Consider the following 57,671-nt stretch of genomic DNA (forward strand, 5'->3'; position numbering starts at 1 on the left):
GGATGCCATGGGCAGTACATCTCGCGGCAGCCAATTCCCTGAGCCTCGAGTTCGCGGCGACTCCCCCGCCGAGCAAAAGGGTGTCTATCCCATTCTCGCCACAAGCCAACATGGCCTTGGCCGTGACGACGTCCGCGACGGCTTCTTGGAACGACGCGGCGATGTCGGCGACAGGAAGCCTCCGCCCGTCGGCTTCTATTCCTTCGACAACGCGTGCCACCGCCGTTTTCAAACCGGAAAACGAAAAATCATAACGGTGGCTACCAGGTTTGTCGGGAGTGCCCATGTATTTCGACGCGGTCAGACCCCGGGGGAAAGCGAACGCCTTCGGGTCTCCCCCAGATGCCGCGTGATCAATTGCGGGTCCGCCCGGATACGGGAGACCAAGGATTCGTGCGACCTTGTCGTATGCCTCCCCTGCCGCATCATCCAAAGTTGCCCCAAGCAACGTGACGTCTCGGGAGACATCGGTGACCTTGAGAATCTCGGTGTGACCGCCCGAAACCAACAGTGCGCCCAGACCGGCTGGAAGCTGCCCCGTGACGTCGAACCCATGACCTTCGATTCCGCTGTCCTCGAGAAGTCCGACACCCACATGAGCGACAAGATGGTTGATCGCGTAGAGCGGCTTACCCGTGGCGACGGCGAGCGCTTTTGCGGCGCTGACCCCGACCATGAGGGCCCCGGCCAATCCCGGTCCGCTGGTCACGGCGACGGCGTCGATGTCCTCGAGTCCGATCCCGGCATCATGGAGAGCGGCCTCGAGGGCGGGAGTCATGGCCTCAAGATGAGCGCGCGATGCGATTTCCGGAATAACGCCGCCGAAGCGAACGTGCTCTTCCATCGATGACGAGACGGTGTTGGTCAATAGCCGATGACCTGCAACGATCCCTATACCGGTCTCATCGCACGAGGATTCGATGCCCAGCACGATCGGCTCGGACGCCCGGGCGGGGGTCTTGCTCAATGGGTTGGTCCCTTCTTGTTTAGGTCCCGGGCACCGGTCAAGTCCAAACTCATGATGACGGCGTCGACGCCGCCCTGATAGTAGCCTCGACGCTTGTGAACCTTGTGGTACCCCATGGATCCATAGAGGTTCTGTGCCCGGGGGTTGTCCGCACGGACTTCCAACATCATGGTCTCGGCCCGCATGGCACGCGCCTGATCGTGCATCCGGGTCATGAGCCATCGCCCGATCCCACGGCCCTCGTGATCCGGCAGCACAGCAATGGTTTGAACGTCCCCGGTCTCCGCGATCGCCATCATGCCGGCATATGCAATGACGACTCCGTCTTTTTCGACCACCGTATACCGGCGCGAGGGGTGTCCGATCTCGGCGAGGAACATGTCCACTGGCCAGGCGTCCTCGGGAAAGAGCGCCAGTTCCAGGGCGTGCACGACATCGATATCGTCGATCGTCATAACCCGGGCACGGTATTCGGCAGGAAGTCCGCGCGCATCTATCGCCAGGTCTGTTTCCGGAACGGATACCGCTGGCCGTGGGCCGATGCCGGGTTGGCTCATCGTGTGGCTCGCTTTCGACCGGCGGGCACTTTGGCATCCGATTCCCGCAGATACAGAGGGGAGGTCGTCTCGAGAGCCGCGTTCAAACCCGATCGCAGCGCGGATGCGACCAATAATTCGGCCAATGGCTCGTCTTCCTCATGACCTGTCAAAGCTTCCAGGGCGACGTTGTACAACCCGACGCCCTTGCCCGCGGTAGGCAGATCCGGGTCAAGCTCAGTGGCGTTCCCCACGGTGGGCCCCGAAATTCTTTCGTACCCCGGTTCTGGGGAGAACCGGGAACCAGGGTCGGAGAGACGGTAGACGGCACTGTAGACTTCGCGCCGGCGAGCATCCGTTGCAACCCGGAACTCACGAAAACCTGCAGAACGGGCGTCTCGGAAGGAGCCTTCGGCGATCGCGTCGAGGCTGACAGCGCCTCGAACCGGTACGGCCCACGCCCACGCCATGGTCCGGGCGGTCGTGATTCCTGCGCGAAGCCCAGTGAAGGGCCCTGGTCCGAGGCCCGTCACGATCATTCCGAGGTCTTGTCCGCGCACCCCAGCAGTGTCCAGGAGACGACGGATACCGGGAGCCATCGCCTCCGCATGCGACCGGGTGTCGTGGGTACGGAAACTACCGAGGGTTTCGAGCGGGCCCACGTACGGCTCGCCGCCGGCAGCGTGGTCGTCGACTTCGATGAGGGCGCCGCTGGCTATGGATGATGTATCGCAACCAAGTATGAGCACGCCATACAGTCTAATGCTCGCCCCTTACTTCTCAGCCGCGCCCCGGAACTTGCGGGCCAATTGATCCACTTCCGCCGCTCCCCAACGCTGACCGGTGAAAGTGATCTTGGCCCGCCGCGGGTCGAGGTCTTCTTCCTCACCTTCGATCATGGGGGCGTCATCGCCGAGTGACCTTTCCAAGGTGATGTCGACCCGTGAATCGCTCAAGTGCTCCACGAGGTCTCGGCCCCATTCGACGACGGTTACCGAGCGGTCCATCGTGTATTCGAGGTCCAGATCGTCGACTTCTTCCGGGCTCGACAGCCTGTAGGCATCCACGTGAACGAGGTCTGGGCCACCGGGACGGGCACCTTCCGGGTCGTTCGGATGAATCCGAGACAGCACGAAGGTCGGCGAGATGACATTGCCCCGCACGCCCAGCCCGTATCCGAGTGCGCGTGTGAACGTCGTCTTCCCGGCCCCCAGCTCACCGGTCAGAACCACAAGGTCTCCGGAGCGAAGGTTTCCCGCGAGCGCGTGGGCCACACGGGCCGTTGCCTGGGGTCCGTGGAGTACCAATTCGACTTCGTGGCTTTGGGAATTGGGGCCGGTCGACGACGCCGGGTCGCTGGGAAAGCTCACGCGTTGTCCTCCCGCAGATAGATTCGATCGACTCGCGGCGAGATCCTCGTCACGATCTCGTAGTTGATGGTTCCGGCCGCAGTAGCCCACGCGTCGACCGACGGGTTCTCCCCTGATCCGAACAGCACGACCGGGGCGTGCAAGTATCCTAAGGCCGGATCCGACAGTCCCGGCCGTCCGAGATCCACGACCATCTGATCCATTGCAATGCGCCCGACTTCCGGGAAGGTTCTGGGTTCGGCCCCCGTCGGGTAGATGCGCACGGGGCCACCGGTCGCGATGCGAGGTATCCCGTCCGCATATCCAACGGGGATCAGGGCGAGCGTCGTCGGCTCGGTCGTGTTGTACCGCAATCCGTAGGAAACTCCCTGCCCAGCAGGGACCTCCTTGACCGAGCTGATGAAAGTCTGCAACGTCATGGCAGGCCTCAGCCCCCAGGCTTCCGGAGGTGTATCCGGGATCGGAGACAACCCATAGAGCGCAATCCCCACTCGAACGGCATCGGCCGTCATCCTGTTCCGGTCCCCGGTGGAATAGCGCTCAGCGGTCAGTGTGCCCGGGCTATTGGCGACGTGCGTCAACTCGGGGTTCAACCCGGCGTCGCGAGCTATGCGCACGGCCTCGTCGAACCGATCCAATTGGCCATCCGTCTCTGGCCGTTCCGGCTCGTCCGCGACGGCCAAATGCGAAAAGATTCCGACGACACGGATAAGTCCCTCGGACTCGAGTTCTGAGGCGCGGCCCACCAGCTCGGGCCAGTCATCGACTGTGCAACCGTTTCTTCCGAGTCCAGTATCGATCTTGAGGTGGATTTTCGCTGGGATTCCGGTGCGCGAGGCGGCGTCGCCAGCGGCTTCGAGGTCCCACCCGGAGACGCCGAGCTCGATGTCGTTTTCGAGCGCCGCGTCGAAATCGGTCACGTGCGTGTGGAGCCAGGCCAGCATGCGACCGTCAATGCCCTCCGCCCGCAGGTCGAGGGCTTCGCGGACGTGAACCAGGCCAAGAGCATCGGCACCGGCTTCAAGGGCGGTCCGCGCCACGGGAATCGCTCCGTGGCCGTAGGCATCGGCTTTGACAATCGCGATCAGTTTCGCAGGCGCCGCGATTTCCTTGATGCGCTCGACATTGGCCGCGATGGCCGTCAAATCGATCAAAGCGGCTCGTTCTGGCGGTGCTTGGCTTCCCCCGGGTGCGGGTCGGTCGCAGGACTTGGAGTTCGTGTGCGATGCGGACTCGTCCGGACCGCTGGATTCTTCTGCGGTTTGCATGCGGTTATTCTCTCACCTTCTCGACGATGCTCACTTCGAGGTTCTTCCGACAGCGGCACCAACTGCGTCATCGGCGGCGTGCCGGTGTGACGTATTGTTGAGCCCGTGTGGACTTCAGACGCGAGCGAACAGGAATCGGTACACCTCTTCAGCATGCACACTTCTCCTTTGGCCCAGCCAGGAGACGGACATGCGGGCGGCATGAACGTCTACATCGCGTATCTGTCACGGGCACTCGTCGCGCAAGGATTTGACGTTGAGGCTTTCACCTTGGCCACTGAGCCGTCGCAGGTTCCGAATAATCACGATTCCGATCCTTCCGTAGCGTCCGCGGCGTCCACGCAGGTTGTTCCCGGGTACGTGGTCCACACGATTTATCTTCCGGAGGCGCGCGCGGCTTCCAAGGAAGAGCTCGCGGATTTGACACAGCTTTTCGGTAAGGCCTGTGCGCGTTACGCCCAGAATCGTTCCCTGTCGCCTGACGTCGTTCACGCTCACTACTGGTTGTCCGGCGAAGCCGCTTTGGCCTACCGAGAAGCGTTAGGGGTCCGCGCCCCCTTCGTCCTCACGCTCCACACGACCGCTCTGGTCAAAAATGCGCACTCCGGCGACGGAGAACAGAAGGAGCCGGCCTCGCGGGCGACCGCCGAGCGCCGTCTCATCGGCCTCTCGGACGCCGTCGTCGTCAACACCCGCCACGAGGCCGAGCAGATGCTGAGTCTCTACAACGCCGCTGCTGATTCTCTTCACATTATTCCGCCGGGGGTGGACACCGATGTCTTCAAGCCTTCGGACGTTCCCGAAAATCGCTCGGAGCCACGCAACCCCGAATTCACGGTTCTCTTCGCCGGCCGCCCGCAGCCCCTCAAGGGACCGGAGATACTCATCGAGGCCGTCGCTCTCGCTGTCAAAGATGTGCCTTCCATACGTCTGGAAATCCGCGGCACCGCATCCGAGGAGTACATAGCTTCCCTTCGGAAACTTGCTCGGGACCGGGGCATTCTCGAGCGGTCCAATTTCATACCTGCGAGCGGCCGCGAAGAGCTAGCCGAGGCTTTCCGCCGATGCGATGCGGTAGCCTGCCCGTCTTCCTCCGAGACTTTCGGCCTCGTGGCCCTGGAAGCCCAGGCCTGTGGCGCCCCGGTTCTCGCTTCCGACGTGAGCGGATTGCGAGTCGCGCTGAACGGCGGGGAATCCGGGATTCTCGTGGGTAGCAGAACTCCGCGTGCGTGGGCACGCCAGATCGTCCGCGTGGCCGGCTCCCCCGCTCTCCAGGAACAGCTCGCCACGGCCGGCCTGCGCCATGCTCGCAGTTTGACCTGGGATGAAGCAGCCAGGAAGACGGGAAATCTGTATTCCGAACTTGTCCGCCCGACCGCCGCGCAAGCCATCCTGTAAATCCCGGACTACCCGCTCGACGAAGGAGAAACATGCCCACCCAGGACCTCAGCGCCTTGGCAGAACACTTGGAAAGAACGCATATCACCGGCGAAGTCGCGACGGCGCGGGAGATAAACCTCGCACACATCACGGGATTCCTGGAAGGCAACGAGCATCTCGAATTCGGCGTCGAGCCCAAACGAACCTGGACCTGGGACCAGGTCTTCGATCTCATGGTCAGGCGATGCGGTATCAATTCCGATCGTGACCATGTCGAAGGCCAAGACACCATCGGAACCGAGCTCTGCCTGAACGCTTTGAACCGCTATCGTCGCCGATTCTGGGAAGCGGTCAAGGCAGGCGACTCCATCCTGTTCGCGACCGGCCACCCCGCTGGGCTCTTCCCGATTTATCAGCACATGGCCGCCGCTGCCCGGTCCGATGGAGCGAATGTGATCGAAATTCGCGAGGGCATCCCCTTCAAGGGAGGAGACCTTCGTCAGATCAATGACGTTGTGATGTTCCAGCAATACGGTTCTCTGGCACATACCCATTACCCCGAGCCGATGCGACTGGTACTCGAACAGCTCCAAGACGGAGGAGGACGACCGGATTTCGTGGTCGCCGACCATGGGTGGGCCGGCGCCGCGGCGTCCGCAGGTATCCCGACCATTGGCATAGCGGATTACAACGATCCTGGCCTCTTCGTCTCGGAAGCGCAAGAAGAACTGGAAGTCTGCGTTCCGATGGACGACAACGTCTTACCGGGTTACTACTCGGCAGTAATCGACTACATACTTGCAGGGACAAGCAATTGACGCCGTAATTCGGTAGTATTGTTCCGTACTCTGCAGTAATATTCCGTCTGCCCTTGGCATTCTCGGCGGATTAACTGTTATTGGCTTGTTGCGGTAGGGGGACCCGCTGGCTATGACTACGTATCCGGGCTTGAGCGCGCCCAAAAAGACGACCGTCCAAAGAATGTCGTGGAACAACAAGGCCGTGAAGGCATTGTCCCTGACAGACGCCGCTGCGATAGCGATCGCCGTGCTCTCGGCTCAATTTCTACGATTCGGTCGGGACGGCTCCGAACTACTTCCGTTCAGGGGCAACGATTCCATCGCGTACGGAATCATCTCGTTCCTGTTGGGCACGACCTGGTGGATAGCGATGTGGCTGGGCGGGGCCAGGGATTCACGCATTCTCGGCGCGGGCAATGACGAATACCGGAAAGTCATCTCGTCCTCGTTGTGGGTATTCGCGGGAATTGCCATCCTCGCCTATGCGTGTAAGGCTCAGTTGGCTCGGGGGTACGTGCTGATTGCTGCGCCCCTGGGCATTGTTCTTCTTCTCGTTCTACGTCTGATGTTTCGTCGCTGGATAGTCCGTCGGCGTCACGACGGCGGTGCGTTAATTCGAGTTCTCATCATCGGTGACGCCGAGTCCACGGCTCATCTGGTCGGCACCATGGAGCGAGCAAGAAATTACGGATACGTTCCAGCAGGCGTTTATTTCGCGGGCCTTCCGGATGCCGAGAAATTGGCATCCCACGGCAACGTCCCAATTCTCGGATACAGTCCCAACCCGGTTAAGATCATGGAGGTTGTGCGAGAACATGCCATTGACGTGGTGGCCATGTCCACCGGCCATCTCATATGGCCCCGAAATATGCGCAAGCTGGGCTGGCTGCTCGCGGAGGAACGCGTCGGTTTGATGATGGCTCCCGCACTGACCGATATTGCGGGACCACGTTTTCACACCCAGCCCCTCAATGGTCTGCCCCTGATTCACGTATCGGCGCCGAGAATGGGTGGTCCAGCAGCATTCACCAAGAGGGCCTTGGACATCCTGGGAAGCGCTGCGGGGCTCTTGGTCCTCTCACCGTTACTGATGTGCTTGGCAGTGATGGTCAAAATCGATTCGCCGCACGGCCCCATCCTCTTCTCTCAGAAACGCGTCGGCCACCGGGGTCGGACCTTCTCAATGTTCAAATTTCGGTCCATGGTCCCTAACGCTGAAGAGCTCAAGGCGCAGCTCTTGGAGCAGAACCAAGGTCAGGGCGTCCTCTTCAAGATGGTCAACGACCCTCGAGTAACTCGCATGGGCAGGTTCATGCGCCGGTATTCGTTGGACGAACTCCCGCAATTGTGGAACGTGCTGATCGGCGACATGTCCCTGGTCGGCCCCCGGCCACCGCTGGACGATGAAGTCCAGAGATATGAGGAAGACGTTCATCGACGACTCCTGGTCAAACCGGGCATCACCGGTCTCTGGCAAGTATCAGGGCGCTCGAACCTGTCCTGGGAGGAATCGACGCGTTTGGACCTATATTACGTCGAGAACTGGTCGGTCATCGGGGACCTGATCGTCCTCTGTAAAACGGCCCGGGCCGTCGTGGGGAAAGACGGCGCCTACTGACCGGCCAACCGGCCCAGGGCCTCTGGAATCCTGGCAGCCGCAACCGTCGGCGGCACGGGCCCCGGGTACAGGGTGCTCATGGCCCGCTGCACCAGCAGCCCCGCGGCGGCTACGCGTCCCCAAGAATCGACGTCGCCAGAATCAGCGTCCCCGTTTTCCACGCGTGCGGCCAAAGCTGAGATTCCCGCCCCCAGGATTCCCGTCAAGGTGTCCCCCGATCCTGCCGTCGAGAGCCAGTTGCTATTTCCCGAATGCACCCACACCGTACTGGGCCCGGCGACGACCGTGGTGGCGCCTTTGAGCAAGATCGTTCCTCCGAGAACCTTCTGCGCGGTCCGGGCCCAGACGAGCGGCGATGCCTCGATGTGATCTCGCGATGGAAAACCATCCTCCGGGAAGTCCTCGCGAGGCCATCCCGACTGTTCAGCCGCTTCCGCGAGCTCGGAAGACCCTCGGGTCCTCAGACGCGAGAACCATTCCAGAGCCTGGGCCAGCTCCCCTGCGTGAGGGGTCATAAGAACGTGCGGCGACGCGCGAACGCCATCGGCCGCGTCCCTCGCGAGGATATCGATTGCGGCGGCGTCGGCAACCAACGGCAAGCCGGAATCGATGGCATCACGGATGTCATGCTCTCGGTCCGAGCCGGTTGCTCCCGAGCCAATCGCCCAGGCCTGAACGCGATGCGCCCCGACCGATTCAGTTCTTACGGCTTCAGGACACGAGACGGCAACGGTGCCGGCCAGGAACTCACCGCCGGTATAACGGACCATGCCGGTCCCCGCATTGATCGCCGCCCGGAGGCACATGAGTCCGGCGCCGGGGAATTCATCGCTCCCAACGACAGTACCCAGGACGCCCCGAGAGTATTTTTGATCGCCTTCGCGTGGCAAGGGCCAAGCGGCCGGGAAATCGCTGTTCTGCAGGACCTGAACCGTAGATTCAGGGAGGCTGTCGCTGATCCCCAAATCCAGCACCACGATCTTTCCGACCAGGCTTCGGGAGGGTGTGGCCACCAGCCCGGTCTTGGCTCCGATGAAAGTAATGGTGATATCCGCGGGAAGAACCGGGCCGAAGACTTGCCCTGTCGTGGCGTCCAGTCCCGAGGGGGCATCGCATGCGATGACCAAAGGCCGCTTCCGCGGGCCCGCTTCCGTTCCCCCTTTAGTTCTGGTCAACTCCGCAGTGATGCCCCGTACAACCTCCTGAGCCAGGCCCCGAAGACCGCCTCGGCCGCCTGTTCCCAGGATTCCGTCGACGATCAGGTCCGCATACCTCAGCTCCTCGAGAGCGACTCCGACGGCGTCGGCCGAGGGCATGCTGGAAAGACTGATGATGTTCCCGCCGGCGTCTTCAAAGGCGATGCGTCCTTGTTCATGACAATCGCCCTCGGTGAGAAGTGCCGTGACTTTCATGCCTTCCGACCGCAGAAAAGCTCCGGCGAAGAGCGCGTCCCCGCCATTATTGCCCTTGCCGACGAGCAAAAGTCCGTGCTTTCCGAAGACCGTCCCGGTGCGCTCGGCCAGTAGTCGGGCCGCGGTCTCCCCCAGACCGTGGGACGCGCGTTCCATGAGCGGTACCCCGGCGTCTACGTGCGGCTTCTCGGTCTCTTGGATTTGACGTGCCGTGTATGTTTTCAGCCCCATGTGATCTCCTCGAGTCGCTGCGCTACGGTAAGTTCTTCCCCGCTCAAGCGTTCCGCAATCACGCTGGCCATGGCCACCCCGCCGTCATGGGTTATACTCACGTGCCAGCGGTTGATGCCGAGCCGCTCCGCGGTTTCCTGGATGGTCCCGGTTACCACGAGCCGGGGCGCACCATACCGGTTCTTCTCGATCCAGCAATGTCTCCAGATCATTCCTGGGGGTGCGTGCAGCGCCTTGGCCACCGCTTCCCGGACGGCAAAACGCCCGGCCAGCGAGCGCGCTGGGAGCTCCCGTTCTTCTTCCGTGAAAAGTCTTTCACGCAATCGAGGAGTACGCCCGAGTATCTGGGCGAATCGATCGATATCAACGACGTCCACTCCGGTTCCCATGATCAACGCCAAGCTCCTTTTCCCGCCATCCGGATAAGCCCGGATGCCCGAAGATACACGAAACGCCCGCCACACGGGTGCAGCGGGCGCCTTCGCGAGGTCATTACTCGACCGTCACCGACTTTGCGAGGTTACGCGGCTGATCGACGTCGTAGCCCTTGGCTCCGGCAAGTGAGCTGGCGAAAATCTGCAACGGCACAGTGGCCAGCAGAGGCTGCATCAGGCTGGGCGCCTGGGGTACGTAGATGATGTGGTTGGCATATTGCTTGACATCTTCGTCGCCTTCTTCAGCGATCACGATGGTGATGGCACCGCGGGCGCGGATCTCCTGGATATTGGAGACCACCTTGGCATGCAGGGAATCGCGTCCCCGAGGAGAGGGAACGATGACAAAGACCGGTTGCCCTTCCTCGATCAGGGCGATCGGGCCGTGCTTCAACTCTCCCGCGGCGAATCCTTCGGCATGGATGTACGCGATTTCCTTGAGTTTAAGCGCGCCCTCGAGTGCGACGGGGAATCCGACGTGTCGTCCCAGGAAGAGGACAGATGAGGCATCCTTCATCTGGATGCCCAGGTCTTGGACCTGCTTTTCGCCGTCGATAACCTGTTGGACCTTCTCGGGCATATTCTGCAATTCGTCGAGGATCTCCACGACCTCATCCGAGTACATGTTGCCGCGCAATTGGGCAAGATAAAGGCCCAAGAGGTAAGCCGCGGTGATCTGCGCAAGGAAGGCCTTGGTCGAAGCGACCGCGATCTCCGGACCTGCGTGGGTGTACAGCGAGGCATCCGATTCACGAGGAATGGAAGATCCGTTGGTGTTGCAAATAGCGATGACCTTGGCTCCCTGCTCGCGTGCGTGACGAATGGCCATGAGCGTGTCCATCGTCTCGCCCGACTGCGAGAGCGCAACGACAAGAGTCTTCTCGTTGACGATCGGATCCCGGTATCGGAACTCATGAGCGAGTTCGACCTCGGTAGGGATACGGCACCAGTGTTCGATCGCGTACCGTGCAACATGACCAGCGTATGCCGCGGTTCCGCAAGCGATCACGACGATCTTGTCCACGGACCGGAGCACAGCCTCGTCGATATGGAGTTCATCAAGGGTCAAGCGGCCCTTTTCGTCCAAGCGACCCAGCAGGGTGTCGCGAACAGCGGCGGGCTGATCGTGAATTTCCTTGGCCATGAAGGACGAGAAACCGCCCTTCTCAGCCTGCGTGGCATCCCATTTGACCTCAAAAGGCTTGCCTTCTGCCGGGTTGCCGTCGAAGTCGGTGATCTCGTAGCTGGCGGCGGTGACGGTCACGATCTGGTCGTTGCCCATTTCCACGGCCTGCTTGGTGTAATCGATGAAACCCGATACATCCGAGCCCAAGAAATTCTCGTTCTTGCCCAGGCCGATAACCAGCGGGGAATTGCGCCGAGCGGCGACGATCCGGTCTTCGTGGTCCTGGTGGACGGCCAACAGGGTGAACGCCCCGTCGAGCCGACGGCAAGTCATGCGCATAGCCGTCGTGAGATCGCCTTCGGCATCATTGTTGTAGTAATCGGCCAGAAGGGTGGCGGCGACCTCCGTGTCCGTTTCCGACACGAAGTCATAGCCCTTGCCGACCAGCTCCGAACGGAGCTCGGAGAAGTTTTCGATGATGCCGTTGTGGACTACGGCCAAACGACCGTGGTCGACGACATGCGGATGCGCGTTCGCGTCCGTGGGCCCACCGTGGGTTGCCCAGCGGGTATGCCCGATACCGAGCATGGCTTCAGGGAGCGGATTGGATTCCAGCTCCGCGTCCAGGGCGGCGACTTTGCCCGCCTTCTTGCGGTAGTCGACCCGATTTCCCGAGACGACGGCCACACCGGCTGAGTCGTATCCGCGGTACTCAAGCCGGCGAAGCCCCTCGAGAACAACGTCGAGCGCATAGTACTGACGTTCGGCCGAGCCGGGCTCGCCTACATATCCAACGATTCCACACATGTGCTCAGCTTATCCCAAGCCAAGGCGTGCTTTCTTCCTTCCTACCCGTGATGTGGAACGCGGCCCCGGTCCTGATGCAGGAACGGGGCCGCGGTGCGCTATTCGCTGCCCCCGGTCACGCCTGCGAGAAAGCCTCGGACAGCGCCGTGAACAGCGGGTGAGACGGTTCGATGCCGGTCAGTTCGGCAACCAACGAATCCGTGGCCGAACGGTTACCGCGCGCGTCGGCCAACCGGCGACGCAGTTCAACGGATTCAGGGTCCTCGGGAACGTCGAATGCAAGGGCCGCGCCGATCGCCGAGACCAGTGCCTCAGCGGAATGACCGTTTTCGGCAAGCTCCGCGGCCGGTCCGACGAAGCGCTCGTTTCGAGAGATTTTGCGCAGCGGCGCGCGACCGACTCTCTCAACCGTGTCCGGCAGGTACGGATTCGTGAACCGTGTCAGGATCTTGTCCACATAGGACTGTTGCACCTCGGGCGCGAATCCGAACTTCTCGACGAGCAACAGCTTGGTCTCCGCCAACACGGACTCGACTTTGGCACGCACGTCAGTATCCTCCAGAGCGTCAGAGATCTTGGAGATTCCCGCTCCATAGCCAAAGTAGGCGGTCGCGGCGTGCCCCGTGTTGACAGTGAAGAGCTTGCGCGTGATGTACGGGGCCAGGTCCTCCACCCAGGTGACTCCCGGAATGTCTGGGGTCCGTCCATCGAACGGAACCGAGTTCACGGCCCATTCGTGATAAGTCTCCACGGTGACATCGAGTCCTTGACCGGGTGCTTGATTCGGCACGATACGGTCGACCGCGGTATTTGCGAAAATAGCGACGTCGTCCGCCTGCGGATAGACCTCTCGAATCGCCTCGGCGAGACCGTCGGTCGCGTTGATCGCGTTCTCGCATGCCATCACGGCTACCTTGCCCTCGCCCGATTCGGCGCGTGCCCGGAGGCCTTTGGCGATGGCGGGGGCGATGATCTTGAGGACCGTGGGGCCGACTGCCGTCGTGACGATATCCGCGGTGCGGATGTGCTCGATCAATGCGTCCGGGTCATCAGCAGAGTTGACTCCGGAAAAATTGGTCACCTCAATATCGCGGGGTTCGTTGCCGACCTCGTGAACGGTGTAAGACTGCTGGGCGTTGAGTGAATCGATCAGCGGTTGGGCTACATCCGCGAAGACCAATTCGTAGCCGGCCTCGTGGAGCAGGACGCCGACGAATCCGCGCCCGATGTTTCCGGCGCCGAAATGCAAGGCTTTCATGCGTTGACCTTTCCGAAGATCTCAAGGATCTCCTCAGGTGTCTGGGCGGCCTCGAGCTGGGCCACCGATTCTTTGTTCGAGAAGATCTTTGCAATTTTCTGCAACAAATTCAGGTGCTGGCCACCGGCACCTGCGATGCCGATGACAAACCGTGCCTGTTTGCCGTTCCAGTCGACTCCGTCGTCGTAACGAACAAAGGACATGGCCGAGGAGTGAATCGCCGATTTCGCTTCGTTGGTGCCGTGGGGAATAGCGAGACCGTTGCCCATGAACGTCGAAACCGAGCCTTCGCGCGCGTGCATCGAGTCAATGTACGAGGCATCGACTTTGCCCGTATCCACGAGCAGATTGCCCGCCTCGTCGATCGCCGTGTCTCGACTCGTGGCCGCACCGCCCAGAACGATCGAGGAAACGCCCAGGATTTCCTGGTCGCTTCCGTCCTGACTGGGCGCGTCGGTGGGCGTCGACGTCACCCCGGCTGCCGTTGACCCTGCTGAATCCGCGGCCGGTTCTTCGTTCGGCCCGCCTTCTCGCTGTTCCCGGATCAGCTCGACGATTTCGTCGTATCTCGGCGAACTCATGAAATTGTCCACGGTGACGTGTGCAGCCGACGGGGTCGGAGCCGCCGCGCGATCGGCCAGATCCTCGTGGCTGACCAGGAGGTCGAACTCATCCTGCAGGGAATTGATCGCTTTGTTGACCACGGTGATGTCGTTGCCGTATCCGGCGTCCTTGATCTTGTTGCGCAGCACGGAAGCGCCCATGGCGGATGAGCCCATACCGGCGTCGCAGGCGAAAACGATCGATCGGATCGTCGTGTTCTTGCTCTGGTCTCCCGCGAGAGTACCGGCCACAGAGGACTTCTTGCCCTTCATGCGCTCCATGTCGGATGTGGCCTTGGCCAGGTCATCTTCGCCCTGTTTCGAGGCCTTGAGAATCACCGAGGCGATCACCAGAGAAACGATCGTTGCTGTGACCCACCCGAAGGTCACGCCCAGCATCGCGTTCGGCGGCGCATTGACGTAGAGGAAGATCAACGAGCCCGGGGCCGCTGGTGAGCGCAGGCCCGCGTTGAACAGGAGTTCCACGAAGACCCCTGACATTCCGCCGAAGATGGTCGCGATCAACAGCTGCGGCTTCATCAGAACGTAAGGGAAGTAAATCTCGTGAATGCCGCCGAGCGCGTGAATCAGAGCGGCTGCGGGGGCCGACGCACGCGCGCTCCCGCGACCGAAGATGATGTACGCGAGGAGAACCCCCAGGCCGGGACCTGGGTTTGATTCCAGGAGAAACAGGATCGATTTGCCCTGCTGCAGCGCCTGATCCGTGCCGAGAGGAGTCAGGATTCCGTGGTTGATCGCATTGTTCAGGAACAGGACCTTGGCCGGCTCGATCAAGATCGATGCGAGAGGCAGCAGACGCATGTCGATGAGCCACTGAACTGCTACACCCGCAACATTCATCAGCAGGTGCATGATCGGGGCCAACCAGAACATCGAAGCGATCGAGAGGCCCGCGCCGATGATGCCCGAGGAGAAGTTGTTGACCAACATCTCGAACCCGGGTTTGATCCGGCCCTCCATGAACTGGTCGAACTTCTTGACGATCCATGCTGACAAGGGGCCCATGATCATGGCTCCCAGGAACATCGGGGAGCCGGGGCTGTCCCCGATGAAGACTGGGCTCGAGGTAGCCAGGATGACGCCCATGGTAGCCACTGCGCCGACGACGCCGCCTCGGACGTCGTGAATCAGCTTGCCGCCCGTGTACGCGATGAGGATGGGCAGCAGATAGGTGACCATGGGACCCAGTGCGGCATTGATGTATTCATTGGCGAACGGCCCCTGACCTCCTTGTGGGTCTTCCGACCAGAGGAACAGAGCCGTGAGCAGACCCCAGGCAATGAATGCGCCGATGTTCGGCATGATCATGGAGGAGAGGAAAGTTCCGAATTTCTGCACGCGCACGCGCGCGCCGACCTTCTTCTTCTCGCTGGAAGCGGTAGATGTGGTAGACACGATGACTCCAGGTTCAGGGGGATCACGTTCTCCGAACCGGGGTCAGAACCCAGGACCAAACGAGGATCCGGGGCCACGTGGCCGAGAAAGTGAAAACGACAAAACCGGTGACCGACGAAGACATCCGCGGGCCCGGCTTGGCTGTATCCTATCCGGTTCGCCCGAGCCGAAGATACTCTCACCCCAGAGGGGTCCTGCTGAAATGGATTCGGAATAGTCGGCAAGCAGCCGTAGACTTTTTTCAATGAGCCAAGCGACGGCATTATCACGCACTTCTCCGTTCGTGTCGCTCGACCGGGAAACCTGGTCGCGCCTATCGGACGAAATCGATGTGCCACTCTCATCAGAAGAAATCGAAAGACTCCGTGGACTCGGCGAGACCCTCGATGTCGAGGAAGTCCGCCAGGTTTACCTTCCCCTCTCGAGATTGCTCAACCTGTATGCCAATTCGGTCGGGGACCTGAACCAAAAGACGAACCAGTTCCTTCACGAGGATCATCAGCGCACGCCCTTCGTGATCGGCGTGGCCGGTTCCGTGGCCGCTGGCAAGTCCACGACCGCCCGTTTGTTGCGAGCCCTGATGAGCCGTTGGCCCACCACCCCCAACGTTCAGCTGGTCACTACGGACGGATTCTTGTACCCCAATGCGGAGCTCGAAGCCAGAGGCCTGATGCAGCGCAAAGGGTTCCCCGAATCCTACGACCGACGAGCTATTCTCCGCTTCGTTTCGGAGATCAAGTCGGGCGCACCCGTTGTCACCGCCCCCAAATATTCGCATTTGACCTACGACATCCTCGAAAACGATGAGACGGTGGTTACTCGCCCGGACGTTCTCATTGTCGAGGGGCTAAACGTTCTGGCCCCGGCACAGTTGCGCCCCGACGACAAAGCCGCATTGGCATTGAGCGATTTCTTCGATTTTTCAATTTATGTGGATGCACGCACCAGCGATATCGAGCAATGGTACGTCGACCGTTTCCTCAAACTTCGAAGTTCTGCATTCGCCGATCCCGAGTCGTATTTCCGCAAATACGCGAATCTCTCGGACGAGGAAGCGAAGAGCACGGCTTTGGACATCTGGCGGCGCATCAACGAGCCGAATCTGCTGCACAACGTCAGACCAACCCGAGGACGAGCCAAACTCATCCTTTCCAAAGACGCTGACCATTCGACTCGACGGGTACTCCTTCGGAAGAACTGAAGACATTTCGTACCCATAGGTACGGAATATGAGTGGCAGAACTCACCCGGGGTTTTCTAACACCGCAATTGCAAAGCTACGCAAAATTCGCCCCCTATGGGTGATTCTTTGGATAGTATGTCCGCATGATTAAAGGATTCAAAGAATTTATCATGCAAGGCAATGTCATCGACCTTGCGGTCGGTGTCATCATCGGTAGTGCATTCAGCACCGTCATCAACGCTCTCGTCGAGTCAGTTATTATGCCGGCCATCTCAATGCTGGTCGGCTCCCCCAACTTCGATGATTTCCTGGTCTTCGGCCAGGTCAAGGTCGGCGTGTTCTTGACCGCCGTCGTCAACTTCCTGCTCATCGCCGCGGCCCTCTACTTCTGCATCGTCATGCCGATCAACACCATGAACGCTCGCCGTGCCCGCAGGCTCGGTTTGGAAGAAGAAGACGACACCGAGCCTGAGGTCGCGTTGCTCACCGAGATCCGTGACGCCCTGATTTCCAACAAGAACGTCACGGGCGCATCCTCGTACATGGATCCCGAAGCCAACAAGAACTGACACCGTACGGCTCGTTCCTCCACGAGCAGGAAGGCCCCGCACCATTCGGTGCGGGGCCTTCCTGCTCGTGGAGATGTATTGGAGCGTCAGCGGCTACAGGGCCAGCTCTTTCGCCACGACGTCGGCCAAACGGCTCGCATGGTGATCGACCGATTCCTGGTCGGGGCCTTCGACCATCACCCGAACCAGGGGTTCGGTGCCGGAGGGTCTGAGCAACACGCGGCCGTCCTTGCCGAGTTCCCTCTCTACCGAGGCGACTGCACGCTGCACGGCATCATTCGAATCTGCGGCCGCCTTGTCCACGTTGGGAACATTGATCATCGTCTGCGGAGCACGCTCGAACCGGTGCGACAAGGTGGACAGGGTCAGGCCGGTCCGGCTCACCTCGGCGGCCAGATGCAGACCGGTCAGGATACCGTCTCCGGTCGTCGCGTAATCGCTCATGATCACGTGTCCGGACTGCTCGCCGCCCAAATTGTAACCGTACTGGTTCATCGCCTCGAGGACGTATCGGTCCCCCACCTTGGTGCGAAGCATCGTCACGCCTTCGGACGCGAGGTACTGCTCCATCCCGAGGTTGGTCATAACGGTAGCGACCAGGGTGTTGTCTTTGAGTTTTCCGGCGTCGCGTCGTGCAAGCGCCAAAACCGACATGATGGTGTCACCGTCCACGATCTCGCCGCGTTCGTCGACGGCGAGGCAGCGGTCCGCGTCGCCGTCGTGGGCGATCCCCAGATCGGCGCCCAGCTCCTTGACCTTGGCTTGGAGACCTTCAAGATGGGTTGAGCCCACGCCGTCATTAATGTTTGTACCGTTAGGTTCGGCGGCCACCACATGGACCTTCGCCCCCGCAATGCGGAAGGCGTCCGGTGAACATCCAGAGGCAGCACCGTTGGCGCAATCGAGGACAATGCTCAGCCCGTCCAGGGATAGTCGACCGGGCAAGGTGGACAGCAGGTGGGTGACGTATCGGTCCTCGGCGTCGGAGAACCGGGAGATCTTGCCTACCTGCCCACCGTCGGGGAAACGGAAATCCTGCGATTTGAACAATGCCTCGATCTTGTCCTCCACGGCGTCCGGAAGCTTCTTCCCGCCACGGGCAAGGAACTTGATGCCGTTGTCGTAGAAAGGATTGTGAGAGGCAGAAATCATCACACCAAAATCCGCGTCCAGATCCGCTACCAAATACGCTGCGGCCGGAGTCGGCAGCATCCCGGCGTCGTATACGTCCACTCCCGAAGAAGCCAACCCAGCCATGATCGCAGCCCCGATGAATTCACCGCTGACGCGGGAATCATGCGCTATGACTGCTTTGGGGCGTTCACTTCCGGGAACCTGATCGAATCCGAGTACGACAGCGGCCGCCTGCGCCAATTCCAAAGAGGAGCGTGCACTCATCTGTTCACTGTTGGCACGAGCTCGAACACCGTCGGTTCCAAATAATCTAGACATCGAAAATCATTCTACGCATGTCAGTCGGCGTCCTCCGACTTGACCACCGGAAACCCATCTCGGTTGTTCTGTTCCTCGGCCTCGAAGACGTCGGAAGCCGGCCCCACAATCAGCGGATCGGGCTGGCCGACGACGCTGTGATCCTTATTCGGGTACTCGAACTGGGACAGGACGTACCGCATGGCTTCCAAGCGGGCCCTCTTCTTGTCGTTGGACTTCACGATGGTCCAAGGAGCATCACCCGTATTCGTGTAGAAGAACATCGCTTCCTTCGCCTCTGTGTAGTCGTCCCATTTGTCGAGGGAAGCGAGATCAGTGGGAGAGAGCTTCCACTGCCGTACCGGGTCCGTGCGTCGCGCCTCGAACCGTGCGACCTGCTCGGCTCGGGTGACCGAGAACCAGAACTTGATCAACTTGATCCCGGAGTTGACGAGCATCCGCTCGAGTTCCGGAGTCTGGCGCATGAATTCGTAATACTGGTGCGGCGTGCAGTAGCCCATGACCCTCTCGACGCCGGCACGGTTGTACCAGGAGCGGTCCATCATCACGATTTCGCCGCCCGAAGGAAGATGCTGGATGTAACGCTGGAAGTACCATTGGGTTTGTTCGATCTCGGTCGGTTTCTCCAAGGCCACGACCCGGGACCCCCGTGGATTCAAATGCTCGGTGAACCGTTTGATCGAACCGCCTTTGCCCGCGGCGTCACGCCCTTCGAAAATGAGCAGGATCTTCTGACCTGTCTCCTTGACCCACAGTTGCAGCTTGAGGAGTTCGATCTGCAGTGCGCGTTTGGTCTTGTCATATTCTTTGCGCTTGAGCTTCTCATCGTAGGGATACCCGATCTTCCAGACTTCCGAGGTCGAATGTTCCTGGTGCAACCGGTGCTGGAGCGAGGCGATCTCGTCCAATTCTGCGGCATAGTCCTCAGTCACGGAGACCCGGCGTTCCTGTTTTTTGAGCGCTTCGGTCACGGCAGGCGTCGCTTCCTTGCCGGCCCCACGGGCCTTGGTCCCCCGGACGGTGATCTGTTCGGCCGCTTGGCGGCTTTTTGCCGATGCTTGTCCCGAGCTTTTCCGGCTTGCGCTTTGTTCTCCGGACGGCTCGGAGGTGTTCTTGCGTTGGGTGTGCGTCATTGAACATCTTTCCTTTCCCCAGTGCGGACAACCTCTATTTTATGCGCTGCTCGCGGACAACCGGGGCGCATCGAAAACGCAAAAACCCCTCACCGTCCCGAACGGACGATGAGGGGTTTTCGAGCAGTTTCGGAGCGGTTTAGCGCTTGGAGAACTGCGAAGCCTTGCGGGCCTTCTTGAGACCGGCCTTCTTGCGCTCGATGACGCGGGCGTCACGAGTCAAGAAACCAGCCTTCTTGAGGGCCGCACGATTGTTCTCGAGATCAATCTCGTTCAGCGCACGGGCCACGCCGAGACGCATTGCCCCGGCCTGGCCGGACGGGCCACCACCGTGAACGCGGGCTATGACGTCGTATGCACCTTCGAGCTCGAGGAGCTTGAACGGATCGTTGACTTCCTGCTGGTGCAGCTTATTCGGGAAGTAGACCTCGAGCGGGCGACCGTTGACGGTCCACTGTCCCGAACCCGGGATCACGCGGACGCGGGCGATAGCCTGCTTGCGGCGGCCAACTGCAGCCCCGGAAACGGTGAGAGCCGGACGCTCGGTCACAGTGGCTTCGGCGACTGGCTCGGTGGACTCGGAGGTGTAGCTGGTGACTTCCTCGCCCTCGGTATTAATCTGGTCTTCAGTATTCTGAGCCACGATTTCTCCTTGTAGTTGTCTTCGTAGGCCCGATTACTGGGCGATCTGGCCGAACTCGTAGGTCTTGGGCTGCTGAGCAGCATGGGGGTGCTCGGCACCCGCATAAACCTTGAGCTTCTTGATTTGCTCGGCCGCGAGCTTGTTCTTGGGCAGCATGCCCTTGACAGCCTTCTCGACAGCCTTGGTCGGGTTCTTCGCCAACAACTCGGTGTAGGAAACGGACCGCAGGCCACCCGGGTAACCGGTGTGGCGGAATGCACGCTTCTTCTCGAGCTTGGCGCCGGTCAGAGCAACCTTCTCAGCGTTGATGATGATGACGAAGTCACCGGTGTCCACGTTAGGAGCAAAGGTCGGCTTGTGCTTGCCGCGCAGCAGTGTTGCGGACTGGCTGGCAAGGCGACCCAGGACAACGTCGGTGGCGTCGATGACATGCCACTGGCGATCGATGTCGCCGGGCTTCGGAGTGTACGTACGCACGTTAATTTGCCTTCGTGTCGGAATTACTTCATTGGCGCTAGTTGGGTGTCACGCCAGATCAGGTGCGCTCGAAGGGGTCTGGGTGAGGGCCAGACAACATCCGTTCCGTCCCGAAGTCTCGCCGCCAAGGTCATCCCTGTGCCCTGCAACTGGGCGAATGAACCGGGCGCATGAACCGAGGTGGGACACGCACAACAGCTAGTAACTATACCGGAGTATTCTGGCTTAATCCACAGGTAAGAGAAAGTCCTCCGCGATATCCCCCACATCGGCCTCCGATGGCCGGCCCGCTCAGTGATCCGCCTCCCTCCTGGCTCGGGTCTGCTCCGCGCGCGTCGCCCAGTCGGCGGGATCCGAGGGATACGTGATCGATTCCAGAACCAGACCCTCCGGAGGAGCAAGGCGAACGCTGGAGTCCCGAACCGGCACGGCAATTCTGGAATCCAACCACGCAAGGTCTCTCTTGCCTTCGGCGACCGAAACACACGAACCGATGATGGACCGGACCATGTTGTGGCAAAAAGCATCTGCACGGATACGAGCTTCGATGAGGCCGCCTACAGTGCGCTCGAATCGAACCGACTTCAGGTCACGAATCGTGGTCGCACCCGGACGAGGTTTGCAAAACGACAAGAAGTCGTGCAGTCCCAGCAGACGCTCGCCCGCCCTGTTCAACGTGTCAACATCCAAGGCAGACCTGGTCCAATACGATGTTGTCCGATTCAAGGGCCCCTGGCGCTCGAGCCCGTCCGCGATCCTGTAGACGTAGGAACGTGACATTGCCGAGAAGCGAGCGTCAAAACCCGCCGGAACCAGTGCGGCTGATCGAATCACGATCGAGCCCGTAGCGGCACCGCGGGAGCCGGGCCTCAAGGGAGGCGCAACCGAGGACAGGAGCCGGGCCAGGGCACCGTTCATTTTCCGGACAAACGATTCGCCGGGAGTACCCGGCGCGGCGTCGCTCCCCTTACGGGCGCGCCCTCTCAACCGGTTCCAGACATCCGACGGAAGATCGAAGTGGACCACTTGGTGGTCCGCGTGCACTCCAGCGTCGGTGCGACCGGCCACCGTATAGCGGACGTCCTGGCGAAGAACGAGGCGCGCTGCTTCTTCGAGGCACCCCTCGATGGTCACGAGACCGGGCTGCTTGGCCCAACCGGAAAATGGCGCACCGTCATAACAGAGGTCCACGCGAACCCGCACGCTGGTGCCTTCCGGAACCGCGCCCATGCCCAGATCCCCGACCACGCTTTCGCCTCCGACCGACCCGGGGGCCGGACAAACCATCGGGTCTGGGGAATTGAGCCGATTCGACGATACGACAATGTCCTTCTGACTCATGACGTGTCCTCCGCTTCTCCGGACAATTACAGGGATACCAAGAACAAAGCCCCGCCCACCGCAATGGTGGACGGGGCCTCAATCATCGCGCAACGCAGCGCAGAAGGGATCCTTACTCGGAAACCTTCTGAGCGGCAGCGCCACCGGCCGGTGCGTAACCGGCAGCGATAGCGGATTCTGCGGTGTCGAACCAGATCTCGGCGCGAGTGCTGGAGTACCAGCGCGAACCGGGAACATGGTACTTCATGGAATCGCGGTTGCCCTTGACTTCGAAGCCCTCGGGGGCTTCGCCGGACTCGAGCGGAGCGTGCGAACCTGCGGGCAGGTCCGAAGCCGGAGCCTCGGGCGCTGCGGCTTCCTCGGCTACCGGCTCAGCGGCCGGTGCCTCGGTGGTCGCGGCGGAATCCGCCTGGTTGGCGGAAGCCGCGGCGTTGGCCGCCTGGGTTGCTTCGTCAACAACAGCCTTCGACGCTACGGGCTCCATCACGAGCTCGATCACAGCCATGGGCGCGTTGTCCCCTGAACGCGAGCCGATCTTGGTAATGCGGGTGTATCCACCGGGGCGCTCGGCCATGGCCGGAGCGATCGTGGTGAACAGCTCGTGGACGACCGACTTGTCCGTCAACGAGCGCATGACGCGACGACGAGCCGCGAGATCCCCACGCTTGGCGAAAGTGATCAAACGCTCTGCCACCGGGCGAAGACGCTTGGCCTTGGTCACGGTGGTCGTGATGCGCTTGTGCTCGAAGAGCTGCTGGGACATGTTGGCCAGAATGAGGCGCTGGTGTGAGGGGCTACCGCCGAGGCGCGGCCCCTTTGTGGGAGTAGGCATATGAGTTTCTCTCCATTGGTCATGGTTCCCGCGAACTCACATCGCGAGGACCAAAGATTGGTGTGAACTGTGGTCGGCTCGTCGCCGTCCGAGGGATTAGAAGGACTCTTCCTCGTCGACCTCTTCGTCCTCGGCCGCGCGAGCCGCCAGATCGAAGCCTGCGGGCGAATCCTTGAGGGACATCCCCAACTCAGCCAGCTTGTCCTTGACCTCGTCGATCGACTTGGCACCGAAGTTCCGAATGTCCATCAGATCCGCCTCGGAGCGCGTCACGAGTTCACCCACAGTATGGATTCCCTCACGCTTGAGGCAGTTGTACGAACGCACGGACATGTCGAGGTCCTCGATGGGCAGGGCCATATCAGCGGCCATGGACTCGTCGGCCGGAGAAGGTCCTACCTCGATGCCCTCTGCTTCGGTGTTCAGTTCCCGAGCGAGCCCGAAGAGCTCGACCAAGGTGCTGCCTGCAGAGGCAACCGCGTCGCGCGGAGCGATGGCTTCCTTGGTTTCGATATCGAGCACGAGGCTGTCGAAGTCGGTACGCTGCTCAACACGAGTCGCCGCAACGCGGAAAGTGACCTTGAGAACCGGGGAGTAGATCGAGTCGACCGGAATACGGCCGATCTCGGACTCTCCGGCGCCGGCCTTGTTCTGCGAGGCAGAAACGTAGCCGCGGCCACGCTCGATCGTCAGTTCGGCGTTGAAACTTCCCTTGGCGTTGAGGGTTGCGATACGGAGCTCCGGGTTGTGGATCTCCACACCGGCCGGAACCTCGATATCGCCAGCGGTCAGCTCGCCAGGGCCCTGCTTGCGCAGGTAAGCAACGACGGGCTCGTCATTCTCGGACGAAACCGAAAGCTTCTTGATGTTCAGGATGATCTCGGTGACATCTTCTTTCACGCCGTCCACGGTGGAGAACTCGTGCAGCACACCGTCAATACGGATACTGGTCACGGCGGCACCGGGAATGGAGGACAGAAGCGTGCGACGCAAGGAATTACCCAGCGTGTAGCCGAATCCGGGTTCGAGGGGCGAGATCGTGAAGCGCGAGCGGTTATCCTCGACGACTTCTTCACTCAGGGTAGGGCGCTGTGCAATGAGCACTGATGTTTCCTTTCAGCGAGCATCCGCTATATGACGCAACACAGGTTGGGGAAAACAAGGGATAAGGGGCCGCGGTTGCGGCACCCGGATGTCTCGTGGCCGGAGCTACGAGACCCCAGGCTTGCGGCTCCCGAACAAGGGATACACCAGCCTGGCGGACGGCAACGTCTGGATCAGACGCGGCGGCGCTTCGGGGGACGGCAACCGTTGTGCGCGCTCGGGGTCACATCAGAGATGGAACCTACCTCAAGGCCGGTGGCCTGGAGCGAGCGGATAGCGGTTTCGCGACCCGAACCCGGACCCTTGACGAACACGTCAACCTTGCGAACACCGTGCTCCTGAGCGCGCTTTGCGGCGGACTCAGCAGCCATCTGCGCGGCGTACGGCGTCGACTTGCGCGAACCCTTGAAGCCCATTTCACCGGCGGAAGACCAGGAAATCACGGCACCCGAGGGATCGGTGATCGATACGATGGTGTTGTTGAATGTGGACTTGATGTGCGCCTGACCGGCGGCAATATTCTTTTTATCCTTGCGGCGGGGCTTACGAGCGGCCGCAGCACGAGTCTTTGGGGGCATTAAAAACTTCTCCTACGCGAAAGGGTGATTACTTCTTCTTACCGGCGACCGTGCGCTTCGGACCCTTACGGGTACGAGCATTGGTCTTGGTGCGCTGGCCGTGTACGGGAAGGCCGCGGCGGTGGCGGAGTCCCTGGTAGCTACCGATTTCAACCTTGCGGCGGATGTCGGCGGCCACCTCGCGGCGGAGGTCGCCCTCAACCTTCAAGTTGCCTTCGATGTAGTCACGCAGCTGAACGAGCTGGGCGTCGGAGAGGTCCTTGACGCGGATGTCCGGGCTGATGCCGGTGGCGGTCAGGGCCTCGAGGGCACGGGTCTTACCCACGCCGTAGATGTACGTGAGAGCAATTTCCACGCGCTTTTCGCGGGGAAGATCTACTCCTGCGAGACGAGCCATAGTGGCGGTTCTCCTTGTAGTTGATCCAGAGGTTTACAGCATCACTGCCCGAGTTTCCCCGGTCTCCGGCCTCTGTATCCGGAGGTATCCCACTGATGGGGTGCGGTGCCTTGTATTAGATGCCGGCGGTAACCGGCTGCATCAGAAGGCTATTAGCCCTGACGCTGCTTATGGCGCGGGTTACTGCAGATAACCATGACCACGCCATGACGGCGGATCACTTTGCAGCTATCGCAGATGGGCTTCACGCTCGGCTGAACCTTCATCGCATTCCTTTGCGTTGTTGCAACTTGTAGTTGTTACGAGACCCGACACGCAGTCGAATCCCATGCACGCAGACAGGCACCACCCGTCTGGGCGGTGCCCTTCACCCTCCGCACGAGGCGGAGATGAGATCTACTTGTAGCGGTAGACGATGCGACCACGTGAGAGATCGTACGGAGAGAGTTCAACAACCACGCGATCCTCGGGGAGGATTCGAATGTAGTGCTGACGCATCTTTCCGGAGATGTGTGCAAGAACCTTGTGACCGTTGTCCAGCTCAACGCGGAACATTGCGTTGGGCAGGGCTTCCACCACAGAGCCCTCAATCTCGATTACGCCGTCTTTCTTGGCCATATCCTCCGCTAACGTCGGTGCCTCACGCGCTGTGCGAGAGGCAATTGAATGATTCTTTCTGCCATCACACCACCAAAAATGTGCGCGCGCACGGCAGACACAACCAACAGACAAGTGTACGCCATACTTTGCTGTATGTTAACCCAGCGACCGGCCAGGAACCATTGTGACTTCCCTCGCCGGGATATTTTCACTCCGACCGAAGGTCAGAAGTCCACGATGCCGGTGCAGCAGTAGCAGTAGCGTGCATAGGTTCCGCCCCGACGGCTCGCAGCCATGACGCGAGGGCCATCAACTCCCCTAGCTCGCTGCCGCCAGCTGGCCGCACGCCCCGTCGATGTCGGATCCGCGAGTGTCCCGGACCGTGGTCGGGATGCCGTGTGCCCTAAGACGCTCGACGAAGTTCTGCTCGACGCCGGGGCGCGAGGCGGTCCACTTGGAGCCGGGTGTCGGGTTGAGCGGGATGGGATTGACGTGGACCCAGCCCCGGCCCCTCTGTGCCAGCTTCTTGCCCAGCAAGTCGGCGCGCCAGCCTTGATCGTTGATGTCCCGGATGAGCGCGTACTCGATCGAGACACGACGTCCGGTCTGACGGTAGTAGTCATACGCAGCGTCGAGGGTCTCGTCGACCTTCCACCGGTTATTGATCGGGATGAGCTCGTCCCTGAGCTCGTCGTCCGGGGCGTGGAGGGACAGAGCCAAGGTAACCGGCAGGTTCTCTTGAGTGAACTTGTACATCCCAGGAACCAAGCCAACCGTCGACATTGTGATCCCTCGAGCCGAGATCCCTAAACCTTCCGGCGATGGGTCGATCAGTCGATGTACGGCGCCCAGCGAGGACTTGTAATTTGCGAGGGCCTCGCCCATGCCCATGAAGACGATGTTCGAGATACGCAAGGGCTTGGTTTCTTCTGGACCGTCCTCGGCGTTTTCCAGCCCCTTCATCGTCTTGACCATGCGCGCGCCCGCTACCACTTGTTCCACAATTTCCGCAGTGGAAAGGTTCCGAGTCAGGCCTGCCTGACCGGTCGCGCAAAAGGGACAGTTCATACCGCAACCGGCCTGCGAGGAGATGCACATGGTCACGCGGTTGGAATACCGCATGATCACGGATTCCACCAGAGCACCGTCGAAAAGACGGTGCACCAGTTTAAGGGTGTCTCCACCATCGGCTTCCAAGGTGTTCACCGTGGTCAGCAGCTTCGGCATCGCGTCGGCAACCATCTGCTCACGGGACGCCACCGGAAGGTCCGTCATGTCCTGGGGGTCCGTGACCAAACGCTCGAAATAGTGCTTGGACAGCTGTGAAGCCCGGAACGGCCGGTGACCGAGTTCTTGGAGAAATTCTTTACGCCCCGCGAGATCCATATCCGCGATGTGGCGCGGCGGTTTGGCCCGTCGGGGAGCTTTGAGCAAGATTTTGCCGGGCTCGGGCCGGGAGGTGATCTCCACGGGGGTCGAAGTCTCGGATGACACGGTAGTGCCCCTTTTCCTGTGTGCGGCGTGTGTGGTGCTTAGTCGGGAATCGGGGCCACTGAGACCCCCAGGGCGGCCAGTTCTTCAGCACCGCCGTCTTCAGCGGTCAGAACCCAGATGCCGTCCCGATGAAATGCCACCGAGTGTTCCCATTGGCTCGCATGGGAGCCGTCGGTAGTCTTGACCGTCCAGTCGTCGTCCAAGATCACGGTCTCCGTCGATCCTGTCACAAGCATCGGTTCGATCGCCAGGGCCATGCCTGACTTGAGCCTGGGACCTGAGTCACGAGTGCGGTAATTCGGAACGTCGGGGGCCATGTGCATTTCGGTTCCGATTCCGTGGCCCACGTAGTCCTCGACAATCCCGTAGGTCCCGCCCGATTCCTTGCGGATGAAGTCCTCGATGGCAGCGCCGATCTCCCCCACTCGCCCAGCTGTGGCCGCGGCGGCGATGCCGTGCCACATCGCGGCTCGGGTCATTTCTGACAGCTCGTGGTCCTGCCTGGTCGCGGTCCCGACCAATACGGTGCGCGCAGAGTCCCCGTGCCATCCGTCGACGATTGCGCCGCCGTCGATCGAGATGATGTCCCCGTCGCGCAACGGTTCATCGTTGGGAATGCCGTGGACGACGATGTCATTGGGAGAAGCGCAGATAGTTGCTGGAAACCCGTAGTAACCGAGGAAGTTCGACGTCGCGTGATTTTCCGTGAGCACTTCGCGGAAAGTTTGGTCCAATTGTGCCGTTGTGACGCCGGGGGCAGTCGCTGCGACGGCGGCGTCGAGCGCTCGTGAGGTCACGACGCCGGCACGCGCCATCGCACGGAGCTGCTGGTTGGTCTTGTACTCGATTTTGCGTCGGCCGAACATCCGGGCACTTCCTCATCACGTTTTGTTTGGTTGGTTCATCCGGACCAGTCGCCGGGTAGGACGACGGGCCCCCGACTTCAATGTGTCGGGGGCCCGTTGTTGGGTCTCCTGGGAGACTGGAAGTCGAATTATCGAACGGCAGCCAGCAAACGCTGACTGACCTCGTCGATGCTTCCGAGTCCATCCACGCGAGTCACGATGCCTCGTGCCTCGTACAACCCGACGATCGGCTCGGTTTCCTGGGCGTAAACCTCCAGACGGTGACGGATCACCTCTTCCGTGTCGTCGCTACGACCCTGATCCTTGGCGCGTCCGAGGAGACGCTGAACGAGCTCCTCGTTGTCCGCAGTCAGCAGCAGGACACCGTCGATCTTCTGACCCAGGTCATTGAGGATCGAATCGAGTTCCTCGACCTGCGCCGTGTTGCGGGGGTAACCATCCAGCAGAAAGCCGTGACTCGCGTCCTCCTGGGCCAAGCGATCCCGAACCATGCGATTGGTGACCGAATCGGGAACCAGGTTACCGGCGTCCATATACTGTTTGGCCTCACGACCCAGTTCAGTTTCTTCCTTGATGTTGGCCCTGAAGATATCGCCGGTGGAAATCGCCGGGATCGACAATTCCTCGGAGATCTTGACGGCCTGTGTTCCTTTTCCGGCGCCGGGAGGCCCGATGATGAGCAAACGGTTCATCGCAGAAGTCCTTCATAGTGTCGTTGTTGCAACTGAGCGTCGATTTGCTTGATGGTGTCCAGGCCGACGCCGACCACGATCAGCAGCGATGTGCCACCGAACGGGAAATTTTGGTTCGCATTGAACATCACGAGTGCGATCAGAGGTATCAGCGCCACGATGCCCAAATACAGCGATCCCGGGAGGGTGATGCGGTTCAGGACGTATCCCAAATACCGCTCGGTCGGACGCCCGGCACGGATCCCGGGGATGAATCCGCCGTACTTCTTCATGTTGTCCGACACCTCTTGCGGGTTGAACGTGATCGAAACATAGAAGTAGGCAAAACCAACGATCAACAGGAAGTACAAGATCATGTAGAGCGGGTGATCGCCCTTGACCAGGTTGCCGTTGATCCAATTGACCCACTCAGGAGGAGGTGTTCCGTCCTTGGGAGTCGAGAACTGCCCGATCAGCCCGGGCAACATCAGCAGGGACGACGCGAAGATCACCGGGATCACGCCGGCCATGTTGACCTTCAGCGGGATGTACGTGGTTGTGCCGCCAATCGTGCGCCGGCCGACCATCCGCTTGGCGTATTGGACGGGAATTCTGCGCTGGGATTGTTCGACGAACACCACCGCGACGATCACGACGAGACCGATACCGAGGATCGCGGCGAAAACGCCCCATCCCTGGGTCTTGAAGATCTGGCCGAGCGCGGACGGGAAGGAAGCGGCGATCGACGTGAAGATCAGCAAGGACATACCGTTGCCGACGCCCTTCTCCGTGATCTGCTCGCCCAGCCACATGATGATGCCTGTGCCCGCGGTCAGGGTGATAATGATGACGATGATCATGAGGATCGAATCATCCGGGATAACCGGGAGCGGGCAGTTGCCCAGCAGAGCACCCGAGCGAGCCAACGAGATGATTGTCGTGGCGTTCAGGAGCGCCAGGCCCATGGTCAGGTAGCGCGTGTACTGGGTCAGCTTCTGCTGGCCCTGACCGCCTTCTTCATGCAATTCCTGGAATCTCGGAATCACGACTCGAAGAAGCTGCACGATGATCGACGCCGTGATGTACGGCATCACACCCAAGGCGAAGATCGACAATTGTAGGAGCGCGCCACCACTGAAGAGGTTGACCATGTCGTAGATACCACCGGTGGTACCTCCCATGGCGATGCACTGCTGGACGTTCCCGTAGTCAACACCCGGCGCTGGCACGAAAGTACCGGCGCGGTAGATCACAATGACCGCGAGTGTGAACAGCAGCTTGCGTCGTAGGTCGGGGGTTTTGAACGCCCGTCCGAAAGCGCCGAGCACTTGGCCTCCTGTAAAAGTTTGTTCAGTTGGAATCCCGGCGATTGCCGTCCGCAGACAGCTGCCGAGCCAATAGGTCCCTCGTCAGTCTAACGGCAATGCGTCACGGGAACCCGATTACGTCCGTCACTCCGCCACAACGCGCCGGGATGCAGACAAGATGAGGCCCCTCCCCGGACTTCCGGGGAAGGACCTCATCCCTATGAAATGCCTTCGAGCATCAGCCCGATCGCAGTTCTACTTGCCGGTTGCGGTGGCGGTGCCACCGGCGGCTTCGATTTTCTCCACAGCGGATGCGGAGAGCTTGTCAACGGTGACGTTGACCTTGACGGTCAGGTCGCCTTGGCCCAGAACCTTGACGGGCTGGTTCTTGCGAACCGCACCCTTGGCCACGAGGGAGTCGACGGTGATGTCGCCGCCCTCGGGGAACAACTCCGAGATACGGTCCAGGTTTACGACCTGGTACTCCACGCGGAACGGGTTCTTGAAGCCACGGAGCTTCGGAAGGCGCATGTGCAGCGGAAGCTGCCCGCCTTCGAAACCTGCCTTGACCTGGTAACGAGCCTTGGTGCCTTTGGTACCACGACCAGCGGTCTTGCCCTTGGACCCTTCACCGCGGCCCACGCGGGCCTTGGCTTTGTGAGATCCCTTGGCCGGACGCAGATCGTGGAGCTTGATGGCCTGGCGCTCTTCGTTGGTATCTGCCATTTTTACTTGACCTCCTCAACCTTCACGAGGTGAGCGACGGTGTTGACCATACCGCAGGTCACCGGATCGGCGGTGCGGACAACCTTGTTGCCCGGACGCTTGAGTCCCAGTGAGCGCAGAGTGTCGCGCATGTTCTGCTTCTGGCCAACGTAGGACTTCATTTGCGTGATCTCCAGCTTCGAATCGCTGGGCTGAATACGCTTACCGGACATTACGCACCTGCCTTCTCATCGCGCATGAGGTAGCTGGGGATGACCTCGTCGTTCGGCAGGCCACGGCGGGCTGCAACGGCAACGGGCTCTTCCAGCTGACGCAGGGCCTCAATGGTCCCGTGCACGATGTTGATCTGGTTCGTGGAACCGAGGGACTTGGACAGCACGTCGTGGATGCCAGCACACTCGAGCACCGCACGCACCGGGCCACCGGCGATAACACCGGTACCGGCCGTAGCGGGTCGGAGCATAACAACACCAGCGGCCGCTTCACCCTGCACGCGGTGCGGGATGGTGCGGTCCTCGACGCGGGGAACGCGGAAGAAGTTCTTCTTGGCTTCTTCAACGCCCTTGGCAATGGCCGAGGGAACTTCCTTGGCCTTGCCGTAGCCGACGCCGACCAAACCTTGCCCGTCGCCTACGACGACGAGTGCGGTAAAGCTGAAGCGACGGCCGCCCTTGACGACCTTCGAGACGCGGTTGATGGTGACAACGCGCTCGATGTACTTGTCCTTTTCCTCATCGCGGCCACCGCGTCCACCGCGGCCACCACGATCGTTACGGTCATTGCGACCACGGCCGCCGCGCTCACCGCGGTTGCCGCCGCGACGGTCGTCGCGCTTCGAGGAGTTATCTTTCTCGGAGTTCTCAGTTGCAGCGTTGTTCTCTGCCACCTGATTTTCCTTTTCGTTTGCGGTCTGCTCGCTCACAGTGCCAGCCCACCTTCCCGGGCGCCTTCAGCAACAGCGGCCACACGGCCGTGGTACTTATTGCCGCCACGATCGAATACGACGGACTCGACGCCGGCGGCCTTGGCACGCTCGGCGACCAGCTCGCCAACGCGCTTGGCTTTGGCGGTCTTGTCCATATCGGTTGCGGAACGCAACTCGGCTTCCAGGGTGGATGCCGAGGCCAACGTGTTGCCCTGAGTATCGTCAATGACCTGCACGAACATGTGCTTGGTCGAACGGAATACCGAGAGACGGGGACGCGCGGCGGTACCGGAGACGTGCTTGCGAACGCGCGTGTGGCGACGCTTGCGAGCAGCGAACTTCGTCTTATTAGCCATGTTTACTTACCAGCCTTTCCGACCTTGCGGCGGATCTGCTCGCCCTCGTAGCGAACACCCTTGCCCTTGTAGGGGTCGGGCGCGCGGAGGCTTCGAATGTTGGAGGCCACCTGGCCGACCTGCTGCTTGTGAATACCGGAAACGGTGAGCTTGTTGTTGCCCTCCACGGTGAAAGTGATTCCTTCCGGAGCCTTTACCGAAACGGGGTGGCTGTAGCCCAGCGCGAATTCCAGGTCGGAGCCCTTGGCCAGCACACGGTAACCGGTGCCAACGATCTCGAGCTTCTTGCTGTAACCCTCGGAGACGCCGATGACCATGTTATTGATCAGCGTGCGGCTCAGGCCGTGCAGCGAACGAGACTCGCGTTCGTCGTCGGGACGGTTGACTGTGAGGGTATCTCCATCGAGGGAGACGGTGATCGGCGAAGCGATCTCCTGGGAGAGTTCTCCCTTGGGACCCTTGACGCTCACGAGGGAGCCGTCGATCTTTACCTCAACACCAGCCGGCACCGAGATGGGGAGACGTCCAATACGTGACATTCTTCTCTTCCTTTCTCTTGTGACCGACTACCAGACGTATGCCAGGACTTCGCCGCCCACGCCCTTCTTGGAGGCCTGCTTGTCGGTAAGCAACCCCGAAGACGTGGACAGGATGGCGATGCCGAGGCCACCAAGCACCTGAGGCAGGTTGGTGGACTTCGCGTAAACGCGCAGGCCCGGCTTGGAAATACGACGAACTCCAACGATGGAGGACTCGCGGTTGGGACCGAATTTGAGGTCGAGAGCGAGGGTCTTGCCGACCTCTGCCTCTTCCTCGTGCCAGTCCTTGATGTAGCCCTCGGCCTTGAGGATGTCAGCGATCCGGGCCTTGAGCTTTGAGTACGGCATGGACACGGAATCGTGGTGTGCCGAATTAGCGTTGCGCAGACGCGTAAGCATATCTGCGACAGGATCTGTCATGGTCATGTGGGCACTTGCCCTTCCTCGTTACGGTTTCCGCTCTCCGGAAGACCGGAAGCGGACCTGAAACGTAGCAGTTAGTTGGTCTTGAACGGGAAACCGAGCTGGCGGAGCAGCGCGCGTCCCTCGTCGTCGGTCTTGGCTGTGGTAACCACGGTGATGTCCATGCCGCGCACACGGTCGATCGCATCCTGATCGATCTCGTGGAACATGGACTGCTCGGTCAAACCGAAGGTGTAGTTACCGTTGCCGTCGAACTGGCGATCCGAGAGTCCGCGGAAGTCACGGATTCGGGGAAGAGCCAGGGAAATCAGACGATCGAGGAATTCCCACATACGGTCTCCGCGAAGAGTCGTGTGGCAGCCGATGGGCTGGCCTTCGCGCAGCTTGAACTGTGCGATCGACTTCTTGGCGCGGGTCACCTGAGGCTTCTGACCCGTGATGAGGGTCAGATCGCGCACGGCCGAATCGATGAGCTTGGAGTCGCGTGCAGCTTCTCCGACGCCCATGTTGACAACGACCTTGACGAGCTTCGGCGACTGCATGGGGTTGCCGTAGTTGAACTGTTCCTGCAGCGCCGGAACGACCTCGTCCTTGAACTTGGTCTTGAGGCTGGGGGTGATCTTGGTTTCGGTCATTAGAGGTCCTTACCCGAGCTCTTGGACACGCGCACGCGAACGGTGCGGTTACGTCCGTCACGCTCTACGGTCTCTTCGCGGTAGCCAACGCGGCTGGGCTTCTTGGTCTCGGGATCGACGATCGCGACGTTGGACACGTGGATCGAGGCCTCGACCTTCTGAATGCCGCCACCTTCACCGGTGTTGGGATTGGCCTTGGTGTGCTTGGTGACAACCTTGACGCCCTCGATGAGGACGCGATTGGTCTCCGGGAATACCTTCAGGACCTTGCCCTGCTTGCCCTTTTCGGAACCAGAAATGACCTGCACCAGGTCACCGCTCTTGATCTTAGCCATGAGTTAGAGCACCTCCGGAGCAAGCGAGATAATCTTCATGAACCGCTTGTCGCGCAGCTCGCGCCCGACCGGCCCGAAAATACGGGTACCGCGGGGCTCGCCGTCGGTGTTCTTGAGGATCACTGCCGAGTTCTCGTCGAACTTGATGTAGGAGCCGTCAGCACGACGGGTCTCCTTCTTGGTACGAACGATGACGGCTTTGACGACGTCACCCTTCTTGACGTTTCCGCCAGGAATTGCGTCCTTGACGGTGGCGACGATGATGTCGCCAATACCTGCGTAGCGACGGCCAGATCCACCGAGAATACGGATAGCAAGGATTTCCTTGGCTCCCGTGTTATCGGCGACCTTGAGCCGTGACTCTTGCTGAATCACTGAATACTCCTGTCGTCTCGCCGGTTCTCACGACGCCGCCAGAAGATCTCTGACTGACGCGACGTGGGCCTTGCGGAACACTGTGTTCGGGATGATTGACGCACCGGTCTGCCATTTCATCAGGAATGGAAGTTGGCGGTTGCGCCTGGGACTGTCCATGCCAGGAACATCTGGTCCCGCTTCGATGGCGGGCGCATGCACCCGTTGACAGCGGCATTATGCACTGGCACGAAAAATCCGTGGTTGCGCGCAGGCCGAGTCGACCCACACAAGTAATCAAGGCTACCACAGGGCAACTCCCCCGAACAGGGCCAGATAAGCCACAACGACGGGAGGTACTTGACGTTCATCACCTCTCCGTCGGTTGAGACGACGACCGGGGCCGTGGCGGGTCATTGCGAACCGCCTCGGCCCCGATATTGTGCGCCATCAGAGGACTGCGCGAGGTGCACTCAGCGCGTCGCCAGATCAGTGCGCCTTCTTGCGCCGAAGAGCCACCACCGCGGTGCCGGCAGCCGTGGCCGCCGCGCCCAGGCCGGCAACCCACATCAGCTTGCCGGCTCCAGTGCTGGCCAGGCCGGACTGCGTGGCGGGTGCGGAACCCTTCGAGACGGCCGGGGTCTGAGAGTTCACCCCCGTCCCGCTTGTTGCGGTCTGGCCCTGAGAGCCCGAGGCCGATTCGTTGCCGGTCGGGCTGTTGGCGCCGGCGCCGGCTCCGGCTTCATCGTGATCAGCGATGCTTGCCGGAGCCTTCTCGCCAGCGTCACCGGCATCTGCAGGATCACCAGTGGCGGCGGGCCCTCTTCCGCTCTTCATTCCGTCATCCTTTCCGGTCTCCCCTGACGGGGCTCCGGAACCCAGCTGACCGGGTTCCTTATCCGCCCCATCAGCGCCAGGCGCCTTCTGCCCCGAGCCCGCGCCTTCATTTCCGACGCCGGGGTCCTGCTTTACCGGGTCGGTCGGGGTCGGGCTTGGCGTCGGGTCCTGCTTTACCGGGTCGGTCGGGGCCGGGCTTGGCGTCGGGTCCTGCTTTACCGGGTCGGTCGGGGCCGGGCTTGGCGTCGGGTCCTGCTTTACCGGGTCAGTCGGAGGAGGCACCATCTCGCCGACCTTCGAGTCAACCAGAGTGCCGTACCCCTGGAACACCTTCGTCGTCGGGGTCACGCGCTTGGCTTCGGGTGCATCACACGTCGGTTGTGCGACGCTGATCTGGAAGTTCGCGCCACGGCTCGCGTCGCCCTCTTTGAGGGTGCCTGAGAGGAAGGAAAGCGTGTGCGTTGTTCCGGGACCCCAGGCGCCTTCCTTGACGGTGGAGTTTGCCGTGGTCGGATACGGCAGGTTCATCTCCCACTTCCCCTGGGCGTCCGCCTCGACGGTTGCGATCACTGCATTGCCATCGATGGAAACCGTACCCTTGTCGTACTTGACGGCCACCGTGGACCCTCCGGTTCCATTCGGGTGCTTCCACCCCGTTCCCGAAACCTTGATGGCCTGCCCCTCGGAGACCACGGTGGCCCCCGTGACCTTGGCCCCTGCGTCTTGCTTGGACTCGACGGTCTTGACGCTTACATCGGCGCCTGATGCACCCTTGTTCTGGCCTTTGACGGTTCCGGTTGACGTTGCGGTCAGCTTGACGAGAGTGTCCGCGTTGATCGGGGTCGGCTCGGCGGGCTGCCAATCAGCGGGTGCGCCCTCAGTTGCCTTGTTCTGCACGCCCAAAACGGACGTCGAGGAGGTGGTGAACTTTCCGGTCCGGTAATCGATGGTGAAGGGCACTTCCGCGTTCTTGTACGCCCCACCCTTGTCGACGGCGAACACACCTTTGGGGGTCACAATCACGTCGTTAACACCGAAGGGAGCGTCCACGGAATTTTTGGGAACGATAGCGGCGACGGTGTGGGTGCGGCCGTCAATCACATATACACCCCTGTCAGGAGACTTGCCGTCGAAATCAGTGAGGTAAACGACGTCGTTGTCCTCATCCGCGTCCAGAGACAGCGCCCTTCCACCAAGATCGATCCACTTCTTGAACTCGCCCGTGGTCTTGTCATAGACACCCACACCGGAGTTCTTCCCTTTGTCGCCCTGGGACGAGACATAGATTTCATTGAGCGAGTGATCCGCCACGACGTCGGAGGCGTAGAGATTGGCCTCGGGATCATGCTTATGGAGCTTGACCACCTGAATCGGCTTCGAGAGGTCTTTCAGGTCGTAGATCTTGACCTCATCCCTCATACGGACCGGGAAGTAAGCCTTCCCTTCAGATTCGTCCACCCACATATTCATGACGGTCGTGGCCCTGTCCTCGACATCGGCCACGTTGATCTTCTGCAGGAATGCGTAGGTCTTTGTATCGAAGACCACCACCGAACCCCGAACGCCAACGAAGGCTTTACCGTCTGCGATGCGAACCTCGCGTGGATGGGTGAATTCAACCTTCGCGCGCTCCTCGGGCGAAAGCCTGGAGGTCGAAAAGACCTCCTTCAAGGTGGCCTGGTCATAAGCGGTGACCTCGTTCGCAATGGTGTTGGTCACCCATACCGTGTTGTTCACATCGTCCACATCGATCCCGAAGGGCCCCTTGAGCTGAACACCAGCAACCTCAGTCCCGCCCCTCGGAATATACGGCACGGTGTCCAGGGCAACGGTCTTCTCGATTTTCATGGTCTGCGGGTCGATCTTGGCAAGAGTGGCCGTGGTGTTGGCCCCGCCAAGGGCCGTACCGGTGGCCCAGAGAGCGTCATTCTTCTTCGAATACGCCAGCTGGTACTGTCCCGGCAGGCCTTGGGTCTGCTCAGCACGGACATCGAAGCTGCGATACTCGCACGCTGCCGAGGCTGCACCGTGAGCCGGAGCCGTTGCGGCGCCCACCCCGTCTGCCTGCGCCGCCGTGAGCGTGCCCGCGAAAGTCAGGGCCGTTGCCGCAGAGACAGTCGCCCATACCTTGAATCCTCGAGGGCGGAAATTGTTGTAAGAAAACATAGTGATCCTCATAGTTTTCTGGATGCGATTGATGTCCATGAGCCATCGGCGGGAATATCGGTTCGTTTGCCGCATTCGCAGAAACCGGACCGGATTATCACAACGACAACCCTTGGTACGTGTTAAAGCTAACCTACTCTCGCGCTTAAGGTAACCTTAGTTATCGTTGCAATGTGCTTTCCTCGGGGACGACCAGGGGCGCACCGGTCACGGGGTCTTCCACGACCAAGGCGTCGAGGTCGAACACGTCGCGGATCAGGGCGGCATCGACGATCTCACGGGGCCTTCCCTGGGAGATGATCCTTCCGTCCCGCATCAGGACGAGTCGGGTGGCATACCTAAAGGCGAGGTTGAGGTCGTGGAGAACCATGACGATCGTTCGGCCCGTGCCATGGAGTCGGCGAGTCAGATTGAGCACCTCGACCTGGTGAGTGATGTCCAGGTAAGTGGTGGGCTCATCGAGCAAGATCAAGGGTGTGTCCTGGGCCAACGTCATCGCGATCCAGACCCGCTGGCGCTGCCCGCCGGAAAGTGCTTCCAAGGACCGTTCTCTGAGTGACAGAACATTCGCCGCTGTCATCGCGTCGACACACGCGCGTTCGTCCTCATCGGTCCACGCACGCAACAGCGACTGATGCGGGTAACGCCCACGAGCGACGACGTCGGCGACGCTCACCCCCGAGGGAGCCTCCGGGGTTTGCGGCAGCATCGCCAACACCCGGGCAATGTCCTTGGTACGGCTCTTGTCCATGGCGGCGTCGTCCAGGAAGATCTTTCCCGCGGATGGAGTCAGCACCCGTGACAGCGTCTTGAGCAGAGTGGACTTTCCACAGGCGTTCGGCCCCAGGATCACCGTTAGCTCGCCGTCGGGAACCTCGAAGTCAATCCCAGGGAGCACCGCGTCCTGCCCGTAGCCCACGGTGATCCCTTCGGCGCGCAATCTGCTCCGACGAGCCGTCGTTTCGTTCATGCTCTCCTCCGTTCCATGATGATCAGGTACACCAGATACAGGCCGCCCAACGCGCCGGTCACCACGCCCGCGTTGAGCGAAACCGGCAGGAGATACTGGCCCGCCACATCCGCGCAGAGGACGATTACCGCCCCCATGAGTGCCGCGGTGATCAGCCCTGCGCCGCGCGAGGGGGTCAGGCTCCTGCCGATGTGCGGGGCCGCCAGTGCCACGAAGGCCAGCGGGCCGGTGATCGAGGTGGCCAGACCGACCAGGAGCACTCCCACGAACATCCCGGTCACTCGCCACGCGTTGACCCGTATCCCCCTCCCGACGGCGAGTTGGTCCCCGAACCGGAGCATCGCCATCGGCCTGGAAGCCTTCATCAGGAGCGGGGTCAGAATCAGGAGCCCGGCCGCAATCAGGAGCGTTTTGCTCCAATTCATGGTGTTCAGAGATCCCGCGAGCCAGGAGGCTGCGGTCTGCGCCTGCGTCAACGAAGCCCGAACCACCAGGAGCGAGTTGACCGCGCCCAACGTGGCTCCGGTGCCAATTCCGATCAGAACGAGTCGGTATCCTCGCAGCCCGGTGCGCCTGGTCAACAGGTACACCACGAGGGCCGTGCCGAATCCGCCCAGGATCGCTCCGGACGCGACACCGAGTGGACCGGCGTCGAACACGAGGATCTGCAACAACGCTCCCGTGGCCGCACCATGGGTGAAGCCGATGACGTCGGGGCTGCCCAGGGCGTTGCCGGAAAGAACCTGGAAGATCGCACCAGAAAGACCCAGCGCGGCGCCCACCCCGATCGCGGCGACCACCCTGGGCAACCGGACCTGGTTCACGAAGTAGATATCGAGCCGGTCTCCCCTGCCCATGAGTGCCTGGTACACGCCCGAGGGGCCGAGGTCCCGTTCGCCCTGTGTCATGGCCCAGGCCGAGACCGTCACCACCACCAGGACGAGAATCAGGTGCACGACCAGCTGGCGAACCGGGATGTCCGCGCTGATGCCCCGCCTCACCGAGAGGACGGAACGGCCCGAGAGGTCCTTTCGGAACGGTCCTTTGCCGATTCCCCGACGGTTCGTTGTCGCGCTCACAGGGACCTCACCCGCCGACCGGACATCATCGCCATGAACAAAGGGCCTCCGGCCAGGGTCGCGATGATTCCTACCTGCGTCTCTTGCGGTGCGATGACGATACGGGCCAGGACGTCCGCCGCCAGCAGCCATGCGGGCCCAGAAGGAGGGACCCGGCGTTGACCCATCGGACGTCATTGCCCACCGCCCGGCGGACCACGAATGGGACGGCCAGTCCCACAAAGGCCACCGGGCCCATGGCCGCGGTGGCCGCCCCCGTCAGCAGGGCCACGGAGACCAAGGTGATCGTCTGCGTCCTGACGAGTCGGACGCCGAGTGCGACGCCGGATTCCTCCCCAAGGGCCAAGGCATTGATCGAAGGGCCCACGGCAACGGCCAGAATCAGCCCGAGCGCAATCATGGGGCCGACCGACTCCACGATCGCGATGTCCCGCCCCTCAAGGGAGCCAGCGACCCAGAGTCGAAACTCGTCGAAGGCGTCCCGGTTGGATAGGACCAACGCCTGGTTGACCGCGGCCAGAGCCGCGGAGAGAGCAACACCCGCGAGCGCAAGGCGAACAATCGATCCCGTTTCCCCACGGCCTAGGACAAAGACCCCGGCGCCGGCTACGGCCGCTCCCACGAGCGCCGCGAGCATGTAGAGGTGGATGTTCAGCGGCCCGAACAGCACCACGGACAGCACGACGGCGACGGAGGCGCCCGAGTTGACACCCATCAGCCCAGGTTCCGCCAGGGGGTTGCGCGTCAGCGACTGCATCAGGGAGCCCGCGACTCCGAGGGCCGCCCCGCAGAGGAGACCCAGCAGGGTACGGGGTATCCGCTGTTCCATCACGATGGTGCGGGCAGTAGCCGAGCCCGCCCCGCGGAAGACTTCGGCGACGTCGGAACCGGTCAGCCCGTTGGATCCGAAGCGCAGCGAGGCAAGAACGGACGCCACCGCACAGACCCCGAAGAGTCCGCACCAGACGACTCGACCCAGCGAATGCCGCCGCCCATCCGAGACCGTCATGGAGTCGACCACGATGGCAGTGCCACGAGAGGGATGATCACCTCGCACCGCCGCCTAGGATTTCTGAGTCGTGGCGCGACGGCGTCGGACATACCAGACGGTCGCGGCGATCAGGGCCATGACAACGAAAGCGATGGTGCCAACCCAGGGGAATTCAACGGAATCTTTCTTGGTTTCGGTCGAAGCGTTCTCGGCGTGGCCCCCGGTTTTCTTGGCTGTGGCACCCGGGCTCGCCGTTGCCGTGCGCTTCGACTTGTCCTTGGCGTCGTCGCTCTTTCCGCTCTCCGCGTTCTTGTTCTCTGCGCCGTCGTGATGCTCCGAGCCGGACTCGTCGCCTGCGCCCGAGGACCCGGCCATCAGCCGGTCGTATTCTTCCTTGGAGATCGGGTGGCCGTCGGCATCGACATACTCGATCGCGTCGTCGCCCCGGCCGTTCTCGCCGGCTCCCCCGGTCTGCTCCCCGGGCTGGCTGAGGTTCGGTCCTTGCCCGTTCCCGGACGATCCTTCGCCATTGCCCCCGTGATTCGCCGCATGATCGCCGGATCCTGCATCCTGCCGCGTGCCTCCGGAGAGAATGTCTTCCGACGTGACGTTATAGCGGTGACCCCCCGAGGAGTTCTGGTTGACCCCGGCCGTGGTGAATTCCGGGCTGATGTTGGTGAAACCCTTGCTTCCCTTGCCCGGTAGGAGCTCCGTGGCCAGGAAACGGAGGGTGTGCTTGCCATCTTTCAGGTCCTTCGGCAGGATGAACGAGCCGTCCACGCGGCCGCTGCCATCTGATTTCTGTTGGTGAACCACGCACGCGCCCTGAGCGGCGTCGGCGGGACATGCATTGCCGTTGTCGATCTTGACGTAGACCTGCTCGTTCTTTGGGAATCCGGTCAGGGTGAAGTGGATGGTGTCACCGGCTTTGAGCATGCCCGGCGAGACGGAAGACGAGGTACCCTGCGTGCTACTCTTCGCGCCGCCCGGCGGAAGCGCAGAGGATGCCGTGATCCCCAGCAGGAGAACGCCAACCACGGTCCACAGGACCATGAGTGACCGATGGAAGTGCGAGCTGATCATGATGGTTTCGATTCCTTCCTTATTCCTCTGAAGTCTCCGAAGTAGGATCGGATGGCTTGCGAGTCGAGTACAGAATCACGGCCAGAAGAAGTGCCCCGGCGAGTGCGAGCAGCACGTTGTTCCAGGTGAAAACCTTATGGATGAACGTTGCTTCCTGCCCGTCCGCGCTCTGCTCCTGAAATTCCCGGTCCTGCGAGTTCCGCGCCTGGCTCCGAGCAGACGGGGAGACCGAGGGGCTTGCCGTGTGGTGAGAGGCCTTCGGGGATTCCTGGAGCGCGGCCGCAACACGTTTGGCGGGCCGTTGGGGTTGATGCCCCAAGGAGTGTGTGGCCGGAGCAGGGGCTCGGAGCACGCGGAGCACTCGGGCGTGGCGCGGGTTCTGGTCCTGGACCCGGCCCAGGTTCGTCATCTCACGTACGGCCGCAGCGCTCACGGGGGCCGCGGCGGAAGCGCTCGTCTGCCCCGATCGAGACTCGTTGCCGGACACCGTTGCCGCGTTTTCCCGGGGCTGCCGCGGCACCGTCGACCCTTGAGCGCGATTGTCATTGACAGGGCCGGCACCAGCCTGTGAGTTTCCGTGGCTTTCGGGAATCGTGAGCAGATCCCAACCCAGCAAGCTTCCGAAGTCCTCGCTCTCTCCGCTCTGGACCACGAGGCGGTAGTCGCCCGCCACCGCGTCGTCGGGCAGGTCGTAGCTCAAAGAGCGGTTCGAATCCAGGCGGGTCCAGCCGTTGCCCCACTGGCTACGAGGCGCTGCCTCGGCGTAAGGGGTGGCCCTGACCCATTGCCTGGGTTGACCACCGGGCACTTCGACCGTGATCCGCGTGCCCTCGCGGTTCACCCGGACGCCCCGGCGCGAGCCCTCCGAGAGTTCATCGAGTCCGAGCGCGGGCGGTGCATCGTTGGGACGGTACTCGCCTAACGTGAAGTCGAGGACGCCTCGGCCACCAAAGCTCATGGAGAGATCGCCAGGGCGGAGGGAGCCCGAAAGAAGGCGCAGGGTGTGGCCGCCTTCGGAGAACGCGGGTGACGATGTAGAGGTCGTTCCATCCGGCAGGGCGATCCATGTGTCGAGGACCCCGGTGGACGGGTCAGGATCGACGAGTGCCCAGATGGTCTTGTTGGAGTGAATTTCTTCGTCCCGTCGGGAGATCGCGCCGTCATCCAGTTTCACCGCGACCTTAGGGGCCCCCGTCTGGCCACCGGGGTTGCACCATCCCTCGCCGACCAGATGGACCTTCTCACCGCGGGCGATGGTCTTGTTCTCTATTCGTGCGGTGGGCCGGCTCGCCTGCGTGGTGCATTGGACGTCCGAGATTTCCTGAATGGGCTCGGCCGCCTCTCCATTGACCGGGATCGGCGCGGTGACGGCTCGACGCTGCACATCCCCGTCAAGGTTCCGGCCGGACTGCGCCGTGATGGTCATGTATTGCCCGGTCTTGCCCCGGCGCAACTCGTCGGGAGCTTTGACGGTGATGTCGAAGGATCCCGTCGGGTCGATCGTGTACAGGCCGTGTTCGGGGTCCTCGGGTCCCGAACCCTTCGGGATGAGAAGAACCCAAGAGGTCGGATCCTTGGATTTCCCGAGAGAGGCCAGATGATCGCTGATGGCCTGGTCGCCACGGGAGTATTGGTCGATGCGCCCGGATGGTGCCTGGTAGTTGACCTTGATCGACACGATGGAGCCGGACTTTCCGTCTGCCGTCTTCCATCCCTTGCCGACCAGGTGCAGCGTGGAGTCTTCCCCGGTGGTGAAGGGCGCGACGTCGATGGTTGCCGGCGCGCCGGAATCCGCCGACGACGTCGCAGAAACCCACGGCAGCTCTGAAGCGGGCGACCCGGCTTTTCCGGACACCGATACCTTCAGAACGGCGTTGCGTGGCAGGTCACCGTCTTTGAGGCTTCCGCTCAAGAAGTGGATCATGTGGTTGGTACCAGGGAGCCATGGCTTGTCCGAGTTCCCCTTCGTGGGGAAAGGCAGCTCTGCGGAGAAGGTTCCATCGGGGCCGGCCTCGAATTCGCTGACGACGCTCTCGCCGTTCACGGCCACGGCGCCTTTGTCGTATTTCACGGCGATCCGGGCTCCCCCGGCGACGGAATTCTTCCAACCTCTGCCTTCAACGCGGATCTTGCCCTCGACGTCGACCGTCCGGGGCCCGGAGACCTCGGCGGTTTGTTCATTGGTCTTAACGGACTGTCTGTTCGATGCGTCGTCGGCCGCGGCACCGGGAAGGACCAGCCATGCGGTCAGGACCAGGAGCAGAGCGAGCAGGAGCGAGAGGAGTACCCTGGTGTGCGAGCGAGAGCGGGCGATGGTGCGAGAGGATCCGATATTCATCATGGGTTATGGAGTTCTTCGATTACTGGCAGGAAAGGTGCCGGAGCCGCTCAAGTGACCCCGGCCGACTTGGTCGCTCAGGGGAGCTCGGCGAGAATGTCGTCGACGATGCCGTTCATCAGCAACGGGCCGCCGGTTGAGGTCCAACGGGATCCATCGACGGTGATGATGTGGTGGTTCTTGTAGGCGGACAGGTCGGTGAAGCCCGAGGTCTCCTCGGCCGTCTTGAGCACCTGGACGGCACCGTCCCGGTCGGCAGTGGAGTCCGAGTGCGGATTCGCCTGGCTAGCGCCGCCTAGCGTTCCGAAGAACAGGTAGTCCGCGTCGATGGTCGCGAGGTTCTCCAGGGAGACTGGATCCGAATGTCCCCTCCCCTCACGGTCCTGGGATTGCGGCCGCTTCAGGCCGAGCCCCTCCAAAACCTGGCCCGCCGGAAGTTCTTTGAGAATCAGAGACGGACCACTGCCCTGCCACCGAACGATCGAGAAGGTCTTGTCCCCGTAAATCGGTGCGAGGTGAGCCTTGCCCTGTTCGATCTTGTCCCGGAAAGCAGTCTTGACTTCCTCACCCTTTGTTTCCAGGTTCAGCGCGCGGGCAGCGGTATCGAAGTTCAGCTCCCACGGACCGCCGGCGTAACCGCAGAAGACCAACGGAGCTATCTGACGCAGGATCTCCAAGACGTCCGGTCTATTGTTCACGCTGGTCCCGTCAACGATGATCAGGTCGGGCTTGAGGCTGGAGATCTTCTCGTAGTCCAAGTCCCCGATGCCGCCGACCAGAGGAATGTCCTTGGCCTTTTCCGCCAGATATCCCGGGACGGAATTCTGTCCACGGCCGGAGACGGTGCCCACCGGGGTGACGCCCAGCGCAAGGGCCGCGTCCAGGGTGGGCTCGGACAGCGCGACAACGCGACTCGGCTTCTCCGGCACGCGCACCTCGGCGTCATCGATGTCCTTGACCACGCGCTCGGAAGTATTTTCGGAGTGCCCGCCTGAGGCGAAGACGCCGCATCCGGTGAGGCACACCATGGTAATCACCGCGACCACCAGGGCGATGACCGGCCTCAAACGATTCCGTGGAGTGCGATCACGCCGACGCGCCGAGTGATTCATTATTAACCGTTCCCTTATCCCTTGATATGGCTACCCTCAGTTTACTGTCTTTTCGCGGTTCTTGTCATCGCTGAGCTGGCTTGGGGAAACGTTGGGAACGGCCCGAAAAAAGGTCCTCGCATCGGCAGTCCTCGGATTGATTTCTTCGCTCAAGTCCCTGCATTCATGTCACTCCTGAGGACCCGTCGCTCGGTCCCATACAGCACACGGAATGCGCAAGGTCGCAGGGATCGTGAGCAGAACAAGAAGAAGTACAGCGCAGCCAGCCAAAGCTCCGGATACCATCGGATAAGTTCCGGAGCTCCATCCCATGGCAGTAGTGACGACGACTACTCCCCAGCCGCTGAACAATGAACGCTGCACCATGAACAGGGAGGTCGCGGCATCGGTCCGATGCGCCTCTATCTCCCAGAATGCCGCACCCTGGGTCAGTAGCACGGTTTGGCTCAGGGCCACCCCGAAGCAAAGCATGAGCACGGCCGCGCCCCAACCCCCAGCAATGGGTGAAAAGATCAACGCCGCTAATGCGAGGAATCCGCCGCCAACAGAACCTGCGAGCACCACGGGTCGCGTTCCGAACCGCGATTTGAGATGGAGCATGATCTGACCGCCCACGAGCAAGCCCAATGTCTCCGGAAACATCATGAAGCCGATCTCGTGCGGCGGTACTCCACGCCCGCCAAGTACCAGAGGCAGTGCGAAAAGGAACCCTGCGAGACCCGCCGAGGCGCAGGAGACGATCCAAGATCCGGTGCGATATGTCTGCAACCGAAAAAGACCAAGGTCAAAGGCCGGTCGGCAGACCCGTCGGGTACGACGAACTGCACCAAACACTCCGAGTGCGCCGATAAGCGTGAGTGCAGCCGCCAGAGCAACAGCCCCGACTTGGACAGGTCCACCCGGGTCGAGACCGGCAACCAGCAGCGGGCCTCCGATAGCCAACGCTCCGCAGGAGAGACAGCCCGTGATTAGTCCGTAAACATCGAATTTGCCTTTCGGCTTCCCTGATCCAGATTTCAGTTGATTGTCCGAGGGCGACAAAGGTTCCTGGTCAGGCTCGGAACCGAGTCTGGCCGGCGTCAGTAGCATCAACGCAGCCAACGTGGTAAGCACCGCCAAAGGAAACATAACTCCGAAAATCCAGCGCCACCCCAAGTGCTGGACAATCATTCCCCCAAGTACTGGTCCGAGCATTGGTGCAATTGTCAGAGGAACCAGAGTGATCCTGGCAATGCGGAGTCTCTGTTCACCCGTGGCTCCTCGGTACATCATTGCCAGGCCAACAGGTACGAGAATCCCGGAGCCAGCACCCTGAACTGCACGGCCTAAGACCAGGACTTCGAGGCTTGGTGCAAGCATCGCTATCAGCAATCCAGTGGCGAAGACGGCCAGGCAGCATACGAAGGTTCGGCGCGTGCCCAGCGTCGCTCCGGCCCAGCCTGCCATAGGCAGAGTAACTGCAGAGGCAATGAGGAAAGACCATTCGACTGCGCCCAGCGCGGGGGCAGGGACGCTGAGCTCCGTGGCAAGATCCGGCAAGGCCGGATTGATCACGGTGCCATCGAATCCGTTGAGGGCCATCGCCAACAGATAGACGATAATCGCAACGACAGGGCACTTTTGATTCGATTGACCCATGGACACAGCGTCCTGAGTTGGACTTTTCCGGCTCATTGCCGGTGCCTTTCGCGGTTCGGTCCGACCGCTCCGGGCCTGCACCCCGTGGCTTCTTCCGATACAGCCGTACGTCGCTCCCCCGGAAGTGGCTCAGGTTCATCCCGGTCTGATGAATGTGATCCACGCTTCTCGATGTGACCTGCCAGAGTCCGCCCGATCTGCGCCAAAGGACCGGGCTGGGTCATTTCCCGATGAGTGCAATCGATGTCATGAACGTCCAGACGGCCGTCAAGGAACCGATTCCACTCACGAGGGTCATGGTCGGGTCCGATCCCGGCTCGAGCCGCCCGGAAGAACAACACATCACCGTGAAAGTCTTCGTGCGAGTACTCACGCAAGATTCTGGCTGTGTTCCGGTATGTCCTGACGAGAGCCGCGAGCGTCCTTTCTGGGAGCCCTGCCATGGGAGAAGATCCGTCGGCGAGAATTCTGCCCAGTTCGACGATTGCCGTTTGTTCGCTCGCGCCTTCCCAGGAGCATCCAGCCAATGCGGAGTCATCGAGACCAGCCATCGCAAGAACGGCCGACACTGCATCGTCGAGCGGAGGCTCTCCTACTCCGCTCTCTGCCTCCGAAGGATAAGCATCGAGCAAGCTGACCGTCCCGACCTCGGCACCGGCCGCCTGCAGCTGCGCAGCCATGACATGGGCGACCATTCCGCCCAACGACCACCCCACCAGGTGGTACGGTCCGTGAGGTTGGATTTTCCGGATGGCTTGGACGTAGTCCCGGGCCATTTCGGCGAGGGATCGAGGCTGGGCCTCGGGATCAAGAACTCCACGCGCTTGCAACCCCCATACTGGAAGATCATCCGGAAGGAATTTGGGCAAGCCTGCGTAACACCACGACAGTCCGCCTGCCGGATGGATGCAGAACACTCCCCCATTCCTTGAAGGACTCAGTTGGCGGGCACGACCCAACGGCAGAAGTACCTGGAGGTCCGCATCAGACCTCTGCGAGCCCTCCCCAACATCAAGAACGCGGGCCAGCAGCTCAGGAGTTGGGTAGGCCATCAGCGTTCCGACACGCAGATGCTGCCCGGTGGCTTCACAAATTGCAGCGGTGGCGGGCACTGCAAGCATGGAGTGTCCCCCAAGATCGAAAAATGAGTCTTCAGCCGAAACCGTCTCCAAGCCGAGGGTTTCGGCAAAGCATGTGGCCACGATACTTTCCGAGGCCCCCAGAGGCGGCCGCCCCTGGCTCCGACGCTCGGCCGGTGCCGGCAGCGCGGCCTCGTCGAGCTTGCCCGTGGGAGTCAGCGGTACCTCGGAAATCACGACGACGGCGGACGGAGTCATCTGAAGAGGCAACAACTCTGCCGTTCGCCGTCGCAGAGCCATCGGATCTGCCGTTGCTGGATCGGGGCCAAGAACGTGGAGGACAAGCCGCTCGTCGTTTGTTCCTATTCCCTCAACACGCACGTGGGCCCAGACGACGTCCGGCAAAGACCTAGCCGCCGCTTCGATCTCCCCGGGCTCAATCCGAAATCCTCGCAGTTGAATCTGCCGATCCGAACGCCCGCGGAAATCCAAGATGCCATCGCGCCTGCGGACGGCCAAGTCGCCACTTCGGTACATTCTTGCCTGACTCGGGAGCAAGCCTGCTTCTTCGAGCATGGATGGGTATCGAGCAGCGAAGGGATCGGGAACGAAACGTTCCGCGGTCAGCTTAGGCCGAGCAGTATATCCAGCCGCCACCCCCGCCCCTCCGACATGGATTTCTCCCACGACGCCGTCCGGGACGGGATTGCCGAACTCGTCCAGAAGGTAGACGGAGAGATCCGGGATAGGTTCGTCGACCAAACTGATTCCGCCATTCTCAGGCTCCAGGCTGTCATAGTCCAAGGGCATATAGGTCACGTGGACGGTCGTCTCGGTGATTCCATACATGTTGACGATCTGCGGACTGCTCGGTTGGTGACGCTGATGCCAGTCACGTACCACGGCCGGATCCATCACCTCACCGCCCAGGATGATCGTGTGCAAGTCCCATGAGGACGTGCACGACGTTCGTCCTGTGAGCTCCGCCCCTGGATCGACATCCGTCTGAGCACCCTGACCCTCTGCGAGCGCCTCGTCTTGCGCCACGGAGGCCTCGGCCAGAACCAACTGCCCAAAGGCCGACGGGGTCTGGTTAAGGACTGTGACACGTTCCTTTCGAAGCAGACGCAAGAAGTCGTCCGGGCTGCGGCTGATCGACCGAGGTACGACGACTACCGAGCCTCCGTGCAGCAGCGCCCCATACATTTCCCAGACGGCGAAGTCGAAGGCGAAGGAGTGGAACAGGGTCCAGACATCGTCCGAAGAGAAATCGAACCAGTGCTGAGTAGACCGGAACAGACGGAGGACATTGGCCTGGCTTACGACCACGCCCTTGGGACGGCCGGTCGAGCCTGAGGTGAACACGATATACGCAGGATCCTCCGGGCGAGGAACACGGTCCTGGGCGACACAAGATTCGACGACGGACCGCCTGGTCGAAGCGGCTTTTCCACCATCGGCGTCGTCGGACAGTGACCCTAGTTCTATGAACGTCGCCTCGGGTGCAGAAGCCTTGAGCGCATCCACGAATTCGGGAGAGAGCGAAGCCCCCGTTCCCAGCTCGTCTCCAGCTGCGTACAACACCGCCTTCGGTGCGCTGTCCTCCAAGGTACTCCGCAACCGCCCTATCGGATACCCCGGGTCTAGCGGAATGTAAGCGACCCCCGCTCTCAGGCACCCGAGCATTACCGTGACCTGACGGGGTGACCGCTCCACCAACAAAGCCGCTCGATCACCAGGTCCGAAGCCACGGAGGATCAGGCAATCCCTGATCCGGGCGGACTCGGTGTCCAAGTCTGCGTAGCGGAGTTCGGTACGCTGACCGGAACTCGCTACGTCCTCGCCGGTCGGGTCTTCGAACGGGCAGTCAAGAGGCGAAGGCGGACCCACCACAGCGACGCGGTCAGCGTACTCCTCAAAGCTCCGTTCAATCGCCTCGGTCAGAGACTCGGATTCCCCTGCCCGATGCAGGGCCCTGTATTCGAGCATCCGCTTGGCTTCGTTCTCGGCCGTGAGCCATGCGGTTTCGACCAACGGTCCATCACCGATCCGGCTCTCGGGATGTTCGACGGCTCGACGCAACAGCTTCTCGAACCAAGTCGACAAGTCCTCTACCGTTTGGTGATCGAAGATGTCCGAAGCGTATTCGAATCGAATTTCGATTTTGTCCCCGTCTCCGGGCGCATAAGAGATCTCGCACGTCAGATCAAATTTGGCTGTTCCCGTGCCCAGAGTCTGCGGATAGGCGACGCCCACGTCGGTTCCGAAGTCGACCGCATGGTCGCCAATGTTCTGACTCACGAGCATGACCTGGAACAACGGATGACGTGAGGGGCTACGATCTGGAGCCACAGCGCGTACGACCTCGTCGAATGGCGTTCGCGAGCGTTCCAACATCGTCAAGGACTCTTCTCGAACACGCTCGAACAATTCTTCGAAGCGAGGATTGCCAGAAGTGTCCGTGCGGGTCACGAGGGTATTGGCCACGAATGCGACTTGTTCCTCTTCGGCCGCAGAAGCCCGGTTGCTCGAGATCGTGCCAATAGGCACATCGGTTCCGGCGCCTGTTCGCGTCAGAAGTGCCGCCAGTACCCCCTGGAATATCATGTGCGGAGTCAGGCGGTGGGCACGAGCCACCGAGTAGAGAGCCTTACCAACGGCTCTGTCGAGCGTCATCCGGACCTCGCCGCCGACGCGGTCTCGTATCTGTGGCCGCTCCCTGTCGGACGGAAGCGCAATTTCGGTCGGAATCCCGGACAATGCCGATTTCCATGCCTCCAGCTCCGCGTCCGACGCGGCTCGGTCACCGCGGGTTTCGTCTATCAGCACCTGTGGAGTGCAGGAATCGATGGGCTTTAGAAGTGGGCCAGTTTCGACGGCAAATTCCGACGCATCCCCGCTGGCGTGAACTCTGTAGGCTGCGGCGAGCGTGCTGAGGACCGGGCCCAGGGACCAGCCGTCGGCGGCGATGTGGTGAAGAACCAAGACCAGCCCCTCACCCCGGTCGGCGCAGACACGCCACGCTCTCAACGGCAACTCACGGCTGACATCAATCACGAGATCCAAAGCGTCGACCAAGTCCGGGTTCCCCACCGACTGTGCCGCCTCGCGCACTCGAAGAGCAGCCTCAACTTCCTCACGTCTCCATTCGCGAATTGTGGGGCGGCCTTCGTCGTCGGCGGGGAAACTGCAATGGAGGTTGCGCCAACGCATCGCCGTGTCCACCAGAGCCAGGGCTAGGGCCTCCGGGTCAAACACACCAGGAAACCGTAGAACCACGGGGATCGAATACAAAGCGGATGGACCCTCGAGCTGTTCGAGGAACCACAACCGTCTTTGAGCAGCTGTCAACGAATTCGTAGAACTTGGGGATTCGCCGGCTTCGCGACGCTCCACGTCATCTGGTCCGGATCCGACGAGAGGCTTCACACCCAGGTCTGCATCTTCACCGATTCTGACGCTGTCATGGGTCTGGAGCGAGGAAGCAATCTCCCCAATCGTCGGAGCGGCAAACACTGACCGGAGGTCCGGCCCATTCATAGTGGATCTGGGTCCGTGACCCCCCTCGTATTGACGAAGCCGGCCCACGAGGCGCGCGGCAGTCAACGAATGGCCTCCAAGAGCAAATAGGTCGGAGTCGGTCTTCAGAGACTGCGGATCCCGTCCAAGGAGTTCTCCGAAGACCTTGGCCACACGACGTTGTACCGGATCCATGTCAGCCCATCCGAGGCCTCGGCCGTCGTAGTCCGCTAGCCTCAATGGAAGACTCTGCAGCTGTTTCCGGTCGACTTTGCCACGCTCGGTTAACGGCAAAGCTTCCAGCCGTATGAGGGCGGTAGGGACCATTGCAGAGGGAAGACGGTTTCGCAGGGAAGCCAACAGCCTCCGACGTTCCCCCTCGTGGAGAGGATTGCCGCGGACCACGTAACCGACCAATATCGGACCATGGCCAGCGTCGCGTACTGCGACAACCGCCTGTCGCACGCCAGGCAGATCGAGGAGTGCGCGCTCGACTTCCTCAGGTTCAATGCGGACTCCCCGGAGGGAAAGCTGGTTGTCCGCCCTTCCCAGGAAGGACAACGCCCCATCCCGCTCACGGCGTACAAGGTCACCGGTGCGGTAGGCGCGCGTTCCATCGGCCATGTGAAAAAATGCATGGTCTGTCTCTTCGAGCCGGTCCAGGTATCCGCGGCTCACTGACCCACCGGCTACGGCAAGTTGCCCGGGGAATCCCGTAGGACATTCTCGATCCCACCCATCCAGGACGAGCGAAAATTGCCCGGGAAGACTGTGTCCGATGCTGGGCCGGTCGTGGTCGCAGATTGCAGCTACTAGGGAGTCAACGGTGTTCTCCGTCGGACCGTAAGCATTTGCAGTGAGCACTCCCGTTCCAGCAATCTTGCGGAGACGGTCCCACAGGGAACCAGAACAGGCATCACCGCCAATGAATACGCTGGTCACCGGGTCTGTGCCGCCTGGATCGAACCCAGCATCAAGCAGGTGCTCGAGTACGGCTGGGGAAATATCCATGATGTCTGCCCGGTGCTCACGGATTGCGGCAATATGCAGGGCGGCTTCGCGCAGACATTCTTCGGAAGGGACCAATAGAGTGTGGCCGAGCAACCAAGTGCACATTGGGCTCAGCCCTGAGTCGAAGGCAAATGAATGTTCGTGGACAGACACCATGGGTTCTGTCTGGCGTCTCGCTCCCTTGTCGGCTGCCTGATGACGATCCTTGGCCCGGAGACATGCCGGCAGGTACAGACCACCTACGGTGCGCATGAAGTGGTCGAGATTCCGGTGTTCGACGACGACCCCTTTCGGCGTACCCGTCGAGCCCGAGGTGAACAGAACATAGGCGACGGCGTCTTCCGAGACTGCCCCGCTGCGCTCCGCGTCGGTCACTGCGCTAGGATCGCGGCCTTCCAGGCTGGCGCAGGTTTTCGGGTCGTCAAGATCAATGACCATCGGGACCGGTTGATTATCCGCCACGGCCGTACGGTCGGCGTCTCCGGCGATCACCACGGCCCGGGGCTTGGCGGCAGCAATAACTGCTCGAATACGGCCGCCCGGCCAAGCCGCATCCATGGGAACGAATGCCGCACCGACCTCCAAGACGGCAAGCGGCGCAAGAATGCCCCACGTATTTCTGGAAGTGAGCACCGCCACTCGATCGCCTGGGACAATACCGCAGGCGAGCAATTCCCTTGCAAGTTGATGCGTACGGACTGAGGCCTCTGTGCGTACAAGGTCTGCATCAGGTCCAATGAGTCTGCCTCCCGTACCGATGGGGTCCGAACCGGAGTGGACGAGGGACGTGGTTCCCCTCAATGCTGACGTCGGCTGGGAGAGATGCCGAATCAAATCGACGATTCGAAGGCCTTCGACTCGTTCCATGGCATGATGCGCGAAGGGCCCGGGACGATCCAAGATATTGAGTGCAGAAGCCGTTGATTCCGCTCCGTCCTGCGGAGGGCGACGGATGGGGAGCTCACGGAGCAGAGCTTGTTCCTCTTTCCTCCGACTTCTGGTCAAGGCTTCGTAGAGAGCACCAAAAACCTCGGCCATTCCGCGTAGGCCCGTGTCGTCCACGGATCCTTCGGGAGTCTGCAAGACGGCTTCAGACCGGCTTGAATCCCCGGCCCGCACGTCCAAGACCAATCCCTCAACAGGTCCGTCCCATACGGGACGAGCGCGCCCGGAAGCAGCTCCCCAAGTCACTGCTCCATTGAACGGAACGATGTTCAGCTCTGCTTCGACCAGTGCACCTCCAGGGCCCACCTCACGATCGAATCGTAGGGTTTCCTGTCGAAAGCGCTGGTGCGCACTGGCTTCTCGCCAGGCCTGACTGACTCGGTCCAAATACGTCCCGACGCTCTCGTCCGGATGGGAGGTCAGGCGTACCGGGAGCATATTTTGGGCCGTGCACGGAGTTTCTCTCAACACGGCATCGCCGCGCCCCATCATGTGCACTCCGATGAGTGTCTCCTCCTTGTTTCCAGCCGCCATCACTGTCAGCCCCAAAGCACCAAGCAATAGGACAGGATCAATCCGCCACCCACCCTTCGGCTCATCAACTACGGTCCGCACAGACCGACCGCTCAAGCCACGAGGCACAACTGGAACGACGTCCTCTTCCGGCTCCTGGCCGGTCCAGAATGTGCGATCCTCGCTATGGGCCTGGCTTCCTTCATACGCGGAGAGCGCCTCGATGGCGTGACAAAAGCCATCCAGGTCATCCCAACTGGGCAACACTGTTGTTGGGTCCGGAACGCTGTCCGGGTCCGCCGTCGCTGCCGTGCAGGCTTCGGCCAATGCTTTGGACAACAGAGAGAATCCGAAACCGTCCAAGGCCAGGTGGTGTACGCGGAGGAACCATTGCGCTGATTCCGGACCGGTCACCAACAGACATGCATGGCTGACGACACCCCGGTGCAACGCCGGCGCGACATTCAAAGCCCGTTCGATCCAGGCACGGGCTGCCTCGGCTGGGTCTTGAGCATGGCTCAAGTCCACGATCTCAGGGACCGGAGGGCACGCATCAAGAGAGATCCGTGGCACGTCTGCGCACGCGTCCACCGCATGATTCCCAGGAGGTTCGGCCTCGCAAGTTTCTCCCCCAGTCTCGGTTGTTGCAGTTATCCGCATTCGGAGTGCTGGCACTGAGGCAAGGACGCCGGCTACGGCCCGTTTCCAGGCCACTACATCGATCGGCCCGGTGAGCTCCGTAACCTCAGAGACCATGAGATCAGCTGGATCTTTGGACAACCGATGTGCCATCCAGAGCCCTTGTTGGGCCGGCGTCATCGCGTATGTGTTGCTCAGCCTGGCTTGAATCGCAGCCAGCTTTTCAACCGCTGAATCGTTGCGTTCTGGATTGAGAGAAGCATGAGCCGAAGGTGCCTCGGGATTCATGGTGGTCCTTTCCGAAGAATACGGCGTCGAGGGGAAGAGAAAGCTACGGGCGAGGAGCAGGGTCCATGCCGAGCGCACCAACTCCGACACTCCCCGCCCGCACAGCTGCTACTTGGCGAAGTCCTTCTCGAGAGAATCGAGCTCCATCTTCGCGGAGTAGTAATCCAGGCGGAACGTCTCACCCGGGGTGTAGTAGACCTTGCCATCCTTGACCGCCGGCGAGGTGTTGAAGGCCTTGTCCTCGTGGATCACCTTCTTGTTGCTGTCGTCCGCGGCCACGGCGAGCCACACCTTGCCGGGCAGGCCCTTCTGGACGTTCTCCGGGGACAGATTGACCATGTCTCCGCGGTCCTTGCCCATCGAGGTATCACCCTTGACCTCATCCGGGATGGTGGTGATCTTGAAGCCCAGTTTCTCGAGAATCTGGACCTGAGGAGCCTTGTCGGTTAGGGCCGCGGCGCCCGAACCATCACCGAACACAATGAATGGGGAGACCTCTTCTTCGGGCACCTTGATCTTGTTCTTGACCTCCGAGAGGCGCTGGTCGAAGTCCTTGATGACGTCTTCTGCGGCCTTCTCCCGCCCCGTTGCCTCGGCGACCTTGGTGGTCACGTCCTGCCAGGACTTGTCGGAGTAGTCCACGACCAGGACGGGGGCGCCCATCTTCTTGAGCTGATCGACCTTGTCGAAGACGGAGTCACCGGAGTTCTTGGCGACGACGATCAGGTCGGGTTCGTAGTCGGCGACCTTCTCGATGTTCGGTGAATCATTGGACCAGAGCTTCTTGACGTTCTTCTCCGTGGCCGCCTTGGACCACTGGTTGAAGAATCCTTGATCGTCCGAGAGATCCGGGACGTTTTCCTTGGTCGCGCCGGATGCCACCACGGGTGCACCCACGGCCAGCAGCGAGCCGGTCAGCGTCGTCGACGTCGACACGATCTTCTCGGGCTTCTTGTCGATCTTGAGCTCGCCGTCGTCGGTCGTGATGGTGCGTGGCCATTTCTCTGCAGAGGACGAGGAAGCATCGGCGGATGCCTTGGAGGACCCGGAATCCCCACACGCCGCCAGGGCAATGGCCAACATCAGGGCCACGGCGAGTGCGAGTGCCCCTCGGACCCATAGTATTTTGGTTGCAACTGCTCTCATTTAGAGCCCCTTTCTTACGGCCCGCAGGCCGTGTCGAGTGCGCTCGTCCGATCAGGGTCGAGCGATTGATGCTCCGTCCTCGCGGTCGGCGACCCTCGGAACAACCATGGGTGTTCCCGTTACGGGGTCTGGGACGACGAGGCAGGAGAGTCCGAAAATGTCGTGCACCGTCTTCTCCGTCATCACGTCGGCAACCTCACCGGTGGCGACGATGCGGCCGTCGCGCATCGCGATGAGATGGTCGGCATAACGGGCGGCCTGGTTGAGATCATGCAGAACGGCGACGATCGTGCGGCCCTCTGAGATCTTGAGCCGACGGCAGAGTTCAAGGATCTCGAACTGGTGAGAGAGGTCGAGGAAGGTCGTCGGCTCATCGAGGAGGACGGTCTCTGTTCCTTGCGCAAGGACCAACGCGAGCCAAACCCGTTGACGCTGCCCGCCGGACAGCTCGTCGACAGGCCTGTTGGCCAGATCCTTGACCCGAGTCAGTCGCATGGCTTCTTCGACGGCGTCGTGATCGGCCGCGCTCCACTGGCGGAAAATGCCTTGGTAGGGCGAGCGCCCTCGGGCCACGAGGTCCCGGACCAGCATCTTCTCCGGCGCTGTGGCCGATTGCGGCAGGAGGCCCACACGACGAGCGACTTCCTTGGTCACCAACGAATGAATATCGACGCCGTCAAGACGCACCGTGCCCGCAGCCGGTTTGTGCAATCTGGCAAGGGCTCGCAGCAACGTCGACTTGCCGCACGCGTTGGGCCCGACGATCACCGTGAACGTCCCCGGGGGAACCGAAACGTCCAGTGCCTCGGAAATCATACGGTCTGAGTAGGAGAGGGCAACCCCCTCGGCGCACAGCCGGGCATTCATTGTCTTTTCCTCGCTTCCGTCAGAAGGAGACCCATGAAGTAGATTCCGCCGACCGCCGAGGTGACGATGCCAACCGGCATCGAGTCGAGCATGCTCTGGCTCAGGACGTCGGCCGCCAGCAACAAGAAAGCACCGAAAAGTGCCGAGACCATCAGGGATGCCGTCGCAGTCCGGCAGAGCATCCGAGTCAGATGCGGAGCCACCAGAGCCACAAAGGAAATCGGGCCGGCAGCCGTGGTAGCCAAAGCAACCAGTGCGGTGCCGAGGAGAACCAGCAGGATCTGCGCACGATCGACGCGCGTTCCGAGACAAACGGCCAGGTCCTCCCCCAGGTCCAGAACCTGAACCTCCCGGAACATGGCCAGAACCAACGCCTGAATCAGAAGAGTTGCGGGCCCGACGGCGATAATTCGTTCCCATCCCGCTCCTGCAAGAGAGCCGATAACGGAGGTTATTGCCCCGAAAGCGGTATCGCTGTCCGTCCGCAGGATCAACCAGCGGTTAAGACTTCCCAGCATCGAGGAGATGGCGATGCCGGCCAGGATCAACCGCAAACCGCCGAACCCACCACGGAAGGAGAACATCCAGATCGCAGTACCCGCGACCAACCCACCGATCAGGGCGGCGATTGGGACCGGAACCAGAGTCCCTCCGAAAAGAACCACCGACACCAGGATTCCCGTCTGAGCTCCCATCGTAAATCCGATGAGATCGGGGCTGCCCAGAGGGTTACGAGTCAGGACCTGGAACACCGCACCTGCGGTTCCCAGCGCTGAGCCAACGACAATCGCCAGCACTATGCGCGGAATCCGGAGTTCGAATACAACGAAGCGGGCCGAAGCTCTTCCCTCGCCGATGAAAATCCGGAAGACCTGTTCGAATCCGACCGAGGAACCGCCCAGACCGACCGCAAAAAGCCCCAGAACCACGGTCACTACCGCCAGAAGACATCCAACGATCAGTACGCGTCGCTCGACCAACACGCTGAGACGCGTGCCAGCCCGGAACCACCAGTAACCGCGGGGCGCACTCGGAACCAGAGCCCCGCCGAGATAACGCCCTTTTTCGGAACCTGCGGCTGCGTTGGCATATGGAGAGTCACCGCGGCGGGACGTGGCCCGGAGGATCATCGACGATCTCCCCTCAGCCTGACCACCATCCACAAAAGCGCAGGCGAACCCACGAAGGCGGTCAGCACACCGACCGCTATCTCGGAAGGCCGGGCGAGGGCACGTCCGAGGACGTCCGCGACCAAGAGGAGACTAGGGCCTCCGACCAGGCACAG

51 protein-coding genes and 1 pseudogene (2 of these 52 only partly in view) are annotated in these 57,671 nt (G+C 61.3%); 5 read left to right on the top strand and 47 right to left on the bottom strand.

Translation table 11 applies throughout. The annotated features are described in order from the left end of the window. The 5 genes in view from tsaD to alr are tightly spaced (at most 59 nt apart) and all read right to left on the bottom strand, a layout consistent with a single transcriptional unit that may run on beyond the window. Window positions 1–967: the 5' portion of a tRNA (adenosine(37)-N6)-threonylcarbamoyltransferase complex transferase subunit TsaD gene (gene tsaD / locus EWR20_RS07890; RefSeq protein WP_129360052.1), read on the bottom strand. It extends 170 nt beyond the left edge of the window; only the first 967 of its 1,137 coding nucleotides appear in the window; the start codon lies at window positions 965–967; its stop codon lies off the left edge, out of view. After that, window positions 964–1,524, bottom strand: coding sequence for a ribosomal protein S18-alanine N-acetyltransferase (gene rimI, locus EWR20_RS07895; RefSeq protein ID WP_129360053.1), 561 nt, complete (start codon window positions 1,522–1,524; stop codon window positions 964–966). The genes tsaD and rimI overlap by 4 nt, the downstream gene beginning before the upstream one ends. Beyond that, window positions 1,521–2,252 (bottom strand): tRNA (adenosine(37)-N6)-threonylcarbamoyltransferase complex dimerization subunit type 1 TsaB, encoded by a 732-nt coding sequence (gene tsaB / locus EWR20_RS07900; RefSeq protein WP_129360054.1) that lies wholly within the window; start codon window positions 2,250–2,252, stop codon window positions 1,521–1,523. The genes rimI and tsaB overlap by 4 nt, the downstream gene beginning before the upstream one ends. Window positions 2,253–2,276: 24 nt before the next feature. Next, window positions 2,277–2,810, bottom strand: coding sequence for a tRNA (adenosine(37)-N6)-threonylcarbamoyltransferase complex ATPase subunit type 1 TsaE (gene tsaE, locus EWR20_RS07905; RefSeq protein WP_193553882.1), 534 nt, complete (start codon window positions 2,808–2,810; stop codon window positions 2,277–2,279). A gap of 59 nt (window positions 2,811–2,869) precedes the next feature. Next, window positions 2,870–4,141, bottom strand: coding sequence for an alanine racemase (gene alr, locus EWR20_RS07910; RefSeq protein WP_129360056.1), 1,272 nt, complete (start codon window positions 4,139–4,141; stop codon window positions 2,870–2,872). Between the two features lie 105 nt (window positions 4,142–4,246). On the opposite strand from alr, the gene EWR20_RS07915 reads away from it, so the two are divergent. The 3 genes from EWR20_RS07915 (at window position 4,247) to EWR20_RS07925 (ending at window position 7,939) form a co-directional block, all read left to right on the top strand. Next, window positions 4,247–5,539 (top strand): glycosyltransferase, encoded by a 1,293-nt coding sequence (locus EWR20_RS07915; RefSeq protein WP_129360057.1) that lies wholly within the window; start codon window positions 4,247–4,249, stop codon window positions 5,537–5,539. 32 nt (window positions 5,540–5,571) lie between these two features. Continuing rightward, complete coding sequence (locus EWR20_RS07920; RefSeq protein WP_129360058.1) at window positions 5,572–6,339, top strand: phosphatase; 768 nt, start codon at window positions 5,572–5,574, stop codon at window positions 6,337–6,339. A gap of 112 nt (window positions 6,340–6,451) precedes the next feature. After that, a complete protein-coding gene (locus tag EWR20_RS07925) occupies window positions 6,452–7,939 on the top strand; it encodes a sugar transferase (RefSeq protein ID WP_129360059.1) in 1,488 nt (495 codons plus the stop codon). On the opposite strand, the gene EWR20_RS07930 is transcribed toward EWR20_RS07925, so the two are convergent. The 5 genes from EWR20_RS07930 to EWR20_RS07950 form a co-directional block, all read right to left on the bottom strand. Then, window positions 7,933–9,582, bottom strand: coding sequence for a bifunctional ADP-dependent NAD(P)H-hydrate dehydratase/NAD(P)H-hydrate epimerase (locus EWR20_RS07930; protein WP_129360060.1), 1,650 nt, complete (start codon window positions 9,580–9,582; stop codon window positions 7,933–7,935). The genes EWR20_RS07925 and EWR20_RS07930 overlap by 7 nt on opposite strands. Then, window positions 9,573–9,977: a holo-ACP synthase gene (locus tag EWR20_RS07935; protein ID WP_129360061.1), complete on the bottom strand. Its 405-nt coding sequence runs from the start codon at window positions 9,975–9,977 to the stop codon at window positions 9,573–9,575. Before EWR20_RS07935 ends, EWR20_RS07930 begins: the two co-directional genes overlap by 10 nt. Before the next feature lie 97 nt (window positions 9,978–10,074). Then, the gene (gene glmS, locus EWR20_RS07940; protein WP_129360062.1) at window positions 10,075–11,949 is read right to left on the bottom strand and encodes a glutamine--fructose-6-phosphate transaminase (isomerizing); all 1,875 of its coding nucleotides are present in this window, start codon (window positions 11,947–11,949) and stop codon (window positions 10,075–10,077) included. A gap of 115 nt (window positions 11,950–12,064) precedes the next feature. Continuing rightward, on the bottom strand, window positions 12,065–13,207 hold the full coding sequence (locus EWR20_RS07945) for a mannitol-1-phosphate 5-dehydrogenase (RefSeq protein ID WP_129360063.1): 1,143 nt from the start codon (window positions 13,205–13,207) through the stop codon (window positions 12,065–12,067). After that, window positions 13,204–15,225, bottom strand: a complete 2,022-nt coding sequence (locus EWR20_RS07950; protein ID WP_129360064.1) for a PTS mannitol transporter subunit IICBA — start codon at window positions 15,223–15,225, stop codon at window positions 13,204–13,206. Before EWR20_RS07950 ends, EWR20_RS07945 begins: the two co-directional genes overlap by 4 nt. A gap of 244 nt (window positions 15,226–15,469) precedes the next feature. On the opposite strand from EWR20_RS07950, the gene coaA reads away from it, so the two are divergent. Beyond that, window positions 15,470–16,426: a type I pantothenate kinase gene (gene coaA, locus EWR20_RS07955; protein WP_129360065.1), complete on the top strand. Its 957-nt coding sequence runs from the start codon at window positions 15,470–15,472 to the stop codon at window positions 16,424–16,426. Window positions 16,427–16,551: 125 nt separating this feature from the next. Continuing rightward, window positions 16,552–16,977, top strand: coding sequence for a large conductance mechanosensitive channel protein MscL (gene mscL / locus EWR20_RS07960; protein ID WP_129360066.1), 426 nt, complete (start codon window positions 16,552–16,554; stop codon window positions 16,975–16,977). Window positions 16,978–17,070: 93 nt separating this feature from the next. Here mscL and glmM read toward each other — a convergent pair whose 3' ends face one another. The 37 genes and pseudogenes from glmM to EWR20_RS08145 form a co-directional block, all read right to left on the bottom strand. Further along, entirely contained in the window at window positions 17,071–18,429 is a 1,359-nt protein-coding gene (gene glmM, locus EWR20_RS07965; protein ID WP_129360067.1) for a phosphoglucosamine mutase, read from the bottom strand. Between the two features lie 20 nt (window positions 18,430–18,449). Next, window positions 18,450–19,562 carry a polyphosphate kinase 2 gene (ppk2, locus tag EWR20_RS07970; protein ID WP_129360068.1) on the bottom strand — a complete coding sequence of 371 codons (1,113 nt, stop codon included), beginning with the start codon at window positions 19,560–19,562 and terminating at the stop codon, window positions 18,450–18,452. 139 nt (window positions 19,563–19,701) lie between these two features. Next, window positions 19,702–20,205, bottom strand: coding sequence for a 30S ribosomal protein S9 (rpsI, locus tag EWR20_RS07975; protein ID WP_129360069.1), 504 nt, complete (start codon window positions 20,203–20,205; stop codon window positions 19,702–19,704). Window positions 20,206–20,238: 33 nt separating this feature from the next. After that, a complete protein-coding gene (gene rplM / locus EWR20_RS07980; protein WP_129360070.1) occupies window positions 20,239–20,682 on the bottom strand; it encodes a 50S ribosomal protein L13 in 444 nt (147 codons plus the stop codon). A gap of 291 nt (window positions 20,683–20,973) precedes the next feature. Next, a complete protein-coding gene (locus EWR20_RS07985; protein ID WP_238147641.1) occupies window positions 20,974–22,023 on the bottom strand; it encodes a tRNA pseudouridine synthase A in 1,050 nt (349 codons plus the stop codon). 112 nt (window positions 22,024–22,135) lie between these two features. Further along, entirely contained in the window at window positions 22,136–22,855 is a 720-nt protein-coding gene (gene rplQ / locus EWR20_RS07990) for a 50S ribosomal protein L17, sunset domain variant (RefSeq protein WP_129360071.1), read from the bottom strand. A 96-nt stretch (window positions 22,856–22,951) separates the two neighbouring features. Continuing rightward, the gene (locus EWR20_RS07995) at window positions 22,952–23,959 is read right to left on the bottom strand and encodes a DNA-directed RNA polymerase subunit alpha (RefSeq protein WP_129360072.1); all 1,008 of its coding nucleotides are present in this window, start codon (window positions 23,957–23,959) and stop codon (window positions 22,952–22,954) included. 173 nt (window positions 23,960–24,132) lie between these two features. After that, window positions 24,133–24,537: a 30S ribosomal protein S11 gene (gene rpsK, locus EWR20_RS08000; protein WP_129360073.1), complete on the bottom strand. Its 405-nt coding sequence runs from the start codon at window positions 24,535–24,537 to the stop codon at window positions 24,133–24,135. A 28-nt stretch (window positions 24,538–24,565) separates the two neighbouring features. Beyond that, window positions 24,566–24,934 (bottom strand): 30S ribosomal protein S13, encoded by a 369-nt coding sequence (gene rpsM / locus EWR20_RS08005; protein ID WP_129360074.1) that lies wholly within the window; start codon window positions 24,932–24,934, stop codon window positions 24,566–24,568. Window positions 24,935–25,086: 152 nt separating this feature from the next. Then, entirely contained in the window at window positions 25,087–25,200 is a 114-nt protein-coding gene (gene rpmJ / locus EWR20_RS08010; RefSeq protein ID WP_030014999.1) for a 50S ribosomal protein L36, read from the bottom strand. A gap of 130 nt (window positions 25,201–25,330) precedes the next feature. Continuing rightward, window positions 25,331–25,552, bottom strand: coding sequence for a translation initiation factor IF-1 (gene infA / locus EWR20_RS08015; protein WP_005505018.1), 222 nt, complete (start codon window positions 25,550–25,552; stop codon window positions 25,331–25,333). A gap of 300 nt (window positions 25,553–25,852) precedes the next feature. After that, complete coding sequence (gene rlmN, locus EWR20_RS08020) at window positions 25,853–27,028, bottom strand: 23S rRNA (adenine(2503)-C(2))-methyltransferase RlmN (protein WP_129360075.1); 1,176 nt, start codon at window positions 27,026–27,028, stop codon at window positions 25,853–25,855. A gap of 38 nt (window positions 27,029–27,066) precedes the next feature. Further along, the gene (gene map, locus EWR20_RS08025) at window positions 27,067–27,894 is read right to left on the bottom strand and encodes a type I methionyl aminopeptidase (RefSeq protein ID WP_129360076.1); all 828 of its coding nucleotides are present in this window, start codon (window positions 27,892–27,894) and stop codon (window positions 27,067–27,069) included. A gap of 128 nt (window positions 27,895–28,022) precedes the next feature. After that, window positions 28,023–28,586, bottom strand: a complete 564-nt coding sequence (locus tag EWR20_RS08030; protein ID WP_129360077.1) for an adenylate kinase — start codon at window positions 28,584–28,586, stop codon at window positions 28,023–28,025. Further along, on the bottom strand, window positions 28,583–29,893 hold the full coding sequence (gene secY, locus EWR20_RS08035) for a preprotein translocase subunit SecY (protein ID WP_129360078.1): 1,311 nt from the start codon (window positions 29,891–29,893) through the stop codon (window positions 28,583–28,585). Before secY ends, EWR20_RS08030 begins: the two co-directional genes overlap by 4 nt. Window positions 29,894–30,127: 234 nt before the next feature. Beyond that, window positions 30,128–30,598, bottom strand: a complete 471-nt coding sequence (rplO, locus tag EWR20_RS08040; RefSeq protein WP_129360079.1) for a 50S ribosomal protein L15 — start codon at window positions 30,596–30,598, stop codon at window positions 30,128–30,130. Window positions 30,599–30,600: 2 nt separating this feature from the next. Beyond that, entirely contained in the window at window positions 30,601–30,810 is a 210-nt protein-coding gene (gene rpmD, locus EWR20_RS08045) for a 50S ribosomal protein L30 (RefSeq protein ID WP_129360080.1), read from the bottom strand. Further along, the gene (gene rpsE, locus EWR20_RS08050) at window positions 30,810–31,520 is read right to left on the bottom strand and encodes a 30S ribosomal protein S5 (protein WP_129360081.1); all 711 of its coding nucleotides are present in this window, start codon (window positions 31,518–31,520) and stop codon (window positions 30,810–30,812) included. Before rpsE ends, rpmD begins: the two co-directional genes overlap by 1 nt. Continuing rightward, window positions 31,517–31,879, bottom strand: a complete 363-nt coding sequence (gene rplR / locus EWR20_RS08055) for a 50S ribosomal protein L18 (RefSeq protein ID WP_129360082.1) — start codon at window positions 31,877–31,879, stop codon at window positions 31,517–31,519. Before rplR ends, rpsE begins: the two co-directional genes overlap by 4 nt. Window positions 31,880–31,881: 2 nt before the next feature. Next, window positions 31,882–32,418: a 50S ribosomal protein L6 gene (gene rplF / locus EWR20_RS08060; protein WP_129360083.1), complete on the bottom strand. Its 537-nt coding sequence runs from the start codon at window positions 32,416–32,418 to the stop codon at window positions 31,882–31,884. A gap of 27 nt (window positions 32,419–32,445) precedes the next feature. Continuing rightward, window positions 32,446–32,844 carry a 30S ribosomal protein S8 gene (gene rpsH, locus EWR20_RS08065; protein WP_129360084.1) on the bottom strand — a complete coding sequence of 133 codons (399 nt, stop codon included), beginning with the start codon at window positions 32,842–32,844 and terminating at the stop codon, window positions 32,446–32,448. Window positions 32,845–32,915: 71 nt separating this feature from the next. Continuing rightward, a complete protein-coding gene (gene rplE / locus EWR20_RS08070) occupies window positions 32,916–33,476 on the bottom strand; it encodes a 50S ribosomal protein L5 (RefSeq protein WP_129360085.1) in 561 nt (186 codons plus the stop codon). Continuing rightward, complete coding sequence (rplX, locus tag EWR20_RS08075) at window positions 33,476–33,811, bottom strand: 50S ribosomal protein L24 (protein WP_129360086.1); 336 nt, start codon at window positions 33,809–33,811, stop codon at window positions 33,476–33,478. Before rplX ends, rplE begins: the two co-directional genes overlap by 1 nt. A gap of 3 nt (window positions 33,812–33,814) precedes the next feature. Then, complete coding sequence (gene rplN, locus EWR20_RS08080) at window positions 33,815–34,186, bottom strand: 50S ribosomal protein L14 (protein ID WP_129360087.1); 372 nt, start codon at window positions 34,184–34,186, stop codon at window positions 33,815–33,817. A 468-nt stretch (window positions 34,187–34,654) separates the two neighbouring features. After that, complete coding sequence (locus EWR20_RS08085) at window positions 34,655–37,168, bottom strand: hypothetical protein (RefSeq protein WP_129360088.1); 2,514 nt, start codon at window positions 37,166–37,168, stop codon at window positions 34,655–34,657. Window positions 37,169–37,328: 160 nt separating this feature from the next. Beyond that, window positions 37,329–38,138: an ABC transporter ATP-binding protein gene (locus EWR20_RS08090; protein ID WP_129360089.1), complete on the bottom strand. Its 810-nt coding sequence runs from the start codon at window positions 38,136–38,138 to the stop codon at window positions 37,329–37,331. Continuing rightward, window positions 38,135–39,217 carry a FecCD family ABC transporter permease gene (locus tag EWR20_RS08095; RefSeq protein ID WP_202864791.1) on the bottom strand — a complete coding sequence of 361 codons (1,083 nt, stop codon included), beginning with the start codon at window positions 39,215–39,217 and terminating at the stop codon, window positions 38,135–38,137. The genes EWR20_RS08090 and EWR20_RS08095 overlap by 4 nt, the downstream gene beginning before the upstream one ends. Then, window positions 39,214–40,226 (bottom strand): annotated as a pseudogene (locus EWR20_RS08100) (FecCD family ABC transporter permease). The gene EWR20_RS08095 and the pseudogene EWR20_RS08100 overlap by 4 nt, the downstream one beginning before the upstream one ends. Window positions 40,227–40,280: 54 nt before the next feature. Beyond that, window positions 40,281–41,291, bottom strand: coding sequence for a plasmid partitioning protein (locus tag EWR20_RS08105; protein ID WP_129360090.1), 1,011 nt, complete (start codon window positions 41,289–41,291; stop codon window positions 40,281–40,283). Between the two features lie 19 nt (window positions 41,292–41,310). Continuing rightward, window positions 41,311–43,632: a hypothetical protein gene (locus EWR20_RS08110; protein WP_129360091.1), complete on the bottom strand. Its 2,322-nt coding sequence runs from the start codon at window positions 43,630–43,632 to the stop codon at window positions 41,311–41,313. Between the two features lie 74 nt (window positions 43,633–43,706). Continuing rightward, entirely contained in the window at window positions 43,707–44,741 is a 1,035-nt protein-coding gene (locus EWR20_RS08115) for an ABC transporter substrate-binding protein (protein WP_129360092.1), read from the bottom strand. A gap of 168 nt (window positions 44,742–44,909) precedes the next feature. Further along, on the bottom strand, window positions 44,910–46,379 hold the full coding sequence (locus EWR20_RS08120) for an MFS transporter (RefSeq protein ID WP_165000992.1): 1,470 nt from the start codon (window positions 46,377–46,379) through the stop codon (window positions 44,910–44,912). Between the two features lie 32 nt (window positions 46,380–46,411). After that, entirely contained in the window at window positions 46,412–54,373 is a 7,962-nt protein-coding gene (locus EWR20_RS08125) for a non-ribosomal peptide synthetase (RefSeq protein WP_129360094.1), read from the bottom strand. A gap of 108 nt (window positions 54,374–54,481) precedes the next feature. Then, on the bottom strand, window positions 54,482–55,519 hold the full coding sequence (gene fepB / locus EWR20_RS08130) for a Fe2+-enterobactin ABC transporter substrate-binding protein (protein ID WP_129360095.1): 1,038 nt from the start codon (window positions 55,517–55,519) through the stop codon (window positions 54,482–54,484). 51 nt (window positions 55,520–55,570) lie between these two features. Then, entirely contained in the window at window positions 55,571–56,386 is an 816-nt protein-coding gene (locus tag EWR20_RS08135) for an ABC transporter ATP-binding protein (RefSeq protein ID WP_129360096.1), read from the bottom strand. Further along, window positions 56,383–57,516 (bottom strand): FecCD family ABC transporter permease, encoded by a 1,134-nt coding sequence (locus EWR20_RS08140; RefSeq protein WP_129360097.1) that lies wholly within the window; start codon window positions 57,514–57,516, stop codon window positions 56,383–56,385. Before EWR20_RS08140 ends, EWR20_RS08135 begins: the two co-directional genes overlap by 4 nt. Beyond that, a protein-coding gene (locus tag EWR20_RS08145) for an iron chelate uptake ABC transporter family permease subunit (protein ID WP_202864792.1) crosses the window boundary here: on the bottom strand, window positions 57,513–57,671 show its final stretch. The gene runs 921 nt beyond the window's last position; 159 of the gene's 1,080 nt are visible here — the last part of the coding sequence; the start codon falls outside the window, past its right edge; it ends in the stop codon at window positions 57,513–57,515. The genes EWR20_RS08140 and EWR20_RS08145 overlap by 4 nt, the downstream gene beginning before the upstream one ends.

This window comes from Rothia uropygioeca (assembly GCF_004136585.1).
Lineage (GTDB): Bacteria > Actinomycetota > Actinomycetes > Actinomycetales > Micrococcaceae > Rothia.

Coding starts and splice junctions, on each gene's coding strand:
- rimI (WP_129360053.1), bottom strand. CDS start 1,524: ATGAGCCAACCCGGCATCGGCCCACGGCCAGCGGTATCCGTTCCGGAA.
- alr (WP_129360056.1), bottom strand. CDS start 4,141: ATGCAAACCGCAGAAGAATCCAGCGGTCCGGACGAGTCCGCATCGCAC.
- EWR20_RS07920 (WP_129360058.1), top strand. CDS start 5,572: ATGCCCACCCAGGACCTCAGCGCCTTGGCAGAACACTTGGAAAGAACG.
- EWR20_RS07925 (WP_129360059.1), top strand. CDS start 6,452: ATGACTACGTATCCGGGCTTGAGCGCGCCCAAAAAGACGACCGTCCAA.
- EWR20_RS07930 (WP_129360060.1), bottom strand. CDS start 9,582: ATGGGGCTGAAAACATACACGGCACGTCAAATCCAAGAGACCGAGAAG.
- glmS (WP_129360062.1), bottom strand. CDS start 11,949: ATGTGTGGAATCGTTGGATATGTAGGCGAGCCCGGCTCGGCCGAACGT.
- EWR20_RS07945 (WP_129360063.1), bottom strand. CDS start 13,207: ATGAAAGCCTTGCATTTCGGCGCCGGAAACATCGGGCGCGGATTCGTC.
- coaA (WP_129360065.1), top strand. CDS start 15,470: ATGAGCCAAGCGACGGCATTATCACGCACTTCTCCGTTCGTGTCGCTC.
- mscL (WP_129360066.1), top strand. CDS start 16,552: ATGATTAAAGGATTCAAAGAATTTATCATGCAAGGCAATGTCATCGAC.
- glmM (WP_129360067.1), bottom strand. CDS start 18,429: ATGTCTAGATTATTTGGAACCGACGGTGTTCGAGCTCGTGCCAACAGT.
- ppk2 (WP_129360068.1), bottom strand. CDS start 19,562: ATGACGCACACCCAACGCAAGAACACCTCCGAGCCGTCCGGAGAACAA.
- EWR20_RS07985 (WP_238147641.1), bottom strand. CDS start 22,023: ATGAGTCAGAAGGACATTGTCGTATCGTCGAATCGGCTCAATTCCCCA.
- rplQ (WP_129360071.1), bottom strand. CDS start 22,855: ATGCCTACTCCCACAAAGGGGCCGCGCCTCGGCGGTAGCCCCTCACAC.
- rpsK (WP_129360073.1), bottom strand. CDS start 24,537: ATGCCCCCAAAGACTCGTGCTGCGGCCGCTCGTAAGCCCCGCCGCAAG.
- rpsM (WP_129360074.1), bottom strand. CDS start 24,934: ATGGCTCGTCTCGCAGGAGTAGATCTTCCCCGCGAAAAGCGCGTGGAA.
- rpmJ (WP_030014999.1), bottom strand. CDS start 25,200: ATGAAGGTTCAGCCGAGCGTGAAGCCCATCTGCGATAGCTGCAAAGTG.
- infA (WP_005505018.1), bottom strand. CDS start 25,552: ATGGCCAAGAAAGACGGCGTAATCGAGATTGAGGGCTCTGTGGTGGAA.
- map (WP_129360076.1), bottom strand. CDS start 27,894: ATGTTCGGCCGACGCAAAATCGAGTACAAGACCAACCAGCAGCTCCGT.
- EWR20_RS08030 (WP_129360077.1), bottom strand. CDS start 28,586: ATGAACCGTTTGCTCATCATCGGGCCTCCCGGCGCCGGAAAAGGAACA.
- rplO (WP_129360079.1), bottom strand. CDS start 30,598: ATGGCAGATACCAACGAAGAGCGCCAGGCCATCAAGCTCCACGATCTG.
- rpmD (WP_129360080.1), bottom strand. CDS start 30,810: ATGTCCGGTAAGCGTATTCAGCCCAGCGATTCGAAGCTGGAGATCACG.
- rplR (WP_129360082.1), bottom strand. CDS start 31,879: ATGGCTAATAAGACGAAGTTCGCTGCTCGCAAGCGTCGCCACACGCGC.
- rplF (WP_129360083.1), bottom strand. CDS start 32,418: ATGTCACGTATTGGACGTCTCCCCATCTCGGTGCCGGCTGGTGTTGAG.
- rpsH (WP_129360084.1), bottom strand. CDS start 32,844: ATGACCATGACAGATCCTGTCGCAGATATGCTTACGCGTCTGCGCAAC.
- rplE (WP_129360085.1), bottom strand. CDS start 33,476: ATGACCGAAACCAAGATCACCCCCAGCCTCAAGACCAAGTTCAAGGAC.
- rplX (WP_129360086.1), bottom strand. CDS start 33,811: ATGGCTAAGATCAAGAGCGGTGACCTGGTGCAGGTCATTTCTGGTTCC.
- EWR20_RS08085 (WP_129360088.1), bottom strand. CDS start 37,168: ATGTTTTCTTACAACAATTTCCGCCCTCGAGGATTCAAGGTATGGGCG.
- EWR20_RS08090 (WP_129360089.1), bottom strand. CDS start 38,138: ATGAACGAAACGACGGCTCGTCGGAGCAGATTGCGCGCCGAAGGGATC.
- EWR20_RS08105 (WP_129360090.1), bottom strand. CDS start 41,291: ATGATCAGCTCGCACTTCCATCGGTCACTCATGGTCCTGTGGACCGTG.
- EWR20_RS08110 (WP_129360091.1), bottom strand. CDS start 43,632: ATGATGAATATCGGATCCTCTCGCACCATCGCCCGCTCTCGCTCGCAC.
- EWR20_RS08115 (WP_129360092.1), bottom strand. CDS start 44,741: ATGAATCACTCGGCGCGTCGGCGTGATCGCACTCCACGGAATCGTTTG.
- EWR20_RS08120 (WP_165000992.1), bottom strand. CDS start 46,379: ATGGGTCAATCGAATCAAAAGTGCCCTGTCGTTGCGATTATCGTCTAT.
- EWR20_RS08125 (WP_129360094.1), bottom strand. CDS start 54,373: ATGAATCCCGAGGCACCTTCGGCTCATGCTTCTCTCAATCCAGAACGC.
- fepB (WP_129360095.1), bottom strand. CDS start 55,519: ATGAGAGCAGTTGCAACCAAAATACTATGGGTCCGAGGGGCACTCGCA.
- EWR20_RS08135 (WP_129360096.1), bottom strand. CDS start 56,386: ATGAATGCCCGGCTGTGCGCCGAGGGGGTTGCCCTCTCCTACTCAGAC.
- EWR20_RS08140 (WP_129360097.1), bottom strand. CDS start 57,516: ATGATCCTCCGGGCCACGTCCCGCCGCGGTGACTCTCCATATGCCAAC.